The sequence below is a fragment of the Bradyrhizobium sp. UFLA01-814 genome (genome assembly GCF_046718885.1).
In the GTDB taxonomy this organism is placed as follows: domain Bacteria; phylum Pseudomonadota; class Alphaproteobacteria; order Rhizobiales; family Xanthobacteraceae; genus Bradyrhizobium; species Bradyrhizobium elkanii.
On the sequence record NZ_JAQOSR010000070.1, the window covers coordinates 1 to 41745 of the forward strand.

At 59.1% G+C, this 41745-nt stretch carries 32 protein-coding genes and 1 pseudogene; 29 read left to right on the forward strand and 4 right to left on the reverse strand.

All coding sequences use genetic code 11. From position 1 onward, the window contains the following. The 4 genes and pseudogenes from PMN64_RS21585 to PMN64_RS21600 form a co-directional block, all read left to right on the forward strand. Positions 1-716, forward strand: a 716-nt coding sequence (locus PMN64_RS21585; RefSeq protein WP_411782072.1) for a type VI secretion IcmF C-terminal domain-containing protein, incomplete at its 5' end; no start/stop codon positions are given. 248 nt (positions 717-964) lie between these two features. Further along, positions 965-1879, forward strand: a complete 915-nt coding sequence (locus tag PMN64_RS21590; RefSeq protein WP_411782073.1) for a serine/threonine-protein kinase — start codon at positions 965-967, stop codon at positions 1877-1879. Positions 1880-2275: 396 nt separating this feature from the next. Further along, a pseudogene (locus tag PMN64_RS21595) lies at positions 2276-2617 on the forward strand (TSUP family transporter); the annotation flags it as partial. Between the two features lie 31 nt (positions 2618-2648). Continuing rightward, on the forward strand, positions 2649-3008 hold the full coding sequence (locus tag PMN64_RS21600) for a TSUP family transporter (protein ID WP_411782074.1): 360 nt from the start codon (positions 2649-2651) through the stop codon (positions 3006-3008). Positions 3009-3170: 162 nt separating this feature from the next. Here the strand turns inward: PMN64_RS21600 and PMN64_RS21605 are convergent, their stop codons facing one another. Further along, positions 3171-3347 carry a hypothetical protein gene (locus tag PMN64_RS21605; RefSeq protein WP_411782075.1) on the reverse strand — a complete coding sequence of 59 codons (177 nt, stop codon included), beginning with the start codon at positions 3345-3347 and terminating at the stop codon, positions 3171-3173. 407 nt (positions 3348-3754) lie between these two features. Between PMN64_RS21605 and PMN64_RS21610 the strand changes: the two genes are divergently transcribed. From PMN64_RS21610 to PMN64_RS21630, 5 genes are all read left to right on the forward strand, one after another. Next, entirely contained in the window at positions 3755-3961 is a 207-nt protein-coding gene (locus PMN64_RS21610) for a cold-shock protein (RefSeq protein WP_411782076.1), read from the forward strand. Between the two features lie 2750 nt (positions 3962-6711). After that, on the forward strand, positions 6712-6945 hold the full coding sequence (locus PMN64_RS21615; protein ID WP_411782077.1) for a hypothetical protein: 234 nt from the start codon (positions 6712-6714) through the stop codon (positions 6943-6945). 284 nt (positions 6946-7229) lie between these two features. Continuing rightward, positions 7230-13583: a shikimate kinase gene (locus tag PMN64_RS21620; protein WP_411782078.1), complete on the forward strand. Its 6354-nt coding sequence runs from the start codon at positions 7230-7232 to the stop codon at positions 13581-13583. Between the two features lie 306 nt (positions 13584-13889). Next, positions 13890-15614: a trehalose-6-phosphate synthase gene (locus PMN64_RS21625; protein ID WP_411782079.1), complete on the forward strand. Its 1725-nt coding sequence runs from the start codon at positions 13890-13892 to the stop codon at positions 15612-15614. A 585-nt stretch (positions 15615-16199) separates the two neighbouring features. Further along, entirely contained in the window at positions 16200-16931 is a 732-nt protein-coding gene (locus PMN64_RS21630) for a YopT-type cysteine protease domain-containing protein (protein WP_411782080.1), read from the forward strand. A 785-nt stretch (positions 16932-17716) separates the two neighbouring features. On the opposite strand, the gene PMN64_RS21635 is transcribed toward PMN64_RS21630, so the two are convergent. Next, positions 17717-19558 (reverse strand): HrpF/NolX family T3SS translocon protein, encoded by a 1842-nt coding sequence (locus PMN64_RS21635; protein WP_411782081.1) that lies wholly within the window; start codon positions 19556-19558, stop codon positions 17717-17719. 656 nt (positions 19559-20214) lie between these two features. On the opposite strand from PMN64_RS21635, the gene PMN64_RS21640 reads away from it, so the two are divergent. The 7 genes from PMN64_RS21640 to PMN64_RS21670 all read left to right on the forward strand — a co-directional run bounded on the left by PMN64_RS21640 (position 20215) and on the right by PMN64_RS21670 (position 25099). Then, positions 20215-20400 carry a hypothetical protein gene (locus PMN64_RS21640; RefSeq protein WP_411782082.1) on the forward strand — a complete coding sequence of 62 codons (186 nt, stop codon included), beginning with the start codon at positions 20215-20217 and terminating at the stop codon, positions 20398-20400. Positions 20401-20465: 65 nt separating this feature from the next. Further along, a complete protein-coding gene (locus PMN64_RS21645) occupies positions 20466-20765 on the forward strand; it encodes a hypothetical protein (RefSeq protein WP_411782083.1) in 300 nt (99 codons plus the stop codon). Positions 20766-20890: 125 nt separating this feature from the next. After that, positions 20891-21781, forward strand: a complete 891-nt coding sequence (locus PMN64_RS21650) for a hypothetical protein (protein WP_411782084.1) — start codon at positions 20891-20893, stop codon at positions 21779-21781. A gap of 23 nt (positions 21782-21804) precedes the next feature. After that, complete coding sequence (locus tag PMN64_RS21655; protein WP_411782085.1) at positions 21805-22317, forward strand: hypothetical protein; 513 nt, start codon at positions 21805-21807, stop codon at positions 22315-22317. A 2-nt stretch (positions 22318-22319) separates the two neighbouring features. Beyond that, positions 22320-22766, forward strand: a complete 447-nt coding sequence (locus tag PMN64_RS21660; RefSeq protein ID WP_411782086.1) for a histidine kinase — start codon at positions 22320-22322, stop codon at positions 22764-22766. Further along, positions 22747-24867, forward strand: coding sequence for a type III secretion system export apparatus subunit SctV (gene sctV, locus PMN64_RS21665; RefSeq protein ID WP_411782087.1), 2121 nt, complete (start codon positions 22747-22749; stop codon positions 24865-24867). Before PMN64_RS21660 ends, sctV begins: the two co-directional genes overlap by 20 nt. A 10-nt stretch (positions 24868-24877) precedes the next feature. Beyond that, positions 24878-25099: a hypothetical protein gene (locus PMN64_RS21670; RefSeq protein ID WP_411782088.1), complete on the forward strand. Its 222-nt coding sequence runs from the start codon at positions 24878-24880 to the stop codon at positions 25097-25099. Between the two features lie 318 nt (positions 25100-25417). Here the strand turns inward: PMN64_RS21670 and PMN64_RS21675 are convergent, their stop codons facing one another. Next, positions 25418-27892: an NEL-type E3 ubiquitin ligase domain-containing protein gene (locus tag PMN64_RS21675; protein WP_411782089.1), complete on the reverse strand. Its 2475-nt coding sequence runs from the start codon at positions 27890-27892 to the stop codon at positions 25418-25420. Positions 27893-28168: 276 nt separating this feature from the next. Here PMN64_RS21675 and PMN64_RS21680 point away from each other — a divergent pair, with 276 nt between their 5' ends. Next, complete coding sequence (locus PMN64_RS21680) at positions 28169-29872, forward strand: NEL-type E3 ubiquitin ligase domain-containing protein (RefSeq protein WP_411782090.1); 1704 nt, start codon at positions 28169-28171, stop codon at positions 29870-29872. 1047 nt (positions 29873-30919) lie between these two features. Then, positions 30920-31741 (forward strand): Effector protein NopP, encoded by an 822-nt coding sequence (locus PMN64_RS21685; protein WP_411782091.1) that lies wholly within the window; start codon positions 30920-30922, stop codon positions 31739-31741. Positions 31742-32301: 560 nt separating this feature from the next. Here PMN64_RS21685 and PMN64_RS21690 read toward each other — a convergent pair. Next, positions 32302-32997, reverse strand: coding sequence for a secretin N-terminal domain-containing protein (locus PMN64_RS21690; protein WP_411782092.1), 696 nt, complete (start codon positions 32995-32997; stop codon positions 32302-32304). 206 nt (positions 32998-33203) lie between these two features. On the opposite strand from PMN64_RS21690, the gene PMN64_RS21695 reads away from it, so the two are divergent. The 11 genes from PMN64_RS21695 (at position 33204) to PMN64_RS21745 (ending at position 41637) form a co-directional block, all read left to right on the forward strand. Beyond that, positions 33204-33716 carry a nodulation protein NolB gene (locus PMN64_RS21695; protein WP_411782093.1) on the forward strand — a complete coding sequence of 171 codons (513 nt, stop codon included), beginning with the start codon at positions 33204-33206 and terminating at the stop codon, positions 33714-33716. 9 nt (positions 33717-33725) lie between these two features. Next, on the forward strand, positions 33726-34592 hold the full coding sequence (gene sctJ / locus PMN64_RS21700) for a type III secretion system inner membrane ring lipoprotein SctJ (RefSeq protein ID WP_411782094.1): 867 nt from the start codon (positions 33726-33728) through the stop codon (positions 34590-34592). A gap of 13 nt (positions 34593-34605) precedes the next feature. Continuing rightward, entirely contained in the window at positions 34606-35238 is a 633-nt protein-coding gene (locus tag PMN64_RS21705) for a nodulation protein NolU (protein WP_411782095.1), read from the forward strand. Then, entirely contained in the window at positions 35235-35858 is a 624-nt protein-coding gene (gene sctL, locus PMN64_RS21710) for a type III secretion system stator protein SctL (RefSeq protein ID WP_411782096.1), read from the forward strand. The genes PMN64_RS21705 and sctL overlap by 4 nt, the downstream gene beginning before the upstream one ends. A gap of 53 nt (positions 35859-35911) precedes the next feature. After that, positions 35912-37213, forward strand: a complete 1302-nt coding sequence (sctN, locus tag PMN64_RS21715) for a type III secretion system ATPase SctN (RefSeq protein ID WP_411782097.1) — start codon at positions 35912-35914, stop codon at positions 37211-37213. Next, the gene (locus PMN64_RS21720; RefSeq protein WP_411782098.1) at positions 37189-37716 is read left to right on the forward strand and encodes a hypothetical protein; all 528 of its coding nucleotides are present in this window, start codon (positions 37189-37191) and stop codon (positions 37714-37716) included. Before sctN ends, PMN64_RS21720 begins: the two co-directional genes overlap by 25 nt. Positions 37717-37832: 116 nt before the next feature. Continuing rightward, a complete protein-coding gene (sctQ, locus tag PMN64_RS21725; RefSeq protein ID WP_411782099.1) occupies positions 37833-38834 on the forward strand; it encodes a type III secretion system cytoplasmic ring protein SctQ in 1002 nt (333 codons plus the stop codon). Continuing rightward, positions 38827-39492 (forward strand): type III secretion system export apparatus subunit SctR, encoded by a 666-nt coding sequence (sctR, locus tag PMN64_RS21730; protein WP_411782100.1) that lies wholly within the window; start codon positions 38827-38829, stop codon positions 39490-39492. The genes sctQ and sctR overlap by 8 nt, the downstream gene beginning before the upstream one ends. 2 nt (positions 39493-39494) lie before the next feature. Then, the gene (locus PMN64_RS21735) at positions 39495-39770 is read left to right on the forward strand and encodes an EscS/YscS/HrcS family type III secretion system export apparatus protein (RefSeq protein WP_411782101.1); all 276 of its coding nucleotides are present in this window, start codon (positions 39495-39497) and stop codon (positions 39768-39770) included. An 11-nt stretch (positions 39771-39781) separates the two neighbouring features. Next, positions 39782-40603: a type III secretion system export apparatus subunit SctT gene (gene sctT, locus PMN64_RS21740; RefSeq protein ID WP_411782102.1), complete on the forward strand. Its 822-nt coding sequence runs from the start codon at positions 39782-39784 to the stop codon at positions 40601-40603. Next, entirely contained in the window at positions 40600-41637 is a 1038-nt protein-coding gene (locus PMN64_RS21745; RefSeq protein WP_411782103.1) for an EscU/YscU/HrcU family type III secretion system export apparatus switch protein, read from the forward strand. Before sctT ends, PMN64_RS21745 begins: the two co-directional genes overlap by 4 nt. The last annotated feature ends 108 nt before the right edge of the window (positions 41638-41745 follow it).

Sequence of the window (41745 nt, forward strand, 5' to 3'; positions counted from 1 at the left end):
AACAGGCGCACGGTTATGTCAATGCAGTTTGGGTGGGAGAAGTCGTCCCGCTCTGCGCGGCTGCCATCTTCCAACGCTATCCAATGTATGCGACGGCGACTGAGGATATAACACTGAAGGACTTTAGCGATTTGTTCCGACCCGGCGGCGTTCTCGATGACTTTTTTCAGAGATACTTGTCGCCGCTGGTCGTCAAGGGCCGAAACGGCCTTGCGCTTGCGACCATCGATGGCGCTGCGGTCCCGATCCATGCCAATGCCCTGGCTCAGTTCCAGCGCGCGCAAGAGATTCGGAAGGCGTTTTTCAGCGGCCCCGGCTCGGCGCCCGCCGTTAAATTCAGCATCAAGCCTCTCCATCTCGCCTCCCATCTGCGGCGCGCGACTTTCGCCATGGATGGCAAGGAGATCTTCTATCGTCACGAGGCGCCGCGCATCTACGAGCTCGAATGGCCGGCCCGAACCGAAGCAAGCACTGCCTCCATCACACTCACCGCCTCGGATGGGACCGAGGAGAAGATTGAGAGCTCAGGTCCTTGGGCATTGTTCCGGCTTGTCGGTGCCTCGCGGCTGTCTTCACGGGGCACCTCCAATCGCTTCACCTTCACGATCGGCGGAGCCGACCGACCCAGTGTGACTTACGAGCTGCGCGCGGAAAGTAAAAGAAATCCGTTCAACTTGAATGTCCTTCGTTCGTTCCGTTGTCCGAATAACCTGTGACGACAACGCTGTGAGCGCGGTTCCTAACCGTTTTCGGGATAAAAGGGCCAAATGCAGCCGGCTGCAAGTTGGCGGAATACTCGCTTCCACCGAGACGCCGAAACTCCGCCTCCTGTTGATCGCAAGTGGCCGTTCCACACGTCCACGATATGTAGCATCGGCTTCGAAATGATCCTGCATTGCCTGCTCATGCAAGAGACAACCGACGATACCAATACGACCGTCGATCACTTGGCTGGGGCTACACAGTGAATCCGGCTGCGCCCCTGGGATACGTGCTTGGCGGTCGTTTCGACCTGCTAGAGGTGATCAATGAGGGGAGCGCCAGTACAGTCTATCGTGCGATCGATCGGATCGGCCTGTGGGCGCGCGAACAAAATCCAGAAGTGGCAGTGAAGGTCATTCACCCACATTCGAAGATGCGCCAGAAATCTGTCGAGCTGCTGCATCGCGAGGCGCGCCTTTTGCGTAACTGCATGCACCGAAATTTGGTGCAAATCTACGATTCCGATTACGACGGCAAGTATCACTACCTGGTTATGGAGCTCCTCAAGGGGCCTTCGCTAGCGCACATCCTGGCCGATCGTCAGGGACAGCCGCTGTCGCCCTCGCTATCCTTTCAGATCGTCCGTGGTGTCGGGCAGGCGCTCGCGCATATGCACCGTCTAGGCATCGTCCATGGCGACCTCAGACCAGCCAACATCGTCATAACTTCGACGGGCGAAATCAAAATTCTGGATTGTGGGACAGCGCTCATGCTCGACGTTCCGGCACAAGACGATAGGGCCAGAGCCATACTCGACCAAATCGGCCTGCTGACACCGGCATATGCCTCGCCAGAGCTGTTGATGAGAGAGCCGCCAGCAGAGAGCGACGATGTCTATTCTCTCGCGGTGGTGGCCTATCTGGCCCTGACTGGCGCCCATCCTTATGCGCAGCGGGCAGCCGATGAGGCACTCAAGGTGAACCTCACACCGGCACCGCCACGGACCATTTCGCCAGTGCAATGGCGGGTGCTCGCTTCAGGCCTCGCCCTTAAGCGCCGCGACCGTATCGAGACAGTCGACGAGTTCGTCCAGCGCCTCGGCCACCCGCCCTGGCGCTACCGGTTGTTCGGCCAGGGCATACTGGCCCGGTGGCTTAGTAGGCTGAAGTTTACATGATTGGGCAGTCAGGATCGACGGCGGGCAGGCGCTCTCCTTGAGTGCTCATCGCTATTCGCTAGCAAGACCCCACGCTGCTGATGGGGCGCCCGACTCAGCACCGTGATCCAATCGGTTTGCTGGTTCCTTACGATGATTTTGCGATCATCCGCACAAGTACGGCGTTTTGGATGTCGGTTGCCGACAAGGGTTGTCGGCCTTCGAACATGACGCAGCTTCATTTGAAGCGGGCTGTCGTTCGCCGCTGAGCGCCAGATTCTGCAGCGCGTTGAAAGATCACAATGACGCGCAATGCGTGCCAATTACGTGCTCCTCTTTGCGAAAGCTCAAGTGAGCCAACCAGCAAATGGACTAGCATGGACCTTGTTCTCTCTTGTCTCCAGGCCATTCCGGACCATGCAGTCTACATTAATAGTCACCTTGTTGATAGGCTTGGTCTCGCTGGTGTACTCGACCGCCGGCCAAGTTGGGGGAACAGCATTTCTCGCAGTCATGGCCTTTGCAGGCCTTTCGGCCGAGCAGATGCGCCCGACTGCACTTGTCTTAAACGTTGTTGCCGCCAGCTATGCGAGTTGGAGGCTGCATCGGCACAGAAAGATTGAATGGAATCTGCTTTGGCAGATCTCGATTCCGTCAATGTTGACGGCCTTCATCGGCGGGCTGCTGGCGATCGGCGGATCGCTCTACCATATCATGACCGGTACGCTGCTGATTGCAGCCTCGTTCTTGATGTTGCTCAAGTCGTGTCGGTCATGTCAAGCATCGTCAGGTGCCGCTTGGTCGTGCCGCGCTGGTAGGCGCTGCCACGGGCCTGCTCTCCGGATTCACGGGAATTGGCGGTGGCGTCTTTCTCGTCCCACTGATCCTGATGCTTGGTTGGGTCTCTCCGAGGCAGGCTGCTGGGCTCTCACCGCCATTCATCCTCTCCAATTCGGTAGTCGCGCTGGCGGGGGTGCTGCTGTCCGGTCAGTCAGTGAACCCAGAGATTGCCATCTACATATGCGGTGCGGCTCTTGGAACCATGCTGGGAACCTGCATCGGGCTGCGGTGGATGAACGATTGGGCCACGCGATATGTTCTTGCGACCATCCTGTTCTTTGCAGGCGTCAGGCTGCTGTTATCTCGGTAAGGCAATGCCCAAATTTACGCCTTTCTGTCTTGCCTTGCCCGCTTCGTGGCGGCTTGAGGGTGATTGTTTTCATTGCGCGTGAGCGCGTCCACCTGGGGCGTCAGCGTCATGGATGTAGTATTCGCGGCAGACGTCGAAGCCCACGAATTGCAGCAGGCTGCATCACGACGTGTTCTTCTCCGAGAGTTCGCTGATCACGTCCGGCAACAACAAGGTCACCGAGACCATCGATTCGGTCGGCGCCAGCGCGACATCTACGAGGGCGTCTGACGCCGCCGCTTCGAAGATGTCATCGTGATCATCGCGTGCCTTAAGGCTGGATACGACGATAGACGTCAAAACGCATACGCTCCACGAGGTAGTGCGCACCTGCTTTACGGTTGCCGGCGACGCGGATCGAAGATCCGGAGGGGCCTATGAGGAGATCTGTCGCAGGCAGCGCAGGATACGACCGTGGCCGGATTCTCTCCAGGTGGAGGTGATGCCATAAGCTATCGATAATCAGATTGGCGCTCACGGCCCATGAGTATTGTTGCGCTTGTGCGAAAAGATGGACGAATCCTCTGCGCCTTTGGCTGGTGACCAGCCTGATGGAGCCAGGTCCGGCGGCTAAGCGAGATGGTCCGCTCCGATGGACATCTGGCTTTGCCTCCGCGCATAAGCCTTGCCAAACGGACGCAACCAGGGGGCTTGTGCCCCTGCTGGAGTTTGGCTAGATCGCAAGGGTTCATTTTAGGATTTCGATAATGGCAATTGGTACTGTGAAATGGTTTAACCCGAGCAAAGGTTATGGCTTCATCAAACCGGATGATGGTGGCCCCGACGTCTTCGTACACATGCGTGCCGTTGAAAAGGCTGGCTACCCGGATCTCGCGGAGGGGGCGAAGATCAGCTACGAACTGAAGACCGGCAGTTCGGGTAAAGCGTCTGCTGAGAACCTGCGACTTGGGTGAGGTCGCCCTTATAGAGACATGCTGGAGGATACCGCCGTCGCGGGCCGCTGTGTCCGAACCTCAAGAAATCAGCATGCAAGCGCGATCGGAAGCCGATCAGATCATTGTGATCGCGCCGGCGCGAACTCCTGGCGGATCGCGACCGAAAGAGGCGGCGCTTGTGCAAAAACGTGACGATCTGTTCGACAGAACGGTCGAGGGCTTCGGCAGCTGCGGACCAAGGTGAAGTCATGGGCCGGTGCCGAACGCTCTTTGTAGAATATCCAACGGATCGATATCAACGCACATGGCGGGGGGACCGATGCGATCGGCAGCTGCCAGAACATCGGCTGGACCGATAAGGCATGAGGCATTGGCACGGTCGAGCGCAGCACTCTCCCTTGCAAAAGCAGCGCGTTGCCGTCTGGGATCAAGGCCACGAAGGGTATAAGGCGCCGTTGCATTCGGGGCGCAACTCCGCCGGTTTCGCCATTGAAGCAGCAACACGCGGCGCGTTTCGGATGGCCTGCGAGGCGCCGAGCATGTTCCGCTTAAGAAGACGAGGCGCGCTTTCGCTCAGATTTGCGAGCTTTCAAGGCACGACGTTTCATCGTCGCCGTAAGCTTCTTTGTTCCTGGTGTGTTGGGTGCAAGGCGGACGCTGCCGGTCCCCGAAACAAATTGACCACCCTTGTCCATTCGTTTCATGCCGTTCTCCAATTAAATAGCCTTATGCCGAATCTCGGATTTCGAAGTAGCTCTAAGGACCAACCGCTAGCGAAAAATCACATCCGTCGCCATTGCATTTGATCTTTCGATCAGCGGCTTATGTGCTTACCGTAAACGAAAAGCAGAAACAAGCTTTCGGGGGAAACACGCATTGTACGATCCGGACGCGGATCGCGTCATCATGTCCGAGCGCGCCAGCGTCATGCCCCGATGCAGAATGACCTACGGGATCGATAATTCTTTTCATTACGCGCAACTCGATGATCTATGATTAAAGGAATGGTCGCAATAGACTCATATAGCAACCGGTCATTGTCTCATTGAAGCGATCAGCGCCCGCACAGAGAATTTCGACGATGCTGGTTGTCGCATTGTCCGTCGCGGCCAAATCAGATCTCGCAAGCGTCGCGTTTTTCGAACCTTTCGACCTGTGATCCTGCAAACGACGATAGTGCTCCTGAACTTGCTCTGTGGATTCATCATCAGGCAGTCGTCAACGCTCCCCCACAACATCTGCCAAAGCCGGCGACCACTCGCGCTAAGATCGGAGAATCATGCGTTCGCCGTCGGTTTCCTGGATCCTGCTGGAGTTCGTCAGCTGTTCGTAAGCAAACGCATCGAGGATGCGTTAGGTGGGGCAGTCAACAAACGCAAAACCTTCGATCGCGATGGGCTCATAGCTGATTTTGACCGAGGTATTGGCCTTCCGCCGATTTCTCAAACTGCGAGCGCCGCTGGCCATCCAACAGAGTCGAGCTTGGCTCGGGTGCGCGTCGCCGCAAAGCCTATGACGGAAGAGCGACGAAAGTCCATGAGTACCACTCACGCGACATAGAGCGCAGAGCTTGAATCGGACCCTGCGTCAAGTTGTACAGTCCGCGCAGACATGCCTGCGAAAGCACTGACGAATGAAGCAACCGTTTTCTTTTGTACTATGTTCTACTTTCGGTTTGCTGGCCCTAATCGGAGTTGCGCTTGCTGTCCGTCGCTCAACTGCACCATACACGATACTGATCGCGAGCCAGCCTCTAGGTGATCGGAATGGGCACATCATTGTCAGTCTTCAAGACGCCTGTCGCGTTGCCGATCGGCAATCGAAGGGCGCAGGAATCACGGCGATCGGTCAGCAAATGGGCAGCGAAAAAGGGACGTACTTGGCTCCGCTTGACGTTCACCGCGAGCTCGAAGTCTCTTGTGCCTAAAGGGGAGCATGCAATTCAAAGAGCTCCGCGTGTTTGGCGGTCGCTGATTCGGCGAGCCCATTCGGTAACTCATCAGACCACGAGGATAGCGGTCGAGCCGACAAGTGGCTGTCGCACTCGTCAGGGCAGGGCATCCAGGTACATTGGATAACGATAATGAGACGCATTGACGAGCGCGACAAATCGCCCATTTCGGAATTTGGTGCCGCTGAAGGTCGAGGCGCTGACGGTTCTAGCGCTGAACCGGCTTGTGCTCCCGGTGAAGAGGGGCCATCGTTCGGTTCCATTGTGGATCGGATGCGGTCCGAGCTTCAGGATTCAGGTCCTCCGGATTCTCGCAGCATGCAGCGCGACAGCGGTGCAGGCCGATTTGCTGCTCCCTCCTCCGGTGCACATCGGCTCCTCGGGGGCGCGTTGCAGGCCGCAATCGGTGGAAGTCGTCGTCGTTTGCGCTCCTTGCCGGAATCCGGCTCGTCGCGAACTGATGGGGAACTGCCGCGCGATGATCCAGAGACGGAAAGCCCGCTAGGGCGCCCTCTCCCGTCGCACGGGGGGGCTGGACCAGGAGGGGGGCGCGTCCACGATGCGTCTGCCCAGAATGTCCAAACCCCGGGCCTGCAGCGGCCTCATAGAACGTACAGTGGGAGACCAAGGCGAGATGCGGGCTTCTCGCATCCGAGTGGCGAGGAGTTCTGGCGCGACGATCGAGAGGCTGAAAGCTCGCACGCGAGCAGACGCCCACTGGACACGCAGTCCGTGTCTGAGAGAAGTGATAGACTGGGAAGGTGGGTAGCCGATGCGCCTGCGCAACCATTCCAGCCTGGGAGCTCGGAGCGAGCCCATGGACCTGATCGTGGCGCAGCCAATCTGGAAATTAATCCATCGGCTTCGGATGGCGACCGGCGACGCGCCGATCGGGCCACTGACCGCCCGCCAACAGCCAGGCTGGCGCCGTATGGCCAATCCATCTCTGACCGAAGTGGCCGAACCGGGAGGTCGCATATCGACAATGCTGCCGCGCAGAATGTCCAAGTTGGAATACCGGAAAGGCATTCTAGACGTTCAGATGAACTAAATGCCGCCTTAAGGGAAATCGCCAGCGCTCGCGACATCAGCGTTTTCTCACGCGCAGTTGTACGTTACAGCAAGCAGCTGGGAAGGCAGGATCTTTCAGACTTTCTGCAAACCGCAGCTGGCCGTTTCGATGCTCGATTTGTGCCGCTGTTGGAGGAAAATATCCGGTCCTCGTGGGGATACGCCACGACATGCAATGAGCTGAGCCGGGAAGCTGGAGGTGAGGCCGGCATAAGAGCTTGCCAGGCCTTAGCGGTTCGGTTGTCGCGCCTCGACAAGGCGCTTATGAAGCAAATCGATCCCATCGCACTTTCTCTGTTCGCATTATCGTTCGGCCGACATTCCTCGGCGGCGAGCTGTCGCGAGGCTGCCGTCGCAATCGCCGGTGAGGTGCCGTCCCAGCTCTCGCGTTTTGACCTGCAGGCGCTTTCAAACCTGGTGAACGGTTTCAGCAAATGGCCAGGCGCGTCGGACTGTCGCGAGGCTGCCGTCGCAATCGCCGGTGAGGTGCCGTACCAGCTCTCGCGTTTTGCTCCGCAGGCGCTTTCGAACCTGGTGAACGGCTTCAGCAAATGGCCGGACGCGGTGGGCTGTCGCGAGGCTGCCGTCGCAATCGCCGGTCAGGTGCCGTCCCAGCTCTTGCGTTTTGCCCCGCAGGAACTGGCGAACCTCGTGAACGGTTTCAGCAAATGGCCGGACGCGGCGAGCTGTCGCCACGCTGCCGTCGCAATCGCCGGTGAGGTGCCGTCTAAGCTCTTGCGTTTTGAGCCGCAGCACCTGGCGAATCTGGTGAACGGTTTCAGCAAATGGCCGGACGCGGCGGGCTGTCGCAAGGCTGCCGTCGCAATCGCCGGTGAGGTGCCGGCCAAGCTCTTGCGTTTTGACCCGCAGCACCTGGCGAACCTGGTGAACGGTTTCAGCAAATGGCCGGACGCGGCGGGCTGCCGTGAGGCTGCCATCGCAATCGCCGGCAGGGTGCCGTCCCAGCTCTTGCGTTTTGACCCGCAGGCGCTGGCGAACCTGGTGAATGGTTTCAGCAAATGGCCGGACGCGGAGGGCTGTCGCGAGGCTGCCGTCGCAATCGCCGGTCAGGTGCCGTCAAAGCTCTTGCGTTTTGCCCCGCAGGAGCTGACGGACCTGGTGAACGGTTTCAGCAAATGGCCGGACGCGGCGGGCTGTCGCGAGGCCGCTGTCGCAATCGCAGGTCAGGTGCCGTCCCAGCTCTTGCGTTTTGACCCGCAGGCGCTGGCGAACCTGGTGAACGGTTTCAGCAAATGGCCGGACGCGGCGGGCTGTCGCGAGGCTGCCGTCGCAATCGCAGGTCGGGTGCCGTCCCAGCTCTTACGTTTTGATCCGCAGGCGCTGGCGAATCTGGTGAACGGTTTCAGCAAATGGCCGGACGCGGTGGGCTGTCGCGAGGCTGCCGTCGCAATCGCCGGTCAGGTGCCGGCCAAGCTCTTGCGTTTTGTCCCGCAGCACCTGGCGAACCTGGTGAACGGTTTCAGCAAATGGCCGGACGCGGTGGAGTGTCGCGAGGCTGCCGTCGCAATCGCCGGTCGGGTGCCATCCCAGCTCTTGCGTTTTGCCCCGCAGCACCTGGCGAACCTGGTGAACGGTTTCAGCAAATGGCCGGACGCGGTGGGCTGTCGCGAGGCCGCCGTCGCAATCGCAGGTGGGGTGCCGTCTCAGATCTTGCGTTTTGACCCGCAGGAGCTGGCGAAGCTGGTGAACGGCTTCAGCAAATGGCCGGACGCGGCGGGCTGTCGCGAGGCTGCCGTCGCAATCGCCGGTCGGGTGCCGTCCCAGCTCTTGCGTTTTGACCCGCAGGCGCTGGCGAATCTGGCGAATGGTTTCAGCAAATGGCCCGAAGAAGCATTCACGGGCCAAGCGACGGTCGCAATCGCTCGTGAGGTCCGTCGCTGTGGCTATCAACTGTCCCATTTTACTCAGCAGGCGCTGGCGAATCTGGTGAACGGATTCAGCAAGTGGCCGGAAGACCCGGACACTTGCCAAGCCGCGGCCGTAATCGCGGGTGAGGTCGGTCGCCGCGCGCTCTCCGATTTCACGCTGCAGCAGATGGCACATCTGATAAATGGCTTCAGCAAGTGGCCCGACGACGCAGCGTGTCACCGGGCGCTGGTGGATGTCGCACGCGGACTAGGCCGGGCAGGCCAACGCTTCGGTACCTTCACGACGCCTCAGTTCGGCATGATCGCCAATGCCCTGGGGCGAAGTATCGTGAGAGGAGAGGAGGCGGGCGAGATCACAGAGACCGCGCTGCTGAAGGATCGCTTGCATCAGTTGGCCCATCACCTTCACTACGACAATGATCGGCTGGAGCAGAGCGATGTTCGGACCATCGCCAGCATTTTCAAGGCCTTGGCGAAGGCTCGTCTGTTCGAGGATCTGGGCTCACTCGCCCCGACCGGGTTGGATCGGCTCAACGAACTGCATCGTGCCCCTGGTTTTGCCGCCCAGAATAACCTCGAAACCATGGGCAATCTCTGTGCCGCGCTGGTGCCGCTGGCGCGCAGCGCGCACCTGCGCTGGCACCGCAGAGTGGCTCTCCACTTGCTGAACGATCTCCAGCCGGTCGTGGAGCAAAAGATCGCGGCGCACTTCAGTGCAAGCGCGGCAGAGCGAACCCGCGGGCCGCTCGCCAGTCGCGGTCCTGCGCTCTCGATCTATCAGATGATGAAGGCTCGTGCGGTCCTGGCGAACATGTTCAAGCGACCGGATATCGAGGGCAAGAAGGCCGATTTGCGCAAGAGGCAGCAAGAGCTGCGGCACGGTACCAAAGAGACCCTGGCCAGGACGCGCGACCTCATCCAGGGCGATCTTTCCAATATGAGCTGGAACCTGATCGCGCAAATCGAGGCGGAGAGCCCGGTCGATGCGCTGGACGCATTTGTCGAGCAGAACGCCGCAACGATCCAGGACAAATATCCTGCGTCCATATTCGATGTTCACGAGGTATTGCGAGCCATGGATCACGAGCCGAGGCCCCCACAGGGCAACGCTGGTCTGATGCGGTTGCCGGTGGTGGACATGCAGGGACGGCCTCTGGCCACGGATCCCGAGACACGATACTCGATCTTTCATCGGCTGACCTCAGGGGCGATCGAGGTGGTCGCCGTCCAGCTGCCAGCAAAGCCGAGCGCCCTCATGCTGGCGCGCACGTTCACGTATAAGGGGGTGCCATACCGCATGGACCTGTTCGGCGGCAGCAAGTTGAAGGCACCAAAACCGACCGTGCTCGAGATCGCCGCCCGCGCTCCAGCCAAGCCGGCAGCAGTATCCTCGGCAGGAAAGCTGCTCGCCATTCCCTATGCCGAAACAGCTCCGGGCACGTCTTTCGAGAAGCTGATGCGCGCCTGGGCGCCCTTCAAAGAAGCCTATTGGTACACTCAGCGTAGGGGATTTGCGGCGCCCCCCGCAATCAAGGATCTCGGCCCTCACGACTACGCGCTCGAGGGCGCCTTCAAGCTGTTGCTGGCGCCAGACCGCCCGGCCAACGAGGCGCATCCCTTCAGACTGATTGGACCGGAAGGCCCGATTGCTCTGCGACCGCATGACGGCTGTGGCTTCATCAAGGCCTCACTCGCCGAGCGTATGCTCGCCGTTCGCCGTGCCGGCCCGAAGGAAGGTTCCGATCGGATGCCGGCCTATGGCGAAGCAAGCAGATCGTTCGTACCGGCCTCGGCGCTGCAACATTATCCGCGTAGTGAGCGAGTGGCGGGCGAGGCGCGCGAGAAAGCCAAGGCTTGGCTGGAGAGCAGAGGAGGGGAAAGCCTGATAGGCGAGCATCTTTTTCGTATGGTGACAGCAGGCCACATCGATGGATCCGGCGCGGTTGCCGTCCCGTCCAGTGACGATTACCTCCATGTGTCACAGCGCAAGAGCGAGACGTTGACGGGAACGGGAGGCGTGCTGATCGGGCGGTCGCCCTATGACAATCCCAACCTGCGCCCGCTTGACTACAAACGCGTCAAGTCAGCAGCTGATGGGGACCCGACTGCGGCATTCCTCGATAGATGCGTGGCCATGCAATACAGCTTCAGCGTCGCTGAGAAGTCCCGGGAGCAACTGGCGGCCGACGATCCGAGCTTCTTTGCCAAAGGCATTCTGATTGTGGTGCCGGACGAGCTGTGGCCGGCCGACTACGCCGATCGTGGCCTGGTGATGTCGGCTGAGGACGTCAAATGCCATTCGAGCTGGACCGAGCGCAAGGACCGCGTCAAGGCGGACACGCTGGTCGACTGCGTCGGCATCCTGCAGGCGACCGAGGTGTTCGCTCCGGGCTCGTTGGTCGCCGTCCCGACCGGTGAGCAGAAAAAGCTCGACGGTGATTTCGACGGAGATACGATTGTGATCGTCGGTGACCGGCCGCAGCTTTATGAGCATGTTCACCTGTTCGATGACAAGGAGCAAGCCCGCGGGGTTCGCTCGCTCAAGCCACCAAAGTCGCATACGCCGGCAATCGAGGGCAATGATTACAAATTCAGTCGTGCCAGCCAGATCCTCGCGGCGACGCGGGATACTTTGGAGACTTATAGCGGCCTGCAGCGGAGTTTTCTGGCGCAATCCCATCAAGCACGACGTTGGTTTGCCGAGCGCGCAGTGTTTGGAACTTTCGAGGGGTTTCATAACGAACTTCAGCGCGACATCCGTCAATTACTGACCCAGGAGCAGGTGAGCGCCCAGGATGTCGAGCACATGCTCGATAGAGCGAGGCCCGAGATCAAGCTTGCAGACCATGCAGTCGCCCACGAAATTGCCGAGTTCCTCGTCACCGACCTTGAGGCATGGGCAGCAAGCATGGATGAGCAGGTGCTGCCCGAAACAGTCGAAGGCGCGCGCGATACCAAGCTGACGGTGAGCCCGGCGCTTGCAGAGCTTTTCCCAAACCTGGCGGAGACCTATCCGGCGGCCACTCACCCGCGCGAGCGTATCCAGGCCCTGCTAGACAACTATCCTCCGCGCATCAGTCCACGGCCGGATGGGTACATTGCCGATGACCTCGTGCAAAGCGCAGGCAACCTCCTGAGCCTCGGCATCAAGGTCGGAACGGACGCCTTTAAATCCGACACCAGCGTCCAGCTGTTTATGAAGAAAAGCCAAGGGCTCCAGAGCCTCCTGCAGCAGGCGCCAGGCCTGAAGTCGGTGCCCTATGTCAAGAGCCTGGCGGCGACCCTCAATCACGGGATGTTCAATGTCGACACGACTTTGGAGGATCTGAAGGACAATCCCACATTGGCGGCTTCAATCATGGAGGCCTCGATCAATCTTGCTGCGGAGAAAGGGATTCTGCCTCGCCCCTTTGACCGGCAGCCTGCCGAGGATTCTGCCATCAAATTGACGCTAACTCGCGAACTGGCCTCGGAGCGCGCCCAAACCGAGGTGGCGCGCGCCGCAGTCGAAGAAAAGGCGATCACTGCAGCGGCGCTTCAGGTTGCCAAAGATCTCCGGCAAACGGGCATCGATGTGAAGATGCCCCATCTCGGCCGTCGATTGAAGACAGAAAGCTCCCTCAGAGACCAGCTTATGGTTGTGAATGATGTCCCCGAAGGCGCCTCACAGCTGATCAGCAACGCCGTGCGCCATGTCTTTGAAGTGCCCGATAAGGATTTTGCAAAGGCCTTCCGGAAAGCCATTCTGTCGTTTGAGAAGCAAGGCTACACCGAAATCAGCACAGCAAACTGGTTCAGGATGAGCGCTCCGACCTTTGTCGGCATCAAGACTGTGCTCGCCACGCCGGATGGTTACCGCTTCGAGGCGGAGTTTCATACGCCGGGCAGCTACAAGGCCAAAATGGCCAATCACAACACCTATAAGGAACTCCAGCGACGAAGCAGAAGCGATACACCGGATCCCGCCAAGATCCAGCAGCTCGCGCAGCTCACGCGCGAGGTCTGCAAAGAAGTTGCGATCCCGGAGGGTGTCAGAAACATTCCCCACTTTTCAATCGAAGGGGCGCGTGCAGCTGGCGTCGGCGCGGCCTTTGCGCTGCGATCTGGCCAACAAACAGGGACGCCCGAGGGATCACCGACTGCAAAGGACGTTGTCGCCGCCCTCGACGGCCGGCCGATCGTGCTCGTCGGCATGCCCGGCTCCGGCAAATCCACTATCGGCCCATATCTCGCGCGAAGACTAGGGCTGCCTTTCATCGACTCCGACAAAAAGATTGAGGCGATGACTCGCATGTCGATCACGGACGTTTTTTCGACCAAAGGGGAGCAGTATTTCAGGAATCTCGAGGCCAGTTTGATCGCGGAGTCTCTCGAGCGGGGACCCGTGGTGCTCGCCACCGGTGGCGGCGCGTTCATGCATGAGGAGACGCAGCGCCGCGTGGCCAAGAAAGGGGTCTCGATCTGGCTCAATGCCGACGCGGGTGAGATCAGGAAGCGCCTTGCTCGTGACACCACCCGCCCGCTGTTGCAGACCGAGGACCGGAGGGACAAGATCACGCAATTGATCCGCGAGCGCGAACCGTTCTATCAACTTGCCGATCTCACCATCGTCCCGGGACGGCGTAACAACAGGAGCGCGGATCAATGCGTGGTCGCGCTGCATGCCCATCTTTGCGGCGAGGCGAGCGCGGACCGGATACCGGCCAATGTCATGGGAGCGGTACTGTGACCTCGTCGCTCACACGGTTGATTGTCGATATCGCGCGCACTGATCGGTATGAACAGTCTCTTCGCCTCGAGTGGGCACACCCCTTGAGCCAGGCGAAGCCCGCCCTGCTCAGTGCTGTCGTATCAACCTCGTCCGACAATTCAAACGGGCCGAGCCAGACCGGCCATCTCGAAACGGCAGAGGTGCCCCACATGAACGTGGCACGGGCGACCTAGGTCTCGTCAGCTTCTCGAAAGATCGAGCTGCTAACATAAGAAAGGGGCAGTCCCGAGCTAGCCGTTCTGATTGCTCAATCGGAGGTCTAGAATGGACCCATCTAGTGTCAATTTCGCTGCAAGTACAGCTTCTCCTCGCACGTCGCGCGCCAGGACGGAACAGCTGAAAGTGAGCCAAGCCGCTTTTGAAGCGCATCTGAGTGAAGCCGCACAGAGGCGGCCGATACAAGCCGATCTAGAACGCTCCCGTCATAGTGTCTTTGCCCGGTATGAGGCCGGCAGCGGCTTGGCGGCCCAGCAGCCGGATATGCAACTTGTCCTTGTTTCCAATCGTGTATCGAGCTTCGGCCCAGGCAAACCAAAGACGGGTGGACTTGCCGCGGCCCTCGAGCCGGCCGTTGAACGATCTGGCGCCGTTTGGATGGGGGCCTCGGGAACACTAACCGACGGCAGTGAGCAGCTAACCCCTCTTGAGCAGCACGGCAAAGGTCAAGTTGCAAAGGTAGATCTGCCGGCCGCCCACTACGCCGGCTTCTATCATGAATTTTCGAATTCTATTCTGTGGCCGGCGCTTCATTCGCTGACCGAGCGGATGTCACCTGCATCGGAAGAGCATTATAACAGCTATTGCGAGATCAACCGCGCTATGGCACGCGCCCTGTCATGCCTTAGAAAGCGCGACGCAATCTGGGTGCATGATTATCATCTCCTTTCCCTCGGCAAGGAGCTGCGCGAGCTCACGATTGAGCAGCCGATCGGCTTTTTCCTACATACGCCATGGCCGAACCCTGATGTGATTGAGAAGGTGCCCCATCATCTCGATCTCGTGCAATCCATGTTGGCGTACGATCTTGTCGGCTTTCAGACCCGCTGGGATCTGAACAATTTCCTGTCGTGCCTCCAAGTACATCTTGGGATGGAAAGCAGGAGCGATGTTGTGATCTCGGAGCGAGGCCTCACGCGTTGTCAGGTGTTTCCGATTGGTATCGATCCGAAGCAGTTCGCAGAATATGCTGTGGAGTCGCTCGCGGAATACCGACAGGAGATCTCGTCGATCCAGGACAAGCTCAACTGTACGAAACTGGCAATCGGCGTGGATCGCCTTGACTATACAAAGGGCATCGACAACCGGATCAAAGCTCTCGACCTGCTGTTGACAAACAAACCGCACAGCATCTCGCTCCTGCAGATTGGGACGTCGTCGCGCGCCGATATTCCAGCATACAGTGAATATCAGCGCGATATCGCCAGCCTCGTCGAAGACGTCAATCTTAAGCATGGAACGGACGACGGCTGCGAGCCGATCAGCTACAGGAAGGGTCACTTCTCGCAGGTGGAGCTAGCCGGGTTTTACCGGACCGCCGATGTTGGTGTGGTGACGCCGTTGCGTGACGGTATGAATTTGGTGGCGAAAGAGTATGTTGCTGCGCAAGATCCGAACGATCCGGGCGTGCTAGTCTTGTCGAAGTTCGCGGGGGCGGCCGAGGAGCTCAACGAAAATATGGCACTGCACGTGGATCCGACCTCTCCTGACGACATCGCGGCGGCGATTTCAGCAGCGATCGAAATGCCGCGCGAGGAGCGCATCGAACGCTGCGGAGCGATGATCAACACAATTGAGGCGTATACGATCCATGACTGGTCGAAGGAATTCGTTCGCGAGCTCTACCCCAGTCGAGTGGCAGTGCCAGCCGATCAGTTCCGATATCTCGGCTTCGGTTGGCTCAACGAGGCCCAAGCGCTCATGTACGCGACAGTGGAGGAGTTAAATGTCGCGGTGAAGCATGTACAGGACACGCGCTGGATCTTGCCTTGAGAGTGCGTGCAGGCCAAAGCGGAGGCGAGCCCGATTGATCAATTTGGGTTCTGATCAAAAGGCCAATCCACATTCAGCAGCTCGTTTGTTCAGTGCTTGATCTTTCGGCAAGACAAGTGCCGCGCATTCCTGCTTCCTTCTATCCGCGATCCGTCGCCAACCTGGTCTAGCGGACATGCGCCATCGCCTGGTACGCGCAAGCACCTGCTAGAGCGGGCACACTGCCTGCCAGGCTGGCCATCGTCGCGCTCGCTGGCCGAAAACGTTGCCGTCTTCGTCATGCTCGCTAAGCTGGGCAACGCCTGCCCGTCAGCTTCTCATCAGCTTGTCTGGGTATCATTCACAGCACCGCCTTACCCACTGCGAAGAGACCCACGCCAAAGGGAAGCGAGCATCGCCATGCATAATCGAATCGGTGGACCATCCACACGTCCGAGCCAAACTCACGAAGCTTGTGAGCCGGTGGACAGCGACAGCTTTCGACAGATTCTTGCGGGTGTGTCGTCCAGATCGATGACAGATCCACATGCGAATTCGTCTCCGGGGCCAACACGGCCGCGCTCGATCGTTTCCGAGTCTCCTATCATGGAATTCGAAAGGCTTCCATTTGGCACAAACAGGCAAAATCTTAAGCCGCGGACGAAGCTGCCACCTGGAGAATTGCCCGACAAAATGGGATGTTGCGTCAGCACACCCCAGGCCACCGATCCACACAATCCCAGCACGTCCTCTCCGGCGAGGCCGAGCAACTCAGTGTTCCAATACCGGACGGCCGAATTGCATCAAGCCAATGTGGACGGCATCTGCGTCGGATTAGCTGCGGAGTGGCTCGGCATTCTCAGCCACAGTCCATCAACTCGAATGGATGCGCTAGCACCCGGATCGCGAATGCATGACTCAGCGGCTGTGCGCCAGGAGCGGTATATAGACTTCAAGAGAGAGTTGCGAGGGCGGGGGGCAGGAGCTTCTCAGGCAGACATTGAGGCACAAAACCGCGTTTTTCGGGAAGCAAATTTGGATCCATCCGGAAAGGAGAAGGTATACGAATTCGGCGAACGTTCGAGCCTCTTGCGCATGGTGAGGAAAATCACCGACGGCGGATCGAAATATTTGCTCAGTTTGTATTTCGCCGACGGCGGCTCACACGTCGTTGCAACGGCAACGCTGGACGGAAGGACGACACTCTTCGATCCGAATTATGGAGAGTTTACTGCTCAACCAGACGAGATGGAAGGATTGCTTGAAAGCCTCGCCAATCGTTACAGGAACCCCAACGGGCGGCAGTTGACGACCATCACCACACAAAAAATAAACTGAGGTCGGTCCTGCAGGCGGCAGGCGATCAGCTCGTTCGGTAAGGGCGAACAACTATATCCATCCCCCAGCCTCGCTGCACAAAGCGCCGGAACAGGAGATCTTCGCGCGGGCAGCAAGGCTCGAGGGCTTGTGCAAATCGCGAGCGAGCCGCTCGCCTTTGCCTCGGGACAGAGCTGCACAGGCCCATCCCGACGGCTCGGATATCAGTCCAAGAGCTGGTCGCGGGGCGGTCTCATGACGAGCCGCCTCTGTCGCCTGATATGGCATCATGTCTTGTCGAAACTCTAGACCGCTGTCCGCTTGGCGGGATGGCTAGGTCGCAAGACAGCTCAAGTTCTAGGTCCAGGCCTTCAAGATCGTCTTCCTTTCGTTCGCCGCAGACACGGCTAGCGCTCATCCTGCGCTTTGAGTGGCGCTACTTCGGGTCGCACAATCAGCGCCGGCTGCAACCGAGCGCATCGCCCGCCCTGTCAGCTTGGTCTTGAGAAGCTGCCTCTGGGCCTTTACAGAATTTGCGCATGCGATTGGTGCTGTCGCTTAAGGAGATGACACGATCCTCGCAGTGGCGCCGCAAGTGCTTGGGCGACGCCTGGTGCTTCTGCGGCTCGCGAAGGGGCGACCTCGCGGTGACGAGACGAGGTCTCAAACGCGCGGTCTTATGCAGTCCGCGCGTTCGCATGCAGCGTCAAATCTTGCGCGCCTCTGTCAGGCAATGGGCGAACTCCAAGCCGCAGGCTGTCAGCGCAACTCGCCTGTCAGCTTCCAGGACGAGGCCTCGCGGCGACCTAGCTCGGAACAGCTGCGGCTTGCATGGGTCCGGTCTCAAGGCGGGCCTTCAGGTCGTCCAAATAGTTCTGGGCATAGGATTGCGCCTGCGAGACCGACAGGTCGATCCCCCTCGTTGCGGCCTCTTCCAGAACCTTCTTTGCGAGACCTTCGCGCAGCGCCAACTTGACCTCGGGCCCGGAGATACAGCCAACGGCCTGCGCCGCAAGATTGATGCCGACTTCTTTCAGCGCCTTCTTCATATCGCCCCCGCTAATGGCCGTGTGAAGAAGGTTCGCTGCTTGCGACTCCAACTCGAGTACCATCGATACGGCATCGGCCACTTCGCCCAAGGCGGGAATGAAGCCGAGCACGCCGACTGCTGTGGCCGCCAAATCAAGCACCTTCGTGCCTACCTTGAGCACGTCGTCGACCACATGCATGATGGCTCCGCCATTCTTTTTCGCAGATTTGATATCGGGTTGGTCGTCCACCCCCATCATCATGTCCGCAACCGCGCGTTTTTCGGCGGCGGTCGTCGGGACATGGGTCTTGGTCTGCTGAACGGTACGGTTCGCAGTCGACATGTTGCCGTAGAAGTGCGTGAAGTCGTTGTTGCTGATGTTGCCGGAATCGACCGTATGCCCGCCGCCGAAGTCGGTGATCTTATGATGGGTCTTGTAGCCGGTGATCGAATTGTTCAGTAACCCAAACAACAGCGGGTCCGAAAGCAGCTGTGACGCTGCTTGGCGCACGTCCGGATCGAGACTCTTGTCGTCCGCCATGCTCGACAGCTTCTCTCGTGTCAGGTCGCCTTTCCCGAAGAATGCGGATTGATTCTTGTTGATCGTGCCGAGCGTGTCGAGTTCGCTCTGTGTCAGGTTCATCGACGATGAAGCGACTTGCAGGAAATCCTCTTTATGGACTTTATCAATCGCGCCGCCGTACAACTGCTTCCAGGCGTCGGGATGGTCGAGGAAGTATTGAGCCGCCGCGATCACCTGGGGCGGACACTTGCCGGTCTTGGCGTTGCCGTCGACGATCCTCTTGAAGTCGTCCAGACTGAGATTCTTAGGCAGGTAATCAGAATACCGGTAGAGTTCGCGCAATGCATCATTCGCGGTCATGGCCGACGGTTGTCCATTTCCGGCACCGTCGGATGAAATGTAGTTCTGCTCGTAGCTGTGCGCCTGCCGCTCCTGGAATGCAGCAACCTGTGCGTGGCTGGCGGAGAACTCGGACAGATCATTCGCCTTGATCTTGCCCCCGCAGCGGCCGTCGCCCTGGGAGCCGATCGCATAGAAGAGCTCCGGGTCCTGCCGCAATTTGTTGATCGCTTCCTTCAGATCCGGTGGCGTCGAGGGGTCGTTGGCCTTTTCTGCCAACGAATCCCAGCTGAGCGGGCATTGGTCCTTGTGCCGGTTCAGCACTGCGACGATCTCCAGCTCGGAATTGGTCAGCGTGCCGCCATTCCATGTGATCCTCGAGCTTGCTACCGGAGCGGTCGCGACCTCAGGTGCGGCAGCAGACGCAGCCGGCGCCGATTCGTCGACGGAAGAGGAGTCGGCTGAGGAAGAAGGAAGCGAGTCGTTCTCCAATGCCTCGATCGCCGCCTTCACATCCGCTGGCAGCTGGTCCAATGGGTCCTGCGGCACCGGCAGCTCGGGCTGCAGCGGATCCGTTGACGTGGAGGGGACATCGGATTTCTCTTGCCCCGAACTGACGGACAACATCGCCTCGAAGATCGAAGGTTTGCCTTCCCCGATCTGGTCGGATGGTCGCAACGCCGACGAAGTCCCCGGTACAAGTCCAAACTGAGCTGGATCCACACTGGCGGGCAGTGAAAAGCTATTGAGCTGCATCTGAGTTCATTTCCATTGTGGTCAATCGGTGACATCGGCGATCGCAAGAACGACGCGGTCATGCCAGACTAGGGGGCCGACCTTTCGAGAAGCTGACGAGTTTGAAAGGCTCAGGTTGAGCCAATCGCGGTCAACTTCGATTTATCTTGGAGAGGCGCCGGCGTGCTCATAGGTGTCATCTCCGACCCAGTAATGTCATCTCCGGCCCAGTGCGCGCAACACGACACTGTCCTGATGGGTTTGGAGGAGCTTCCAGTCATCGCAAATGAAAATCGTCGCGAAGCCGCGAAGCGCCATCACCGCCGAGTCCCGCGGCGGCATTTCGAGCAGCGCGCGGTTTTGCCTGTGCCTTGCCATCGCACGATTGAGCGTCTGATCCAACGGGTGCGATGGAAGTGTGGTGGACGGGGCGCCAGGATTGTCTGGTGCTAGTAGGAGATGTTGTAAAATTAGGTTCACGCGGTCGAGAACTCGTTCGGTGCAGCCCGGCATGTACCCGTGAAGCCGCCCTCTCGCCTCAGGTTGATGTTGGTCCTGATATAGAGATCGTTGTCGAATCCGTCAGCTTCTCGACAGCTAATCCCGCTAGCGTGAGCAATGTGGGTCGCTCGGTGGCGATGCCACCTTTCTGATGAAACCGAAGTGAGAGGCAGCAGATGGCCGGCGCAATCGAAAGTGTGGTTCACACCAATCTTGATAGTGACGCTTCGCAGTCCGTGGATCAGCGTCGAGAATTCGAATCAGCTTTTGGTTCGGTTCTTGCCATGGTCGCGGTGCAGAGTATGGAGCGAAACATGGCAAATCTTCACGAAACGGTGGCTGAAACAGAAGAAGATGCCTGACGCCGAATCGCGACGTCAGGGACCGTCGCCAGCAGTGGCGGCAATTCAAAGGAAGGTGAAGCGATATGGTCAACAAAGTAGGTGGTTCTGGTTCTCATGGTGGTGACACCGCCGATACCAAGACTGACAACAAGGCTGACAACAAGGCCTCAGGTTCCGGTGGTGGTGGTACCACGGCGTCTACCGCCGCATCAGGAGCTGGTGCCGTAATTGATCAGGTCGGGGGGGCGGCAACTTACGAGGCGCTGATCACGCAGTTGAAGGCCGTCAACCTGCAATCCATGGTGCAGGACATGCGCTTGCGCGCCCTGTCGACCGAGCTCTCGAGTGAGAAGAAGGCGGCGAGCGAGCGCGCCAACGGGTAAGCCTGGAAGCGGGGCGTGTCCTCGCCCCGCTTTTCCAGTCGTGGCGGCGATGTGAGTAGTGACGGTCTTCGAATGCACTGTACGGCAATGCCTGCCGTGCTCCCCCTAGGTTTTGAGGATTGTCCGTGAATGAGGCTGCCTCCTTCCACTTCGAGGTGCTGTCGGGAGTTTATGCCGGGCTGAGCGGAAAAGCGGCTGCCGGGACGAGCCTTATCGGCAGTGGCGTCGACGCAGATATGATCTTCGTCGAACAAGGGCTTGAGCCGCATCACCTTCGCGTCACCCTCGTTGGTAACTCGATCGAGATCGAGGCCCTTGCACCCATAGGCACTATCGAGGGCGAGGGGGATGTTGGCGCAGGTGAGCGCGTTGTTCGTTCTCTTCCGGCCGTTGTCCACGCGGGCACGATGTCTATTCGCTGGTCGATGCAAAATGCGGTCGAGGCCGGTTCGATCAGCCGATCGCGCTTGTCGATCTCGGCGCTGGCCATCGTGTTGCTCGGCATTTTCGGTATTGGTGCTCTGACGACCGCTTTATCCAAAGGCGGCGGAGGTGCACCAAGCGCCAGTGCGGCGCCCGCAGCCGAGACTGTACAAAAGCGCATTCCGAACCGACCTGATGAGCGGCGTGCCCAGGACACAGCCGAAATGTTGAAACAGGAGGTTGATAAGGCCGGCCTGCTCGACATCAGGATCGGTTCGGGCCCGGGTTTTGTCAGTGCTGAGGGAACAGTCACTCCTGCAACAGTTGTGAAATGGCAGGAACTCCAGCAATGGTTCGATCGTCGTACTGATGGCGCGCTAACCTTGGTGAACGGAGTGCGGGTCAAGGAGGACAAGCCGCCTTCTCCAATCGCTCTCGAAGCTGTTTGGCACGGAATCCAGCCCTATTTGCTTATCGGCGGACAGAAATATTTCGTCGGTGCTCTGTTGGCTGACGGATGGTCGGTTGATCGAATCGAGGAAGGGCGCGTGCTGCTAAGTCGAAATGGCCGTTTTGCCGCCGTTCCCTATTAGCGCGAAGGAAAATTGGAGAGCCCATGTCAAAGCTGTCCCGCCATGATGTCGGGCCTGGCACTGTTTCGCAGAGACTCAACGAGGACCGTGCACCGGTAATCGACCTCAGCAAGACCAAGATCGACGGTACTCCCGCAAATGATGAGAATCAGCAGGCGTCGATCTGGCGGGAGCTGAACGCGTCGCATTTGCCGCTCGATGTGACGATCAACGCCCTATCGGAGGCCAAACATATTGATGCAGTCGGGCGCGTCAGTCTCAGCAAGATGCGCACCCGCGGCAATGATGTCGAGGGGCTGACGCCGCGCCACGAGAGCGATATTGCGCATGATCTGCTCGCCTTCGTCACACCTCGGCTGCGCCATCCGGACATGCTGCGGGCAGAGCGGTACGGTGTTCTTCTGGAAAGTCTTGCTCTTAAGCTCTCGGCCGCGCCTGCGGATTCGATCGCGGGCGAAGGTATCGTCGTGCTGCGGCAAGCACTGCAGTGGCTGATCCTGCTCCGGCAGAACCGGAACAGCTTGATCGAAGCCTAGCCATGGTCACCTGTGATGAAGCGCAGCAGCCGGCGACGGACGTTTCCAATGCCGCTAACGTGTCGCTGAGTTCCGGGCAAGAGCGCGATTTGGTCTGCGCACTTTCCTATCTCCATCTTGCATGTGGGCAGGGCGCAGAATGCGTTGCTCTGTTGCAGCTGATCGTCCGCGACAACTCGCGAGACGTCGATCTGCTGCGGATTCTCGCCTACGCCCTCATCTCGGAGGGCCTCGGCGATCAAGCGCTGCGGATCCTGGACAGACTGGATACACTTGATGACGAGCCGTCTTCGCGCACCCATTTGATGCTGTTACGGAGCCATGCCCTGCGGCGAGCAGGCCGTATGGACGAGGCGCGCGCCGTCTTCCAAGACTATGTTTCGTTGCGCGTTGGCACAGTTCTTATCAAACAACCATCAGAGGGACTCCATGACCAACGTCCTGCGTAGCATCATTGCGCGCGCGTCGGCCAACTCCGACCTGATGGTTGCGTTGATGCTGCTTCTGACGGTCAGCATGATGATCATGCCGATCCCGCTTGTAGCGATCGATACGCTCATCGGCTTCAATCTGGGCATCGCCATACTGCTGCTGATGGTTGCTCTTTACATCAGCACCCCGCTCGATTTCTCGTCCTTGCCGAGCGTCATTCTGATTTCCACGGTATTCCGTCTGGCGCTCACCATCTCGACGACGCGGCTGATCCTGGCTGATGGGGATGCCGGCAGCATCATTCACACGTTCGGTGACTTTGTCATATCGGGGAATATCGTCGTCGGCATTGTCATCTTTCTAGTCGTAACCATGGTGCAATTCATCGTCGTCGCCAAGGGCGCGGAACGCGTGGCGGAGGTGGCGGCGCGCTTCACGCTCGATGCCCTGCCAGGCAAGCAGATGGGGATCGATGCGGAGCTGCGCAACGGTCATATCGATCAGAAGGAGGCCCGCGGTCGGCGCGCTGCATTGGAGAAAGAAAGCCAGCTCTACGGGGCCATGGACGGCGCCATGAAATTCGTGAAGGGTGACGCTATCGCAGGGTTGGTGGTCATCTGCATCAACATGCTGGCCGGGATCACCATCGGCGTGCTCTCCAGGGGAATGTCTTTCGTAGAGGCGTTGCATCAATATACCCTGCTGACGATAGGTGATGCGCTTATTTCGCAAATTCCATCGCTACTGCTCTCGATTACAGCCGGAACGATCATCACTCGCGTAAATGGATCTACCCAGCTCAACCTTGGTAGCGATATCGTCAACCAGCTCACCGCCAATGCTCACGCCTTGCGACTGGCCGCCTGCGTCTTGGTTGTCATGGGGATCATCCCGGGTTTCCCGTTGCCGGTCTTTTTCGTCTTGGCCGCGGTCTTTGCGGCAGCGAGCTTTGCCGACGGTGTGGTCCAAAGCGCCAAGAAAGACGCTGATGTCTCTAGTCCGGTTCCCGCACAGCCTCACAAGCAAACGGTGCCGGCGGAAGCGCTTCCCGTTGCGTTATTCCTCGCACCCAGTCTGATACAGGCGATCGACAGGGACGAATTGCAGCAGCACATTGCGCGGGTTTCCGGATCGGTCTCAACAGATCTAGGCATCACGATTCCGCGCATCCCCGTCGAGGTCGACGAGCGCTTGCCAAAGTTGGTGTTCAGGGTGGATGTCGAGGGCGTGCCGGTCGATCAGGATTATATTGATCCAACGCAGCTCGTGCTCAACGATGATCTGGCCAACATTGAATTAAGCGGCATCCCATTCCGGCATGACCCGGAGACGGATAGAATCTGGATCGAACAAAGCAATCAATCGGCCCTCAAAGCGGCCGGCATCGGGTATCGCCGTCCCATTGAGATCCTGGCCTTGCGCGTTAATTCGGCGTTGACCCGCCATGCCCCGTGCTTGGTGGGTATTCAGGAAACGCGTCAATTACTGGCTCGAATGGAGATCGAATATTCAGATCTGGTGAAGGAGGTGTTGCGTACGACGCCAATCCCCAAGATAGCCGACGTCCTGCGGCGCCTGCTGGAGGAGGCAATTCCGATCCGCAATACAAGGCTGGTCTTGGAAGCATTGGCTGAATGGAGCGGACGAGAGCAAAACGTCGTCTTGCTCACTGAATATGTTCGCTCGGGCCTGAAGCGGCAGATTTGCCACCGCCATGCCAACGCACACCGTGTCGTGCCCGTCTTTATCATCGAACGGCAAACCGAGGAGGTTGTTCGCGGCGCTGTGCGCGATACGCCCAAAGGACCCTACCTGACTTTGACGGACGGTCAAAGCGAGGCGCTGCTTTCAAGAGTGCGTCAGATCCATTCGAACATGGTTCGAGGTCAGGCCCGCCCAGTTATCCTTGCTTCGATGGATGTACGGCGCTTTGTCCGCGGTTTTCTCACCCGCAATGGGATCGATCTTCCTGTTCTATCCTATCAGGAGCTTGCCCCCGACTTCACAATCCAGCCCGTTGGATCAATCACACTGACTGCTGCCAAGAACAATGCTCCGTTGGAGCAACCTCGTAACATGATCGCTGCAGCCGACAAATCGGCCCAGCAATCGATCTGAGAAGGACCGCATGAATTCACGTCAAAACGCCGTCCGGTCGCGCTTTGGTCCATTTTGTCTATTCTTGTGTTCGGCTTTCCTCGTTATTTTGGGGCTCGGCGGTTGCGCTCGTTGGGATAGACCCGCTCTTCAAGTGCAGGAGACGCCGCCGCCAGATTTGCTTGGCGCCAAAGATATCGATCCGGCGATGCGCGAACGCATTGAGCGCGCGATCGGACGCAATGCCGACTAGAGGCTTTGTGCAATTCGCTGAAGCAGGAACTGCGAAATATTGATCGGGCTGGCCCTGTCGACACAAGAGCGCCCGCGTAAGATCGGCTGAGCTACTCCTCAATGTCTTGTGGGTTTTCACACGCTGAAAACGAATGCGTTATGCTCGACCAACGGGGAGGCATGGTCAGGTCAGAAGCGCTGCAAAGGTAAGCAACGGCGGACGAGAAAAAATGCCGCGTGACAAGATCAGGTGATCGGCAGCGGTCGGCGCGAACGCTGCGGGGGCGAACGCCATCGCGTACCTCCGTTTGCAGCCCTTCGCAATTTGATGACCGCTTCACAGCTCAAGGGCGTGGTCAGCCAGCACTTGGCGCATCAGGGCGCCCTTGATCTCACAGGCGATCTCGTCGCGGATCGTTGCTCCGAACTGGAGCTCGGCATCGCTGTTTCCGGTCAGATCATGATCGGCGAGCCGTTGCTCGAGGCGGCTCTGGAACTGCTCGTCCATCGCCTCGATGAGCCGGTCCTGCATCTGTGCATGGGCTTCGGGAGCGATCCGGCTCACCACCGTCTCCCAGGGGTGCCATCGCGTCGCCAGATAATCAGCGAAACCAGCGGCCTCCTCATTGCGCACCTGCGTCTCAGCCGCGGTGAGATCGTCCTCAGTGACGTAGGAGACATCAAAGAACCGCATGTCCGGAGCGATGAGCTGCAGGTCCAGCCGCTGGCGTAGCTTGACTTGATAAGCAAGATAGACCTCGATTTCGTCGACGAATTGGAGCGAGCCGACCTTCTGACGGGCGATCGGTTCGAGCGCCCCCAGGCGGAACAGGACCCGCGCCTGGTCGACGAGTTCGCCGAGACGGTTGTCATAGGCCCCCTCCTCGACATCAGCGTTCACGCGTGCTGTCTGCATGCTGTTCCAGGTCAGGGTGATGCGATCTTGGCAGGTCTCGCTCGCCCCAAACGCCAGCTGGAAATACTGCTGGCGCAACCCCGGCCTGATCGCCGCCTGCCGCAGATCATCGGCTACTGCTTTCCTAAATTCCGGGTTGCCGCTATTCACGGTGCTCTGCAGCCGGTCGAGGAAAAGCGCATATTCCGACGCGCCCGCCTCGCCGGCGAAGTTCTGCCATGCGGCGATCACCTTCGGCTCGCCCTCCATCCAGTCGGCCACCGCCTCACTCAGGGGGCGCGGTGAATCGCCTGGCGTTGCCTCATTCATCGAGAAGAAGACCCGCGGACCGCTATAGCCTGGGGCATTCAGCGCTGTCGCCAGATTCGTCCGCACCCGCTCGGACAGCGGATTATCATCTACATAAACCATGCACTCAGAACCCAGCTGGGTCAGCAGGGCTTCCGGAAGGCTCGTCAGCCGGTTGCCGCGTGCCTCAAGCACCCAGAGCTCAGCCGGGAGGGTCTCGCACAAGCTCGTGAGCCTATTACCGCTGACGTGTAGTCTCTGAAGCTCCGAAGGGAGGGTCTCGGGCAGGCTACTTAGATGGTTGTCGCGCGCGAAAAGCAACTTGAGCTCGGCGGGGAGAGTGTCGGGCAGCCTGATCAGCCGGTTGCCCTCAGCCTCGAGCTCCTGGAGTTCAGGGGGGAGGCTATCCGGAAGGTTGGTCAGCCGGTTGCCGCCGACAGCAAGCAACTGAAGACCACTCGGGAGGGCGTCGGGCAGGCTGGTCAACAGGTTGCCGCGGACATCGAGGTCCTGGAGCCCGGCCGGCAGGAGGTCCGGCAGGCTGGTCAGCCGGCAGCTGCCGACGGCGAGCGTCAATAGTCCCTCCGGAAGGGTTTCGGGCAGCCTGGTCAGCCGGTTGCTGCCGATTTCGAGTGATTGGAGTTGCGTTGGGAGGGCGTCGGGCAGGCTGGTCAACCGGTTGCCTTTGGCGGTGAGCGTCCGGAGTCCGGCCGGGAGGGTGTCAGGCAGGTGCACCAGCTCGTTGTGGCTCACGTCCAGCGACTGCAGGGCGGGAGGAAAGGCGGCGGGCAATGTCGTCAAACCCAGGTCGGGCAGGTCCAGCCGGGTATAGACGTCGCCGGCTTCTGCCCAGGCTCTTATTCGTGTTGCCGCCTCTTGCCGGTCCTCATCTTCCGTCTGCCCCTCGTCGCCAACCCAGATGTCTAGGATCCGGTCGAGTCGCGCTTCCTGGAGGACTGGGGCGTCAAGGTTCGTCAGATCGCCGGCAGGGACTGGGGTGGAGGTCCCCGTGCCGTGCGAGGCTTCGGTCCACTGCGCCGCGGCCGCGGGGAGCCGCCGGCCTCCAGTATTTCCATCGCCCGGCCGGGGCTGCCGGGCAAGGACCGATGCTGCGAGATTTTGCTCCCAGGGACTTGCCGGGATAGCTCGCCACTCCGCCACCACATCATCGGTTCCCGCCCACCAATGCTGCTCTTGATCGACCTGATGCGTCCGCCAATCGGCAGCTGCATCCATGTCGTGCCAACTATCCGTCAGACTGAAACTGCCGTCTGACAATTGGCTATCGCGATCTGCGGTCGCAAAAAGCACATGCTGATTGATCCCTTGTTCAGAGTGGGAGGGCGGATCCGAGCTCAGCCGCGAGGGGCCTTGTCCAACGCGATCCTCATGCGGCATTTCCAAAGGATCCGCATCTCTGTTCGACCCGGCATAAGGGGGGCGGCGTCGATTTGAATTGGGGAGCGGAGGTGGAAGCTCACGCGGATGCAACTCGTTCAGCTGCTGCTGAAACGCTGCTTGGTCTGCCTGCTGCTGTTGCAGGCCCTCGTCGTACGTCCGCCCGACATCCGGGATCTCGGATGGGTTGAGGTGGTTGAACGGATCCATCCCATTCTCCTGGCGGATATGAGGAGCTAACGCCTGACCTGGATAAACAAGTCCTCGCTAAGAGCCGAAGCTTTCGAGAAGCTGACGAGGAATCAGAATGATCGTAACGATCCTGAGATTTCCGCGGGAATGCCGCAGCTTCGAAACAGACCAATGTGACTTCCATCGGCGCATCATAGGAAGACTCGTCAGCTCATCGACAGCTAAGTAACTCATACTAGAAGTCGCGTCTTCGGAAACTGACACACTCAGCTGGCCACAGGAGAACGAGCATTGATGAACACAGCGCGGGCGGAGTCGAGCGCTGGCACTCCTTCCGAACAAAGCCACCGGCAAGGTTGCTTATGCGGTCTCACGCAGGCTGCGGCTCAGTGGGTCGAAGCCTTGACTGGAGCGCGGGCATCCGCTCGTCCGCAGGAGTCGCAGGATCAGATCCTGCACGCTTGGGCCGGCGAATTGAATCAGGGGCAGGGCGAGAACAGGCAAGAGGCGGTAAGGCGCATCCGAGCTTGGCGAGAGAACGCCGCCTATGTCTCTGCGCCGCTGCCGCTGAATCTGTCATCGCTGTCCCTGACAACTTTGCCGGCCGCGCTTCCGCCCAACCTCCAGCAGCTCGACGTCAGCCGAAACCAGTTGACCCATTTGCCCGCGGCTCTTCCGACTGAGCTCTGGGATCTGAATGCCGACGAGAACCTGCTGACCAGCCTTCCCGAAAGGCTCCCGGCGGGGCTGCAGCAGCTCCACGTCAACAACAATCGGCTAGCCGGCCTGCCCAATACACTCCCGCCGAGGCTCCTGCGGCTCTACGCCAGCGGTAACCGGCTGACCAATGTGCCCGATACACTCCCGTCTGGGCTGTTGCGGCTCTACGTGGGCAGCAACCAGCTGACCAGTCTGCCTGATGTCCTTCCCGCGGGGCTCCGGCAGCTCGGGGCCGCCGGCAACCGCCTGACCGGCCTACCGGAGACGCTACTAAGCCAGCTAGGCTCTGCCTCCAGGGTTGAGCTGGCGGGTAACCCGCTATCCGAGCGGGTGCGGACGAGTCTGGCGACTGCCCTGAATGCCCCAGGCTATAGCGGTCCGCGGGTCTTCTTTTCGATGGATGAAGGAACGGCGAGCGCTCCAGCCTGCCCCCTAAGCGAGGTGGTAGCGGATTGGATGGAGAGCGAGCCGGTCTTTATCTGGCAGAATTTCGCCGGCGAGGCGGGCGCCTCGGAATACGCGGTGTTCCTCGACAGGCTGCGAAAGACCGTGAACTATGCCAATCCAGAGTTCCGAAAATTAGTAGCCGATGATCTGCGGCAAGCAGTGATCAGGCCGGGGTTGCGCCAGCAGTACTTCCAGCTGGCGTTTGGGGCTAGCGCGACCTGCGAAGATCGCATCACCCTCACCTGGAACAGCATGCAGACCGCACGCGTGAACGCTGATGTCGAGGAAGGGGCCTATGACAATCGTCTCGGCGAGCTCGTCGACCAGGCGCGGGTCCTGTTCCGCCTGGGCGCGCTCGAGCGGATTGCTCGTCAGAAGGTCGCTTCGCTCCAATTCGTCGACGAGATCGAGGTCTATCTGGCCTATCAGGTTAAGCTACGCGAGCGGCTGGACCTGCAGCTCATCGCGCCGGACATGCGGTTCTTTGATGTCTCCTACGTCACTGAGCACGACCTCGCCGCGGCCGAGATCCTGGTGCGCAATGAGGAAGCGACGGGATTCGCCGACTATCTGGCGACCCGCTGGCAACCTTGGGAGACGGTGGTGAGTCGGATCGCCCCCGAGGCCCATGCACAGATGCAGGACCGGCTGATCGAGGCGATGGACGAGGATTTCCAGAGCCGCCTCGCGCAGCGGCTCGCCGATCATGACCTGACCGGAGACAGCGATGCCGAGCTGCGGCTCGGAGCAAAGATCCGCGACGAAATCGCCTGCGAGATAAAAGGCGCGCTGATGCACCAGGTGCTCGCCGACCACGGCCTTGAGCTGTAAAATAGACATCCAACTACCGAGAAACTGCTGAAGCGCGTCCGCACTCAGCCAACATCTAGATCGGGAACCGATTACGATCTGCTTCGCCAGTAAATCTGTAATCAATTCCACCGTTTCTCTAGAGCAAGCCGGATCTAGTGAGCTCCCCAGCCTCCTGGTTGAAACCTGCCGCACCTCCTGGGTGGGGCGACTAGGTCCGGTCAGGAGATCATGCCCGGTCAACGGGGTCTGGATCCTCGAGATGACGCTGCTATGTCGGCGCTATCCCCGTACATCGCACCGGCGGCGGGCTTGTAACTCCGGTCGGGCTCCGCCCTCCCGACTTCACGAGCCCACCACCGCTCTCTCATCCTGATTAACGCCGGCTTCCTCCCAAATTGCCGCACAGCTGGACGGCCACCGCTTTAGATGCCTGCCCTACAGCACGACACATCGAGGTCGGCTCATCACCGCGTATCGAGAAGCCCAATTTTCTGAGCCGCTCTCAAGAATGTCCTGACTTGGAAGCGCCAGAAAATTCATTGCTACGAACATCGCAATGTCCTCGCCCGTATTCGCTTTTGCGTAGTCCATTTATTCCAATACGCCTCGACCGGACGCGATTTTTCAAATCGTTCAATTGCTCCTAAGCGAGAGCCGTGACCCAAGCGCATTTTTGTGAGGCTAAAATCGAAGACCCTGCCGCCTCTGCGAGCCAAGAGATGGTTCGGCCGTCGTCGGCCTTCTCGGCAACCCGCCAACACAATGCCACGGGTTCAGTCGAGCGCGGAGTCCGTGTGAAATGAATGACGGGCAAGGTACCATATCGGTAGCTCTCGCGAGATCGCCGGGCGGTCAGACTGCGCAAAGGATGAGATTGATGCCGGACATTCAATGCCGCCAACGCGCTCCGATTTGCCGCTCGCATTTCGGCTATGTAGAAGACGCTTTGCGCGGCCAACTTGCAGGTCAGCTTGGCGTCAGCTGCAACAACTATCAATGCGTGCTCGTTTCGACAGCGTCAGCTAAGCTGCCAACGAAACTTCACTGATACAGAGGCAAACTAACATGTACAGCCGAATCAATGACCCATTCAGTCAATTCAGCAACGCCGCCGATACCTATGACACCAGCTATTCGGCGGATGGCCATGGCTTTGCGGAAACGCTTGCAAACATGCATTTGGGGTCGGATGCTAGTTCCTCTTCGTCGCGGTCGTACTCGCTGGTTGATCAGCCTCCCGTCGTGGAGATCTCCAAGCGCTCATTCGCCAAAAAAGCGGAAGCGTTTTATGGCGACAACATCAAGCATATCGCCGACAACCCGCAAGTGTACTCGCCTCGCATATCCTCGAAGGCCAAGCTCGTAAAAAAAGTTGCTAAAAAATACGGCAACACCAAAGATACCGAACATGCGCGCTATTTCAGCTATCAGCTAGGCAACACAAGCGTCGGACTTCTAAGAACCGAAGGCGGCTGCAAGATGAGCGACGAGTTTGAAGGAGATCAGTGGCAGAAAGCGTTTCCCGGACGAACTGAAGTCACGTCCACTGTAGATCTTCAGATTGCCCATCCGCTCGTCGTTAACGCGGGCGACATCTTGCTGGAGTATCAGCTTCAGCTCGACGGCGATCGCGCACTGCTCCGCACCCGTCCCGCTAATGATGAAGCGAGGGCGCGCTCGCGGGAGTTAGGTTTTGTTGAGGTGGATGACGATAACATGGTGCTTGACCCCACCCAACATCCCGACAAGTGGACAAAGAATTACGATGGTAAATGGCAACGGGCGGACAAGCCAACACGATATTTGTCCAAAGCTGAGTCCAGTGATAGCGAGAATGAAACAGCGAACGTTTTGTCACGGTCCGACGATGACTATGACTTCATGTAGGATCTCCTTCAAGAATCCTGGCAGACAAGCCACGCCAGACGTGAAAATGTCGGTCGCTTCCAGAAGGCGGGTCGCTGGCGATGTTCGAATCCTGGCGCCAAACATTGGCGTTCGAGTGCCGTCACTCAGTTTCGTCCCATGAAAAGAGCCAAGCCGGCCGATAGACCCTGTCTATCGGCCGATGAGATCAGATAGATGGCGCTGACTGGCGGACCGAGGCTTGGGCGGCCTCCTTGTGTGTTTCGCGCGAAGGGGGGGCAAAGTCCGCAACGGGCGTGCCTCATTTGTGAGCGGCAATTGCTCGCCTTGCGCGTGTCTGTCATCATCCGCGGTTCCACGAAGCTACAACCACTGTCTTGCCGGCGTTCGCGAAAAAATAGATCAGGTTCGCGGGGTCGATGACGCTCCCTCATCGCGAATAGCCGACTTAGGAACATCGCAGCTGTTGATCGGCTGCAACGGCTAGTCGAACGATGTCGCGGCCGCCGATGCATCCGGGCCGCTATGCCACGGCACGACATTGCCGGCGGCCACGCTACGACAATCGGCGCTTCTCCATATCATTTTTCGCCCATCGCGGGCGTGGGCCTGACGCCGTCCTGGTGCGCGATGTCGGAAGAATAGGGGCCTTCCGGTTTCCCATCGCGGATAATGGTCGTTGAGGAGCCCCGAAATAGCGTCAGCACAGAGTCTCGCGTTGGCGTCTCGACAGCGCGTGGTCGAGCCTGCGCCTCAGCCACGAGGCCTTTCAGGGTCTCATCCACGAGTGCGATGAAGCGTGGCGGACCGGACGCCAGGACCAGACCATTTCCGGGCGCGGCCCTTATTGAATAGCGCTCGTCGGAAATGTTGAGCGCATCGAGGGTCGCCGTGAACGCGCCGAAGCTGATCGGACCCAGTACAAGCAAACGAGTTTGCGCCTCCTTTGCGGCAGACACGTAAAGCACGAGTCCATCGTAATACCATTGCAGATTATAGAGCTGAGTGAGATGGTCGAGGAACTCCCGCGGTGATAGATCCGGCATGTGTCCGCGAATCCGGCCCTTCACTTCGCCGCTGATGTTGATTCTGACGTTGAGGTTGTTGCCGAATTCCTGCAGCGCAGCGGGGAGGTCCTGGTCCAGAACCGTATAGCGATAAGGTGTCGAGGAGAGCGACAGGGGAGCGCCGAACGCCGCATGTTTTCCGGTCGAAACGAATGCCCCGACACATAGAATTCCGATCAAAGCGCACTGAATCATAAATGGGATGAACATTAAGGTTCTCTTCAACCTGGCCAACGGGAGTGGAGTCGCGCAAATGTAGATGGCCAAACGTGATCATTAGATGACGCTGGGTGCGACGAACTGGTCAGCTTCTCGTCAGCTCGCTTCTCTAGGAATCCTCTGTAGGATATTGAGCCGTTCATGGGTCTTGAGCGGCAGGTCCTATCACATCCCGAAGAGAGCAAGGTTCTTCCACGATGATGTTAGGTGCTGTGCCGATTTCTTCCAACCTGACCGAAGGTCTGTGCAACACCTGCTCATCAGTAGCAGTCGGCGAGCAAGTCCAGTTCCAGCAGAGCCTTTCGCAGGCGGCCTCGACCCAAGGCGTTGCGTCGCCGGTGACGGAAGCGGCGCCAGTGTCCCCGACATCCGAAGTTTCGCGAACAACAACGCAAGCGGCTCCTTTGGGCGAGCGCATCCTCCAGAACCTGTCTTCGCTGTATCGGGTCAATGCAGATCCTCGCGTTGTGGCCGGCGGCGGACCCGCTCTTCCGAAGGCCGTTGAGCCTGGGTCGGCATCGCAGCCCCTCTTGTTGCAGCCAAGCGGGGCGGAAACAAGTTTGCCGGTTGTCCCTCAACACGCAGATAACTTCGAGGCTATGTTGGCGAATCTGAAGGATGTTTCTGACGGCGTCATTCAGGTGACGCTCGTTTCAAACTGCATTGGCAGCGTCAGTTCATCACTTAACAAGCTGATATCGGCAGGCTGAGTGGAGCCAATGATCGGTTCAATCTGTCGCGAAAGCGGCCGTCCCCCGCGCTCCGCCAAGCGGTTCCGCGTCGTGGCTTTGCTATCGCTCCTTCTTCCCCTTGTTGGTTGCAAGGCCGATCTCTACACTAAAGTGCAGGAGCGCGAGGCCAATGAGATGCTTGCGGTCCTCCTTAAGAACGGGGTTGATGCGGTCCGTGTTGCTGCCAAGGACGGGACCAGCACGATCCAGGTCGAACAGAACCAGCTGGCCTCTTCGATTGACCTGCTGAATGCCGAAGGGCTGCCACGCCACTCTTTCAAAAGTCTCGGCGAGGTGTTCAATGCGGCGGGCCTGATTGCTTCGCCGACTGAGGAGCGCGCCCGTTACGTTTATGCCCTAAGCGAGGAATTGTCGCGGACGATCAGCGATATCGACGGCGTCCTCTCAGCGCGCGTCCATGTCGTTCTGCCAAAGAACGATCTGTTGCGGCGAGACACCACGCCGTCTTCGGCGTCGGTTTTCATCCGGCATGATTCCAGGGCGAATCTCTCAAGCCTGCTGCCGCAGATTAAGATGCTCGTCGTCAACAGCATCGAGGGCCTGTCCTATGACAAGGTGGCAGTCGTGTTCGTGGCGGTCGAGCGGCCTGCACTCGAGCAGCGGCCTGGGTCGGCGGCTGCATCAGCCCAAGCATCCGGATTCATTTCAACGCCGTTGCTTGCGATAGGAATGGGGCTCGGCGGCTCGGGATTAGGCGTATTATCCTATGTCTTGCTTGGCGCTCGGGTGCGTCGGCGCGCGCAGGTAACTCCCAAGGTGGCCATGGTGACGCGACGTTCGGGTGGGTCTGCGATCGAGGCCGTGCGTAAAGCGATCAAGCCTAATGCAGCCTAGGGGTGTATTCGACATGGTGACACCGAAGCCGTCTGCCGAGCGACGTCGTCCGTTCAAATCGCCATTTGAAGGTCTTAGTGAGCTTGCCGCCTCGATTCATCCGACCCGCCTTGCCGCGTGCCTTGATGCGAGCCTCTCGGCTGCGACGTTGGTACAGCTACAGAAGAGCCGCAGGCTGCAGACAAGGGTGGCGGGGCTGCTGCTTGACAACGAAACTAACTTAAACGGCAGTGTCTGGAGGCCGGACCTTCTGCTCGGACATGATCCGAAACGGGCTGCTCTGCTCGCCGGCGGCGTCTTTCATGCCCGTTCGCTGATCAAACTGATCTCAAAGCCCGATGTCGCCGTGCTGATCGGGCGTGTAGGGGCCGAAGCACAAGCTTTCGGTATCCGACACGCCGCACATGCAGTTTCAGCCAGAGTCATTACCGATCCGCAACAACTCGCGCAAGAAATTGATGCCGACGGGCATGCCTGTCTCGGCGCCTGGCTCGACCAAGCGTCAGCGCTTGATCGCAACCGCGTGCTTCTACGCTTGGCTGTCGGAACTGTCGCCGACAATCCAGCAACCGAACACCGTCAAGCCGCAGACCAATTGTTTTCCTTGGTGTTGGCCCAATTGGCGAAGGAAACCCCTGCGTTATGACAGTCGACGAGTCCGCCCCACCGATAGCTCCGCACATGCGCCCACTTGGCCCTCTCATAGCGGCAAGGGATCTCGAGATCTGGCAGGAGGCCGCCGAGGCCCGAGCCGCTGCAGAGCGGCATCTGCAGCGGGTTCGCAGCTGGGCGCGCAGGGCTTATCAGTCGGAGCGAGCGCGCGGGCATGCCGAGGGGCTGGCGGCCGGTGCCGAGGAAATGGCGCAGCTGGTTGCCCAAGCCGCCGCGGAAACGGCACAGAAACACGCCGTTCTGGAAGAGGAATTGCCACAGCTCGTGATGGAGATGGTAACTGATCTTCTGGGCGCCTTCGATCCCGGTGAGATGTTGGCGAGGACGGTTCGTCACGCCATCCAGCGAAAATATGGCGGGGCGGAGCTTTCTCTTCATGTGTCCTCCATGGACGCTGATGCCCTTGCCCACGAATTTGCTGCGTGCGACGGACGGGAAGGCCGTCCGATGGTCCGAATTGTTTCGGACCCGGCGCTATCCCCGCACGAATGCGTGCTGCGGAGCGAATTCGGCAATGTTGATCTCGGACTTGCCGCGCAACTCCGCGCGCTGCGTCTTGGACTCGGGTTACCTCCCGCCGCAGGCGAGCCGTGACGACGCGGGGAGCAAACCGTGGCAATCCCGTTGCAGAGGGAGACCTGCACGGGGTGCTGTCGCATCTGCGATCGACAGCAAGGCATGTCGACACGCGCGCCGTGCATGGAAGAATCACGCGGGCGATCGGCACGCTCCTCCATGCAGTCTTGCCCGATGCTCGCATTGGAGAGCTTTGTGTCGTGCGGGATCCGCGCACCGGGTGGTCACTTGAGGCCGAGGTGATCGGTCTGCGGGAGGATGGCGTGCTGCTGACGCCGATCGGAGACTTGCAGGGCTTGTCCAGCCGGGCAGAAGTCGTCGCTACCGGACGAATGCATGAGGTGCCAGTCGGGCCCGAGTTGCTTGGCCGGGTGATCGACAGCTTCGGCCGTCCACTCGATGGCAAGGGTGCAGTCAAAGTCACCGAAACTCGTCCGTTACGCGGCAAAGCGCCAAACCCGATGACGAGGCGCATCATCGAGCGGCCTTTGCCACTCGGCGTGCGCGTCCTGGACGGCCTTTTGACATGCGGCGAGGGCCAGCGGATCGGCATATATGGAGAGCCTGGTTGCGGCAAGTCGACGTTATTGGCGCAGATCGTAAAGGGCGCGATCGCTGACGTGACGGTCGTTGCACTGATAGGCGAGCGTGGGCGGGAGGTGCGTGAATTCATCGAGCGCCATCTTGGGGAGGCAGCCCTTCGCCGCACGGTCGTAGTCGTTGAGACCTCCGATCGCTCGGCGATGGAGCGCGCGCAATGTGCCTATATGGCAACCGCGCTCGCGGAGTACTTTCGCGAACAGGGACTGCGCGTCGTTCTGATGATGGATTCATTGACGCGATTTGGCCGCGCCATGCGCGAAATCGGTCTTGCTGCGGGTGAGCCACCGACGCGGCGGGGCTTTCCTCCCTCTGTCTTTGCTATGCTGCCTGGATTGCTCGAGCGTGCCGGCATGGATGCGTGCGGCTCAATTACAGCGTTCTATACCGTGCTTGTGGAAGGTGAGGGTACCGGCGATCCAATCGCCGAGGAAACGCGCGGCATTCTCGATGGTCATATCGTTCTCTCGCGCTCGATCGCCGCGCGATCTCAATTCCCCGCTATCGATGTACTGTCGAGCCGCAGCCGCGTCATGGATGCCGTCGTATCCGCGCAGCATCGCGAGGCCGCATCTTTCTTCCGCGATCTGCTCTCGCGCCACGCGGAGGCCGAGTTCCTAGTCAAGGTTGGCGAATACAAGCAAGGTAGCGATCCCCTGACGGACCGGGCTATCGCCTCGATCGATGATCTGAACAAGTTCTTGCGCCAAGGCGAGGGCGATGCGTCCACTTTTGAGGAAACCGTCACATGGATGTGCCGTCTGACCGCATGAGTTGCATTCACGCGTCGAAATTGCGGCACGTCAAGGATCTGCGTGAGCGTAGTGCCCGCAGTGAATTGTCCAATATGGACGCCAAATGCAATATGGCGGCCCTGGCCACGAAGCGCGCATGGCGCGAACTGACAATCGCAGACGAGCATCACGCACGGGCGGAGGCTGAGGTTTACCAACAACTGGTATCGCTCGGTACCTTGTCCGTCATCGAACTCGATCGCAGCCAGCTCATTTTGGAGAGGCTCGCAGGTGAGGTCGCGTCGAAACGCCAGAAGCTTGAGGACGCGCGTATCGCTCAACAGCAGGCCGAGATGGCGGCATCGGAAAAGCGGGCGGACTGGGCCAAACGTTCCGCGGCGACTCACAAATGGCGACAGATTGAGACCGACGTCCGACGTGCAGCCCATGATCATTCGGAGGTCTCAGCCGAGATAGATGCTGATGATGAAGTCCTGCTTCGCTATGGGCAGGGGTTACCCACAAAGGTGGCAGACGGTTAAATCTGATGAGCGCTAGTCATGTTGGGACGCAAACGTGCTGTCATGCAGAGCCGCCTTGCGCGCGTCGTGCAGCGGAATGCACGGCGTACAGGCCATCTCTGGTTCTGACTCACGCGTTGGTCTCGTGGCTCAATGGAATCGCGGGGCCCCGCACGTCTTTGCAGACCAGCATCGGTGATAAGCCGCTATCGGTGCGACTGGCACGAGTCGTTTGGCAGGAGGAACCTTCGGCTATATCGATGCTCGACTGCATCTGGGATGTCGGTGACGAAGCAGTCATCTTATCGATACCCTATACCCTTGCCGAGGCGTTGATCTCGACAGTGCAGAGGGGCCTCGCTTTTCCCTCCGAGCCGAGCGGTTCGCTCATCCTCGAACTTGCGCTCGAACCGTTGCTCGCTCGTCTGGAGCGAAAGATTGAGCAGAGGCTGCAACTTCTGCATGTCGGAAAGGCCGAAACGATAGGGCCTTATGTCGAATTCGACATTGCCTACGGTCCGGTCAGGAGCAAAGGTCGCCTGTTTCTTTTTTCGCCTGTCGATGGACCGATACCGCCGGCGTTCCGCGCTTTAGGCGAGTTGCTCGGTCAACTGCCGCGAGAAATGTGCGAGCTCTCCACGGAGCTACCCGTCATAGTTGCCGGAGAAATGGGCGCTCTGCGAGCTACGGCCTCGCTTCTTCGCAAAACGACTGCAGGCGACGCGTTGCTGCCGGGCGTGATGCCATTCGCCCGTGGTCAGATCATCCTCACTGCGGGCCGACTATGGACCGAGGCAGATGTCGGTGGCGGTCGCCTGACCTTGCGGAGGCCATTTCGGTTGCAACCGCGCCCTCTGGAGTATGCACATATGACGACACAGCCCGAATCGCAGCAGCCGCCCTCGGAAGCCGATCTCGACGATATAGAGGTCACGCTGGTCTTCGAATGCGGCCGGTGGCAGATCACGCTCGGAGAATTGAGGAGTGCCGGCGAAGGACATGTGTTCGAACTTGGCCGGCCGGTCGACGGCCCTATCGATATCCTTGCGAACGGCCTACGTATCGGAAGCGGCGATATCGTGCGTATTGGGGACGAGCTCGGTGTCAGACTCCGTGGCAGGTTAGCAGGCAATGACTGAGGTTCAACCGGCAATCCTGGCGCTTCTTGCGGTTACGGCCGGTCTCGGCTTGTTGCTCTTCGCGGTCGTCACGACCACGGCGTTCATTAAGGTATCGGTGGTTCTCTTCCTCGTTCGCAATGCTCTTGGAACCCAGTCGATACCACCGAACATCGTTCTATACGGCGCAGCTTTGATTCTCACCGCCTTCACCAGCGCCCCCGTCTTTGAGCAGAGCTACAATCGAATTGCTGATCTGCAACTCCGCTATCAGACCCTCGAGGATTGGGTCAGCGCGGCGAAAGAGGGCCAGGAGCCGTTGCGAAGCTATCTTAAGAAGTTCACCAATGAAGAACAGCGAGGCTTCTTCATGTCCTCGACCGAACGTGTCTGGCCGGAGGAGATGCGCGGCAGAGCCACAGCTGATGATTTTGTCATTCTAGTCCCGTCTTTTCTAATCTCGGAGCTCAAGCGTGCTTTCGAGATTGGGTTTTTGCTCTATCTTCCCTTTATCACCATCGATCTGATCGTAACGACCATCCTGATGGCGATGGGCATGTCAATGGTATCGCCGACAGTGATATCGGTCCCTTTTAAGCTCTTTCTGTTCGTGGCCATTGATGGCTGGTCTCGTCTCATGCACGGACTGGTACTGAGCTACGCGATGCCCGGAGGTTGAATATGGATGAGACCACCATTCTTACTCACATGACCCGATCGCTCGTGCTATTCATGATCTGGGTTCTGCCTCCACTCCTTGCGGCGGCAGTTGCCGAAACAGCCATTGGCCTCATCCAGGCGGCAACGCAGATCCAGGACCAGACGTTGCCGCTGACGGTGAAGCTTCTGGTCATTGTTGCGGTCATCGGTCTGTTTTCTCCGGTGCTGAGCGCCCCGCTTATTGAACAAGCCAAGCAGATCTTCACGGAGTTTCCCGCGCTCACGGCGGGCTACTAGCGCCCCTCGCGATGTCTGAGCTGTCAACCGCCGAGACTCAAAGTCTGATCCATGCGGCCATCGAACTCGTCGTTGCTGCCGGCCTTGGTGCAGCCCGCCCCGCCGGCATCATGCTGGTTCTCCCCGTATTTACGCGCACGCAGATCGGCAGGCTGATCCGCGGCTGCCTGGCCGTTGCGATCGAGCTACCGTATTTGGGGCAAATCGGCGATGGCCTGAAGACGCTGGACCCAGAAACGCATCTGATCAGGATCACGCTACTGGGATTGAAGGAGACGTGTGTCGGTCTACTGATCGGCGCCGTGCTCAGCATTCCGTTATGGACCATCCAGGCTGTCGGGGAGATCATCGACGTCCAACGAGGCGTCACGAGCGTGGTCGCTCCGGCCGATCCCGCAACGCACAGTCAGGCTTCGGCGACAGGACTGTTTCTCGGTATCACCGCGATCACGATCTTCGTCGTATCCGGAGGCCTACAAACCATGATCAGCGGACTTTATGGCAGCTATCTGGTCTTGCCAGTGTATCAGTTTCGACCCACGCTGACCGTGCAAGGGATAAGGGAGCTGCTGGGCATGCTCGACGGCATGATACGTTCCACCGTCCTGATCTCGGGGCCCGTGGTGGTTTTCCTGCTACTGATCGATATATCGGCGATGCTGCTCCAACGCTTTGCACCGCAATTCAACAATAAAGACCTGTCTTTGACGATCAAAAATATCGGCTTTGCGATCGTCATGGTCACCTACGCGGTTTATCTGATCGAATACATGCAATCGGAATTCATCCAGTCCGGCGGCGAGTTGGAGAGGTTTGAAAGGCAACTGAAGTGAGCGACACGAGTGAAGAAAAGACGCTCGCCCCCACTGACAAGAAGCTCAACGATGCGCGCAAGAAGGGAGTGGTTCCGCACAGCAGTGATTTTGTTAGAGCCGTCAGCAGCTGCGCCGGTCTCGGCTATCTCTGGTTGGAGGCCGATTCAATCCAGGATAGGTGCGAAGCAGCGCTAGTGCTGGCTGACAAGCTGCTGGAGGAGCCGTTCGATGTTGCGGTCCAGCTGGCGCTCGGCGTCTTGCCCGAACTGGCTCTGCGAATTGTTGGTCCGCTTCTCGGAACTATTCTCGCCGGGGCGACTCTGGCGGCAGTACTGGCCAATGGTGGTATAGTCTTCTCCTTCGAGCCGTTAAAGCTGAATTTCGAGAACATTGATCCCATAAAAGGGTTGAAGCGCGTCGCTTCCTTGCGCTCCTTAGTTGAGCTTGGGAAGACCGTCTTCAAGGTCATTGCCCTCGGCGTGATCTTTCTCCTCATCGTTGTCGGCGCGTGGAAGGCGCTGGTCTATCTGCCGGTGTGCGGCATGGGCTGCTTCGGCTTCGTCTTCATGGAAGTGAAACTGTTGATCGGGATTGCCTGCGGTGCGTTTCTGATTGGCGGACTGATCGATCTTCTGGTCCAGCGCTGGTTGTTTTTGCGCGGCATGCGCATGACACAAAGCGAGGTGAAGCGCGAGTTCAAGGAGCAGCAGGGCAATCCGGAGCTGAAACGGGAACACCGTCGTCTGCGCCGGGAGCAGGCGAACGAGTCTCCGCTCGGCGTGCGTCGCGCAACGTTGATCTTGACCGGGCGGGACATGCTGGTCGGAGTACGCTACGTCCGTGGCGAAACCGCTGTGCCAGTCCTGGTATGCCGCGGCGAGCGCGAAGCGGCTTCAAGACTCTGTGATGAGGCGCGGGCACTTGGGCTCAGTATTGCCGATGACCACACGTTAGTTAGTGAGCTAATTCAAAGCGCCAAGCTCGGTAACCCGATTCCTGCCCAGTATTTCGAGATCGTCGCAAGAGCCCTCATTGCGGCCGGCCTGGTCTAGTGCGTGTTGTGAATGGCGTCGCATTACGGGTGTAAGCGTGGCGCCGAGGCCCTTTGGATTTTTTGTGCGGAGTCTTGAGAGCACCGTTAGAAGAGTCATCTTCTGCAA

Coding starts and splice junctions, on each gene's coding strand:
- PMN64_RS21635 (WP_411782081.1), bottom strand. CDS start 19,558: ATGCAGCTCAATAGCTTTTCACTGCCCGCCAGTGTGGATCCAGCTCAG.
- PMN64_RS21625 (WP_411782079.1), top strand. CDS start 13,890: ATGGACCCATCTAGTGTCAATTTCGCTGCAAGTACAGCTTCTCCTCGC.
- PMN64_RS21720 (WP_411782098.1), top strand. CDS start 37,189: ATGGATGTGCCGTCTGACCGCATGAGTTGCATTCACGCGTCGAAATTG.
- PMN64_RS21615 (WP_411782077.1), top strand. CDS start 6,712: ATGGACCTGATCGTGGCGCAGCCAATCTGGAAATTAATCCATCGGCTT.
- sctR (WP_411782100.1), top strand. CDS start 38,827: ATGACTGAGGTTCAACCGGCAATCCTGGCGCTTCTTGCGGTTACGGCC.
- PMN64_RS21660 (WP_411782086.1), top strand. CDS start 22,320: ATGGTCACCTGTGATGAAGCGCAGCAGCCGGCGACGGACGTTTCCAAT.
- PMN64_RS21645 (WP_411782083.1), top strand. CDS start 20,466: ATGGTCAACAAAGTAGGTGGTTCTGGTTCTCATGGTGGTGACACCGCC.
- PMN64_RS21685 (WP_411782091.1), top strand. CDS start 30,920: ATGTACAGCCGAATCAATGACCCATTCAGTCAATTCAGCAACGCCGCC.
- PMN64_RS21670 (WP_411782088.1), top strand. CDS start 24,878: ATGAATTCACGTCAAAACGCCGTCCGGTCGCGCTTTGGTCCATTTTGT.
- PMN64_RS21675 (WP_411782089.1), bottom strand. CDS start 27,892: ATGGATCCGTTCAACCACCTCAACCCATCCGAGATCCCGGATGTCGGG.
- sctJ (WP_411782094.1), top strand. CDS start 33,726: ATGATCGGTTCAATCTGTCGCGAAAGCGGCCGTCCCCCGCGCTCCGCC.
- sctV (WP_411782087.1), top strand. CDS start 22,747: ATGACCAACGTCCTGCGTAGCATCATTGCGCGCGCGTCGGCCAACTCC.
- PMN64_RS21690 (WP_411782092.1), bottom strand. CDS start 32,997: ATGTTCATCCCATTTATGATTCAGTGCGCTTTGATCGGAATTCTATGT.
- sctL (WP_411782096.1), top strand. CDS start 35,235: ATGACAGTCGACGAGTCCGCCCCACCGATAGCTCCGCACATGCGCCCA.
- PMN64_RS21630 (WP_411782080.1), top strand. CDS start 16,200: ATGGAATTCGAAAGGCTTCCATTTGGCACAAACAGGCAAAATCTTAAG.
- PMN64_RS21620 (WP_411782078.1), top strand. CDS start 7,230: ATGAAGCAAATCGATCCCATCGCACTTTCTCTGTTCGCATTATCGTTC.
- PMN64_RS21680 (WP_411782090.1), top strand. CDS start 28,169: ATGAACACAGCGCGGGCGGAGTCGAGCGCTGGCACTCCTTCCGAACAA.
- PMN64_RS21735 (WP_411782101.1), top strand. CDS start 39,495: ATGGATGAGACCACCATTCTTACTCACATGACCCGATCGCTCGTGCTA.
- PMN64_RS21705 (WP_411782095.1), top strand. CDS start 34,606: ATGGTGACACCGAAGCCGTCTGCCGAGCGACGTCGTCCGTTCAAATCG.
- PMN64_RS21655 (WP_411782085.1), top strand. CDS start 21,805: ATGTCAAAGCTGTCCCGCCATGATGTCGGGCCTGGCACTGTTTCGCAG.
- sctT (WP_411782102.1), top strand. CDS start 39,782: ATGTCTGAGCTGTCAACCGCCGAGACTCAAAGTCTGATCCATGCGGCC.
- PMN64_RS21695 (WP_411782093.1), top strand. CDS start 33,204: ATGATGTTAGGTGCTGTGCCGATTTCTTCCAACCTGACCGAAGGTCTG.
- PMN64_RS21640 (WP_411782082.1), top strand. CDS start 20,215: ATGGCCGGCGCAATCGAAAGTGTGGTTCACACCAATCTTGATAGTGAC.
- PMN64_RS21610 (WP_411782076.1), top strand. CDS start 3,755: ATGGCAATTGGTACTGTGAAATGGTTTAACCCGAGCAAAGGTTATGGC.